Origin of the sequence: Corynebacterium intestinale, from assembly GCF_023574125.1 — a bacterium.
Lineage (GTDB): Bacteria > Actinomycetota > Actinomycetes > Mycobacteriales > Mycobacteriaceae > Corynebacterium > Corynebacterium hesseae.
In genome coordinates, this window is sequence record NZ_JAMKFF010000001.1 from 1 (window position 1) to 55,653 (window position 55,653).

Annotated in this window: 55 protein-coding genes, 1 tRNA gene and 1 pseudogene (1 of these 57 only partly in view); 27 read left to right on the top strand and 30 right to left on the bottom strand. The window is 60.7% G+C overall.

The annotated features are described in order from the left end of the window. Nucleotides 1-48: 48 nt before the first annotated feature. The gene (locus tag M5J06_RS00005) at nt 49-213 is read left to right on the top strand and encodes a hypothetical protein (RefSeq protein ID WP_250223640.1); all 165 of its coding nucleotides are present in this window, start codon (nt 49-51) and stop codon (nt 211-213) included. 12 nt (nt 214-225) lie between these two features. Here the strand turns inward: M5J06_RS00005 and M5J06_RS00010 are convergent, their stop codons facing one another. Continuing rightward, nucleotides 226-654: an OsmC family protein gene (locus M5J06_RS00010; RefSeq protein WP_144015160.1), complete on the bottom strand. Its 429-nt coding sequence runs from the start codon at nt 652-654 to the stop codon at nt 226-228. A 126-nt stretch (nt 655-780) separates the two neighbouring features. Between M5J06_RS00010 and M5J06_RS00015 the strand changes: the two genes are divergently transcribed. The 3 genes from M5J06_RS00015 (at nt 781) to M5J06_RS00025 (ending at nt 3,999) form a co-directional block, all read left to right on the top strand. After that, the gene (locus tag M5J06_RS00015; protein WP_250223641.1) at nt 781-2,955 is read left to right on the top strand and encodes a LamG-like jellyroll fold domain-containing protein; all 2,175 of its coding nucleotides are present in this window, start codon (nt 781-783) and stop codon (nt 2,953-2,955) included. Between the two features lie 301 nt (nt 2,956-3,256). Beyond that, nucleotides 3,257-3,631 carry a TetR/AcrR family transcriptional regulator gene (locus tag M5J06_RS00020; RefSeq protein WP_250223642.1) on the top strand — a complete coding sequence of 125 codons (375 nt, stop codon included), beginning with the start codon at nt 3,257-3,259 and terminating at the stop codon, nt 3,629-3,631. Nucleotides 3,632-3,642: 11 nt separating this feature from the next. Beyond that, a complete protein-coding gene (locus tag M5J06_RS00025; RefSeq protein ID WP_250223643.1) occupies nt 3,643-3,999 on the top strand; it encodes a hypothetical protein in 357 nt (118 codons plus the stop codon). Between the two features lie 469 nt (nt 4,000-4,468). Here M5J06_RS00025 and M5J06_RS12410 read toward each other — a convergent pair whose 3' ends face one another. From M5J06_RS12410 to M5J06_RS12415, 3 genes and pseudogenes are all read right to left on the bottom strand, one after another. After that, nucleotides 4,469-4,990, bottom strand: coding sequence for a class I SAM-dependent methyltransferase (locus M5J06_RS12410; RefSeq protein ID WP_367615187.1), 522 nt, complete (start codon nt 4,988-4,990; stop codon nt 4,469-4,471). 375 nt (nt 4,991-5,365) lie between these two features. Continuing rightward, nucleotides 5,366-5,590, bottom strand: a complete 225-nt coding sequence (locus tag M5J06_RS00030) for a hypothetical protein (RefSeq protein WP_250223644.1) — start codon at nt 5,588-5,590, stop codon at nt 5,366-5,368. A 189-nt stretch (nt 5,591-5,779) separates the two neighbouring features. Next, nucleotides 5,780-6,022, bottom strand: a pseudogene (locus M5J06_RS12415) (helix-turn-helix domain-containing protein); the annotation flags it as partial. Here M5J06_RS12415 and M5J06_RS00035 point away from each other — a divergent pair. Then, the gene (locus tag M5J06_RS00035) at nt 6,023-7,102 is read left to right on the top strand and encodes a GNAT family N-acetyltransferase (RefSeq protein WP_250223645.1); all 1,080 of its coding nucleotides are present in this window, start codon (nt 6,023-6,025) and stop codon (nt 7,100-7,102) included. A 468-nt stretch (nt 7,103-7,570) separates the two neighbouring features. Here the strand turns inward: M5J06_RS00035 and M5J06_RS00040 are convergent. From M5J06_RS00040 to M5J06_RS00060, 5 genes are all read right to left on the bottom strand, one after another. Next, nucleotides 7,571-7,643, bottom strand: a tRNA-Arg gene (locus tag M5J06_RS00040). An 88-nt stretch (nt 7,644-7,731) separates the two neighbouring features. Then, nucleotides 7,732-8,016 carry a mycoredoxin gene (locus M5J06_RS00045; RefSeq protein ID WP_101736190.1) on the bottom strand — a complete coding sequence of 95 codons (285 nt, stop codon included), beginning with the start codon at nt 8,014-8,016 and terminating at the stop codon, nt 7,732-7,734. Continuing rightward, on the bottom strand, nt 8,016-8,561 hold the full coding sequence (locus M5J06_RS00050; protein ID WP_101736191.1) for a dihydrofolate reductase: 546 nt from the start codon (nt 8,559-8,561) through the stop codon (nt 8,016-8,018). Before M5J06_RS00050 ends, M5J06_RS00045 begins: the two co-directional genes overlap by 1 nt. Then, nucleotides 8,561-9,385 (bottom strand): thymidylate synthase, encoded by an 825-nt coding sequence (locus tag M5J06_RS00055; RefSeq protein ID WP_101736192.1) that lies wholly within the window; start codon nt 9,383-9,385, stop codon nt 8,561-8,563. The genes M5J06_RS00050 and M5J06_RS00055 overlap by 1 nt, the downstream gene beginning before the upstream one ends. A gap of 70 nt (nt 9,386-9,455) precedes the next feature. Next, complete coding sequence (locus tag M5J06_RS00060; protein ID WP_250223646.1) at nt 9,456-10,328, bottom strand: NAD-dependent epimerase/dehydratase family protein; 873 nt, start codon at nt 10,326-10,328, stop codon at nt 9,456-9,458. 104 nt (nt 10,329-10,432) lie between these two features. Between M5J06_RS00060 and M5J06_RS00065 the strand changes: the two genes are divergently transcribed. Then, entirely contained in the window at nt 10,433-11,101 is a 669-nt protein-coding gene (locus M5J06_RS00065) for a TetR/AcrR family transcriptional regulator (RefSeq protein ID WP_101736194.1), read from the top strand. A gap of 41 nt (nt 11,102-11,142) precedes the next feature. Here M5J06_RS00065 and M5J06_RS00070 read toward each other — a convergent pair whose 3' ends face one another. After that, nucleotides 11,143-11,901 (bottom strand): 3'(2'),5'-bisphosphate nucleotidase CysQ, encoded by a 759-nt coding sequence (locus tag M5J06_RS00070; RefSeq protein WP_186312204.1) that lies wholly within the window; start codon nt 11,899-11,901, stop codon nt 11,143-11,145. Nucleotides 11,902-11,935: 34 nt separating this feature from the next. Here M5J06_RS00070 and M5J06_RS00075 point away from each other — a divergent pair, with 34 nt between their 5' ends. The 5 genes from M5J06_RS00075 (at nt 11,936) to M5J06_RS00095 (ending at nt 20,610) form a co-directional block, all read left to right on the top strand. After that, complete coding sequence (locus M5J06_RS00075; RefSeq protein ID WP_250223647.1) at nt 11,936-16,861, top strand: ATP-dependent helicase; 4,926 nt, start codon at nt 11,936-11,938, stop codon at nt 16,859-16,861. A gap of 87 nt (nt 16,862-16,948) precedes the next feature. Further along, entirely contained in the window at nt 16,949-18,217 is a 1,269-nt protein-coding gene (locus M5J06_RS00080) for an alpha-hydroxy acid oxidase (RefSeq protein ID WP_250223648.1), read from the top strand. A gap of 27 nt (nt 18,218-18,244) precedes the next feature. Then, nucleotides 18,245-19,066 carry a DNA-formamidopyrimidine glycosylase family protein gene (locus M5J06_RS00085; protein WP_250223649.1) on the top strand — a complete coding sequence of 274 codons (822 nt, stop codon included), beginning with the start codon at nt 18,245-18,247 and terminating at the stop codon, nt 19,064-19,066. 10 nt (nt 19,067-19,076) lie between these two features. Next, nucleotides 19,077-19,490, top strand: coding sequence for a YccF domain-containing protein (locus M5J06_RS00090; protein WP_049155174.1), 414 nt, complete (start codon nt 19,077-19,079; stop codon nt 19,488-19,490). A gap of 52 nt (nt 19,491-19,542) precedes the next feature. Then, the gene (locus M5J06_RS00095; protein WP_250223650.1) at nt 19,543-20,610 is read left to right on the top strand and encodes an HNH endonuclease signature motif containing protein; all 1,068 of its coding nucleotides are present in this window, start codon (nt 19,543-19,545) and stop codon (nt 20,608-20,610) included. A 133-nt stretch (nt 20,611-20,743) separates the two neighbouring features. On the opposite strand, the gene pgi is transcribed toward M5J06_RS00095, so the two are convergent. The 3 genes from pgi to M5J06_RS00110 form a co-directional block, all read right to left on the bottom strand. Then, complete coding sequence (gene pgi, locus M5J06_RS00100; RefSeq protein ID WP_250223651.1) at nt 20,744-22,378, bottom strand: glucose-6-phosphate isomerase; 1,635 nt, start codon at nt 22,376-22,378, stop codon at nt 20,744-20,746. A gap of 101 nt (nt 22,379-22,479) precedes the next feature. Further along, on the bottom strand, nt 22,480-23,382 hold the full coding sequence (locus M5J06_RS00105; protein WP_250223652.1) for a chymotrypsin family serine protease: 903 nt from the start codon (nt 23,380-23,382) through the stop codon (nt 22,480-22,482). 68 nt (nt 23,383-23,450) lie between these two features. After that, nucleotides 23,451-23,813, bottom strand: coding sequence for a chorismate mutase (locus M5J06_RS00110; protein ID WP_070686363.1), 363 nt, complete (start codon nt 23,811-23,813; stop codon nt 23,451-23,453). Between the two features lie 121 nt (nt 23,814-23,934). On the opposite strand from M5J06_RS00110, the gene pcrA reads away from it, so the two are divergent. Then, entirely contained in the window at nt 23,935-26,460 is a 2,526-nt protein-coding gene (gene pcrA / locus M5J06_RS00115) for a DNA helicase PcrA (RefSeq protein WP_250223653.1), read from the top strand. 4 nt (nt 26,461-26,464) lie between these two features. On the opposite strand, the gene M5J06_RS00120 is transcribed toward pcrA, so the two are convergent. The 6 genes from M5J06_RS00120 to M5J06_RS00145 form a co-directional block, all read right to left on the bottom strand. Further along, complete coding sequence (locus M5J06_RS00120; RefSeq protein ID WP_250223654.1) at nt 26,465-27,220, bottom strand: M23 family metallopeptidase; 756 nt, start codon at nt 27,218-27,220, stop codon at nt 26,465-26,467. A 386-nt stretch (nt 27,221-27,606) separates the two neighbouring features. Beyond that, nucleotides 27,607-30,303, bottom strand: coding sequence for an FtsX-like permease family protein (locus M5J06_RS00125; RefSeq protein WP_143335342.1), 2,697 nt, complete (start codon nt 30,301-30,303; stop codon nt 27,607-27,609). Between the two features lies 1 nt (nt 30,304). Next, entirely contained in the window at nt 30,305-31,021 is a 717-nt protein-coding gene (locus M5J06_RS00130) for an ABC transporter ATP-binding protein (RefSeq protein ID WP_070531636.1), read from the bottom strand. Further along, complete coding sequence (locus M5J06_RS00135; protein ID WP_158011580.1) at nt 31,018-31,569, bottom strand: PadR family transcriptional regulator; 552 nt, start codon at nt 31,567-31,569, stop codon at nt 31,018-31,020. Before M5J06_RS00135 ends, M5J06_RS00130 begins: the two co-directional genes overlap by 4 nt. Nucleotides 31,570-32,116: 547 nt before the next feature. Continuing rightward, nucleotides 32,117-32,599 (bottom strand): GNAT family N-acetyltransferase, encoded by a 483-nt coding sequence (locus M5J06_RS00140; RefSeq protein ID WP_131771410.1) that lies wholly within the window; start codon nt 32,597-32,599, stop codon nt 32,117-32,119. Between the two features lie 615 nt (nt 32,600-33,214). Next, nucleotides 33,215-33,967 (bottom strand): M23 family metallopeptidase, encoded by a 753-nt coding sequence (locus M5J06_RS00145; protein ID WP_250223655.1) that lies wholly within the window; start codon nt 33,965-33,967, stop codon nt 33,215-33,217. A 346-nt stretch (nt 33,968-34,313) separates the two neighbouring features. On the opposite strand from M5J06_RS00145, the gene M5J06_RS00150 reads away from it, so the two are divergent. From M5J06_RS00150 to purH, 3 genes are read left to right on the top strand one after another with little or no spacing between them, the layout of a single operon-like run. Then, on the top strand, nt 34,314-36,044 hold the full coding sequence (locus tag M5J06_RS00150) for a cell division protein PerM (protein WP_250223656.1): 1,731 nt from the start codon (nt 34,314-34,316) through the stop codon (nt 36,042-36,044). Between the two features lie 41 nt (nt 36,045-36,085). Beyond that, nucleotides 36,086-36,691, top strand: a complete 606-nt coding sequence (purN, locus tag M5J06_RS00155) for a phosphoribosylglycinamide formyltransferase (protein ID WP_070520680.1) — start codon at nt 36,086-36,088, stop codon at nt 36,689-36,691. 39 nt (nt 36,692-36,730) lie between these two features. Continuing rightward, entirely contained in the window at nt 36,731-38,263 is a 1,533-nt protein-coding gene (gene purH, locus M5J06_RS00160; protein ID WP_250223657.1) for a bifunctional phosphoribosylaminoimidazolecarboxamide formyltransferase/IMP cyclohydrolase, read from the top strand. A 115-nt stretch (nt 38,264-38,378) separates the two neighbouring features. Here purH and M5J06_RS00165 read toward each other — a convergent pair whose 3' ends face one another. After that, nucleotides 38,379-38,822 (bottom strand): hypothetical protein, encoded by a 444-nt coding sequence (locus M5J06_RS00165; RefSeq protein ID WP_250223658.1) that lies wholly within the window; start codon nt 38,820-38,822, stop codon nt 38,379-38,381. Between the two features lie 277 nt (nt 38,823-39,099). Here M5J06_RS00165 and M5J06_RS00170 point away from each other — a divergent pair, with 277 nt between their 5' ends. Together M5J06_RS00170 and M5J06_RS00175 are read left to right on the top strand one after the other, a co-directional pair. Beyond that, nucleotides 39,100-40,014: a hypothetical protein gene (locus M5J06_RS00170; RefSeq protein ID WP_250223659.1), complete on the top strand. Its 915-nt coding sequence runs from the start codon at nt 39,100-39,102 to the stop codon at nt 40,012-40,014. 17 nt (nt 40,015-40,031) lie between these two features. After that, the gene (locus M5J06_RS00175) at nt 40,032-40,973 is read left to right on the top strand and encodes a serine hydrolase (protein WP_239248563.1); all 942 of its coding nucleotides are present in this window, start codon (nt 40,032-40,034) and stop codon (nt 40,971-40,973) included. A 17-nt stretch (nt 40,974-40,990) separates the two neighbouring features. Here M5J06_RS00175 and M5J06_RS00180 read toward each other — a convergent pair whose 3' ends face one another. Next, nucleotides 40,991-41,656, bottom strand: coding sequence for a hypothetical protein (locus M5J06_RS00180; RefSeq protein ID WP_250223660.1), 666 nt, complete (start codon nt 41,654-41,656; stop codon nt 40,991-40,993). Between the two features lie 144 nt (nt 41,657-41,800). Here M5J06_RS00180 and M5J06_RS00185 point away from each other — a divergent pair, with 144 nt between their 5' ends. Both M5J06_RS00185 and M5J06_RS00190 read left to right on the top strand, forming a co-directional pair. Further along, nucleotides 41,801-43,141, top strand: a complete 1,341-nt coding sequence (locus M5J06_RS00185) for a serine/threonine protein kinase (RefSeq protein ID WP_250223661.1) — start codon at nt 41,801-41,803, stop codon at nt 43,139-43,141. A 134-nt stretch (nt 43,142-43,275) separates the two neighbouring features. Further along, nucleotides 43,276-43,956: a DNA-binding response regulator gene (locus tag M5J06_RS00190; RefSeq protein ID WP_118781208.1), complete on the top strand. Its 681-nt coding sequence runs from the start codon at nt 43,276-43,278 to the stop codon at nt 43,954-43,956. Here M5J06_RS00190 and M5J06_RS00195 read toward each other — a convergent pair. From M5J06_RS00195 to rpmB, 6 genes are all read right to left on the bottom strand, one after another. After that, a complete protein-coding gene (locus tag M5J06_RS00195) occupies nt 43,953-44,669 on the bottom strand; it encodes a TetR/AcrR family transcriptional regulator (RefSeq protein ID WP_070597474.1) in 717 nt (238 codons plus the stop codon). The genes M5J06_RS00190 and M5J06_RS00195 overlap by 4 nt on opposite strands. An 88-nt stretch (nt 44,670-44,757) precedes the next feature. Continuing rightward, nucleotides 44,758-45,552, bottom strand: a complete 795-nt coding sequence (locus tag M5J06_RS00200; RefSeq protein WP_250223662.1) for a hypothetical protein — start codon at nt 45,550-45,552, stop codon at nt 44,758-44,760. Nucleotides 45,553-45,792: 240 nt separating this feature from the next. Further along, on the bottom strand, nt 45,793-46,047 hold the full coding sequence (rpsR, locus tag M5J06_RS00205) for a 30S ribosomal protein S18 (RefSeq protein WP_010187626.1): 255 nt from the start codon (nt 46,045-46,047) through the stop codon (nt 45,793-45,795). A gap of 15 nt (nt 46,048-46,062) precedes the next feature. Continuing rightward, nucleotides 46,063-46,368, bottom strand: coding sequence for a 30S ribosomal protein S14 (rpsN, locus tag M5J06_RS00210; RefSeq protein ID WP_010187625.1), 306 nt, complete (start codon nt 46,366-46,368; stop codon nt 46,063-46,065). Nucleotides 46,369-46,371: 3 nt separating this feature from the next. Next, entirely contained in the window at nt 46,372-46,536 is a 165-nt protein-coding gene (gene rpmG / locus M5J06_RS00215) for a 50S ribosomal protein L33 (protein ID WP_010187624.1), read from the bottom strand. A 2-nt stretch (nt 46,537-46,538) separates the two neighbouring features. Further along, entirely contained in the window at nt 46,539-46,775 is a 237-nt protein-coding gene (gene rpmB, locus M5J06_RS00220) for a 50S ribosomal protein L28 (RefSeq protein WP_005279911.1), read from the bottom strand. Between the two features lie 474 nt (nt 46,776-47,249). Between rpmB and M5J06_RS00225 the strand changes: the two genes are divergently transcribed. The 7 genes from M5J06_RS00225 to M5J06_RS00255 all read left to right on the top strand — a co-directional run bounded on the left by M5J06_RS00225 (nt 47,250) and on the right by M5J06_RS00255 (nt 52,807). After that, nucleotides 47,250-47,519 (top strand): type B 50S ribosomal protein L31, encoded by a 270-nt coding sequence (locus M5J06_RS00225; protein WP_005530151.1) that lies wholly within the window; start codon nt 47,250-47,252, stop codon nt 47,517-47,519. Nucleotides 47,520-47,534: 15 nt separating this feature from the next. Continuing rightward, entirely contained in the window at nt 47,535-47,708 is a 174-nt protein-coding gene (rpmF, locus tag M5J06_RS00230; RefSeq protein WP_010187615.1) for a 50S ribosomal protein L32, read from the top strand. 240 nt (nt 47,709-47,948) lie between these two features. Next, nucleotides 47,949-48,647: a response regulator transcription factor gene (locus M5J06_RS00235; protein WP_070563351.1), complete on the top strand. Its 699-nt coding sequence runs from the start codon at nt 47,949-47,951 to the stop codon at nt 48,645-48,647. After that, nucleotides 48,644-50,254 carry a HAMP domain-containing sensor histidine kinase gene (locus tag M5J06_RS00240; RefSeq protein ID WP_250223663.1) on the top strand — a complete coding sequence of 537 codons (1,611 nt, stop codon included), beginning with the start codon at nt 48,644-48,646 and terminating at the stop codon, nt 50,252-50,254. Before M5J06_RS00235 ends, M5J06_RS00240 begins: the two co-directional genes overlap by 4 nt. A 111-nt stretch (nt 50,255-50,365) precedes the next feature. Then, on the top strand, nt 50,366-51,868 hold the full coding sequence (locus M5J06_RS00245; protein WP_250223664.1) for a trypsin-like peptidase domain-containing protein: 1,503 nt from the start codon (nt 50,366-50,368) through the stop codon (nt 51,866-51,868). A 109-nt stretch (nt 51,869-51,977) separates the two neighbouring features. Next, a complete protein-coding gene (locus tag M5J06_RS00250; protein WP_070520727.1) occupies nt 51,978-52,571 on the top strand; it encodes a MogA/MoaB family molybdenum cofactor biosynthesis protein in 594 nt (197 codons plus the stop codon). Beyond that, nucleotides 52,571-52,807 carry a hypothetical protein gene (locus tag M5J06_RS00255; protein WP_101736212.1) on the top strand — a complete coding sequence of 79 codons (237 nt, stop codon included), beginning with the start codon at nt 52,571-52,573 and terminating at the stop codon, nt 52,805-52,807. Before M5J06_RS00250 ends, M5J06_RS00255 begins: the two co-directional genes overlap by 1 nt. 87 nt (nt 52,808-52,894) lie before the next feature. Here M5J06_RS00255 and mscL read toward each other — a convergent pair whose 3' ends face one another. The 3 genes from mscL to M5J06_RS00270 all read right to left on the bottom strand — a co-directional run bounded on the left by mscL (nt 52,895) and on the right by M5J06_RS00270 (nt 54,962). Continuing rightward, complete coding sequence (gene mscL / locus M5J06_RS00260) at nt 52,895-53,323, bottom strand: large-conductance mechanosensitive channel protein MscL (protein ID WP_101736213.1); 429 nt, start codon at nt 53,321-53,323, stop codon at nt 52,895-52,897. A 373-nt stretch (nt 53,324-53,696) separates the two neighbouring features. Then, nucleotides 53,697-54,341, bottom strand: a complete 645-nt coding sequence (locus tag M5J06_RS00265) for an SAF domain-containing protein (protein ID WP_250223665.1) — start codon at nt 54,339-54,341, stop codon at nt 53,697-53,699. A 54-nt stretch (nt 54,342-54,395) separates the two neighbouring features. After that, nucleotides 54,396-54,962 carry a 5-formyltetrahydrofolate cyclo-ligase gene (locus M5J06_RS00270; RefSeq protein ID WP_250223666.1) on the bottom strand — a complete coding sequence of 189 codons (567 nt, stop codon included), beginning with the start codon at nt 54,960-54,962 and terminating at the stop codon, nt 54,396-54,398. 70 nt (nt 54,963-55,032) lie between these two features. On the opposite strand from M5J06_RS00270, the gene M5J06_RS00275 reads away from it, so the two are divergent. Then, a protein-coding gene (locus M5J06_RS00275; protein ID WP_070520743.1) for a UTP--glucose-1-phosphate uridylyltransferase crosses the window boundary here: on the top strand, nt 55,033-55,653 show its 5' portion. Its footprint extends 309 nt past the window's final position; only the first 621 of its 930 coding nucleotides appear in the window; it begins with the start codon at nt 55,033-55,035; its stop codon lies beyond the right edge, outside the window.

Consider the following 55,653-nt stretch of genomic DNA (forward strand, 5'->3'; position numbering starts at 1 on the left):
CTGTCCAAAAAGTCTTGAGACATCACGACAAGGAAGTCTTTGGACTCCGTGACCAAAAACTATCTGGACTCCCCGTCCAAAAAGCCATTAGACTCCGTGTCCAAAAACTCCATAGACATCACAGGCTTAGGCAACGTGCGCGAAGCGATGGGCAACCCCTTCGTAAATTCCTGGGAGGAGGATCTTTCGCCCAAAGATAACCCCTTCGCTTAAAGCGGAGTGGGCTTAGGGCTGGGTCGTGCGGAACGTGACGTTAGTGGGGTTTTCTACTGTGCGGGACACGGTGCAGTCCTTCTCGTGGGAGATGCGCACGAGGCGCTCCACCATGGACTGGGCCTGACGGCCGGCGTCGGTATCAGGGAAGCGGAGGGAGAATTCCACGTCGACGTCGCTAAGCCTGGAGGCGCCGTCCTCGTTGACGCGGGTGCCTTCCACGTGGACGTCGAAAAGCTCCGGCTCCGTGCGCCGGGAGGTGACCACGTCAACGTCGACGGCCGAACAGCCCGCTACGGCGGCAAGGAGCAGCTCGACCGGGCTCAGCATGCCTTCGCCCGTGCCGAATTCGAGGCTGGCGCCCGCAGCATTCGTGGCGCGGTAGTGGCCGGTATCTACGCGGGTGACGTCGACGTCATATTTCTTCGTGATGTTGCTCATGAGCGTTCATCCTAGCGGCGGGAAATCATTTAAACGGGCGTTCATGCGGTCTTTACGTGAGAGCAAGCTATGGAGAATACATTTCTTATGTCTCTTTTGGCTTTATTCACTGTGATTGGAAGATCTATGACTTCTCGCCGCCTGCTCGGCACCGTGGTCACCGCCTCGGTGGCCGGTACGTTCCTCGTCGTCCCCGCCTCCGCCGCTGAACCAGCAGAAGGCCTGGGCTCGCGTTTTAGCATCGGCGTGTTGCCGGATACCCAGTTCTATTCTCGTTACTCCACTCCGGAAACTGGCAACCTGGCCCAGGCGCGCTATGGCAGTGAGCCTTTCAAGGCGCAGACCGAGTGGCTGGTGAAGAACCAGCAGGCGCTCAACATGGACTTTGCTACCCACCTCGGTGACGTGGTGGACCAAGCGGACGTCGAGGGCGAGTGGAAGGTTGCCGACGAGGCCATGAAGGTCCTCGATGATTCCGACCTGAACTACTCCATCCTGCCGGGCAACCACGACATGATTGAGGATAAGTCAGCGCACCCGTACGACGTCTACTTCAGTGCCGAGCGCGCCAAGACCGCCAACCCGGAAACCTTCCAAGAGCGCCACACCGCGGTCAACAATGACTCCGAGTACCACATTTTTGAGGCCGAGGGCCAGAAGTACCTGGTCCTGGCGCTGGGCTGGCGCGCGGATGATGCGGCTCTGGAGTGGGCGCAAGGCGTTCTCGATGCGCACCCGGACCTGCCGGTCATCCTCACCAGCCACGAGGTGCTCAACATCGATGGTGCTGGCGAGGTTTTCTACTCCGATGACTATGGCCAGGGCCTGTGGGACACGTTCATTAAGAAGAACGACCAGATCTTCTTGACCATGGGCGGCCATCACCACGGCGCGGGCTACCGAGTGGACAAGAACGATGCTGGCCACGACGTCATCGGCATCCTGCAGGACTACCAGATGGCTTACCAGGGCGGCAATGGCCAGCTCGGCGTGCTGGAGTTTGACCTCTCCGGCAACGAATTGGAGATGACCGCCCTGTCCCCGTGGGTGGCGCAGAAGCCGGCGGAGGAGCTCACGCAGTTCGACAAGCTCATCCTCGACGGCAAGGGCGATAGCTACCACGTGCCGCTGAACTTCAAAGAGCGCTTCGCTGACTTTGCCCCGGAGTGGAGCATCGGCGATGAGAATGACCCGGACCTTGGCCAGAAGGCCCGCGACATCGCAGAGGAAGGCTACACCCCGTACACCATTCCGCAGGACCAGCTTCCGGAGGGCCCGAATGACTTCGTGAAGGCTGATGAGACCGTCTTCCACTGGCGCCCGGGCCAGACCAAGGACAAGGACGGCGCGCAGCTTGCCGACGGCGACGTGGCCACCGAAGGTGCAGTCATTCCGGATGCCTTCGGTGCTGACGGCGCCGGCGACCTGGTTCGCGAAGGCGGCCCGTCCAATGTTGGCGAGCGCATCACCTACAGCACCGACCACCACCCGCTGTCCTCCGATTCCGGCTCCCTTTACTGGTCCGACCCAGCTGGCAAGGCCGCGATGGCGGAGTTCCGTTCCAAGGAGGGCGCTGACATCAACAAGGTCGATACCTCTGCGGGCTACACCTTTGAGTCCTTCGTGAAGATTCCGAAGGATTTCAACGGTTCTGAGCACGGCTGGGGGAGTGCGCTCTCTCGCGACTCCAGCATCGCTGAGCTTGTCGACGGCTCCGATGACACCGACCCCACCGTCATGTTCGGCATCTCCAACCTGCGTGAGCTGCGCTGGTGGGCGGAGCCCAAGGAAGGTGAAGGTTCCACCGTTTGGTCCCACGAGGTTCCCACCGATGAGTGGATGCACATCGCCGTAGTAAACAAGCCGGATTCCGATACCGTTGAGATGTTCATCAATGGCGCCCCCATCCTGCGCAACGCCAAGGACGCTGAAGGCCTCCTCCCGGGTGACCTGCAGTGGGTCATGGGCGCCGGTTTTGATAACCGCAAGCCGCAGGACCCGTGGTACGGCTGGATTGGTGAGACCCGCCTGACCCAGGGCGTTCTGGACTCCGACCAGTGGCTGACCGCCCGTCCCGCCGTAAAGGATGAGGAGCCGTCCGACGCGAACGAGTCTTCCGTCGACGACATGGGCCAGGCCTTCTTCGCTGGCTCCAGCCGCGGCGCGAAGGTCATTCTGCCCATCGTTGCCATCGTCGCTGTCCTCGGCGGCGCGGCCTATGGCCTCATCCCCACCATCAACCAACTCTTCGGCCTCAATATCCCGCAGCCGAAGCTGCCGAAGATTCCGGGCCTGAACTAGCGCTCAGCTCCCGAAACTCCGTCCCCCGCTTCACAATGAGGCGGGGGATTTTTGATGCCGTGGTGCGTTCTCGAAAAGAAAGACTAAAAACCAGGTAGATCTGAGGGCTTAAATGCCAATCTGTACCTGCAACAAGAGTGTCGGACCTGACAGGAGGCGTATCGACCAAATAGTGCTCACAACCGCCGCGGGATTTCAGATCCTATTTGTTTGCAAGGGCATTCGCCCGAGTGAACTTCGATGCAACTTAATCGTGGTCGAGTTATGGACTAATCATTCTGGAACGGGTAGTATGAAACTCATGGGTAGACCTCGTAAGTTTGATGAAGCGGAAGTTCTTGCTGGCGCCATTGCACTGTTTGGCGGGAGTGGATTTAACGCAGTGTCAGTCGATGTCGTGGTGAATCAGCTTGGGCTCAACCGCTCTAGCTTCTACAACATTTATGGCTCAAAGCATGGGTTGTTCCGTGCTGCGGCGGACGCGGTGTGTGCCCAAGCCAAGAACGGGCAAGTGTCGGAAGAGTCAAAGGACTTCGTAGTGGTGGCACTGGTTGAGGTGGCGCCTGTCAGTAAGGATTTACGGGAACTCATCCAACAGGCTTATGAACTGTGCTTCAGTGACCCAAGCTCACTAGGGCAGCACCTGCTTGCCCGCTCTCAAAGAATCGAAAAATAAGGAGAAACATCATGAACAACAAGCTCACTCTGGCGGACAAAGAACTCATTATTGAGCCACGCGGTCTGGATAAAATGTGGTCCTTAACCCGCAGTATTGCAGTGCCCTGGAGTCACGTTCGCGGAGCTACTCATGACCCAGGAATGAAGCATGAACCGAAAGGTTTTCGAGCACCCGGGCTGCGCAGTGGCCAGAAACTTTCGGGCACATTTTACGCTGACGGTGGCCGCCAATTCTGGAACATCAACGGCTACGAAAACGCCGTTGTTATCGAGCTTAAAGATGAACGCTTTGACCGGTTGATTGTGTCTCTCGAAAACCCGACTGAGTGCGCTGCCCGCATTAATGAGAAGGCTCAGGCAGATTAAGTACTGTTCCCATCGACTGGGCTGGTCGTTCTTTGCCGCGCATGCTCGGGGATAATCCGCACTTCGATGAAGGAATGTTTACGTTCACGGTAAATGGTGGTTGAAACGGGAAAGTCGAAGTGCCACGAGTCGGAGCTCCAATTGAGCATGGACAGGCATAAGCAATCTCGTGGACGCAGCGATGTTGTTCCACCTCAAGAAGGGAACGGATATGTGGTATCAACCCGCCGGTGGATTAAGGCTCAAAAAGTGTCTCCGGCTGGGCCGGTTTCTAGCAGTTGAGCTGGGCTAATCTCGAAAGTCTATACTCTGAGGGGAAATCTGAGCGGTCTGGTTGCCTGACGTGCCATATCCCACCATCGGATACGCAGGCTGAGTCTACGGCCAAGCCTTCGTCACAACTGCCCTTACCGGATCTACGTGCCTGTTGCCGCAATAGTCATTGCCCAAAATGCAAAAGGCGTTCCCTCTAACAACGCCGTGCAAGGACGTCTAGATGCGGCCGAAAACCATTCGTGCATCGAGAATGGACAGAAATTGGCTGAAAACCAGCTGAGTCCAGCTGCTTGAGAAGCTCTACCTCTGACCAGTAATAAGCCTCGGTAATTGCATGCTCGAAGGGGGTGCCTTGCTCTCCTAAAAACGCTCCGAGAAGAAGGGAGCCATCCGGCCTAAGGGTCCTTGCGAATTCAGTTAGAACCAGACCCCAGTCATCTGGTCGCAAATGAATTAACGAGTACCAAGCAAGTATCCCCCCGAGACTGGAGGACCTAAGCGGAATCTCCGACAATTCGCCCAAAACGAAGTTGGTGGAGGGAAATCTATCCTTCGCAATTCCAATGAACTCTGAGACCATATCAAGCCCGACTACTTCACATTTCAAAGTCCGCAATAAGTCTGTCCAGTGTCCGGGCCCCGACCCCGCATCCAGCACCGGACCATTAACCGCCTTTCCCCACTCAGAGATGAGTAATACGTCCTGAGGACTCATGTCCTTAATTGATCCCAAGGCTTCGGTGTATTCGGGAGCGCGCTTTGCATAAGCCTGTCTTACGACGTCGTACAACGTGCCTCCGTCAACTCAGTAAAGATTGCCAGTCGCCTCGACCACTAGAGAGTCTAACTCAATTCCAAGAGTGTGTTTCTAAGTAAACACATACGGAAAAGTGAGAAAAAGAAAGCGAACAAGCCCTGTGACGGTTTGCCACCGATGTCGCGACTCACCTGTCAAGCATGTCGCGACTCATGACAAGCGGGGCAGTCGAGTAATCCCTAGCCCAGCCACTTCACAACAAGCCCGGCTGGGCTTCCTCTCGTCATTTCGAGTCTTCCTCACATTACTGCTGCCCGAAATTGGATGGTTCCGTTACGACAAGAGTTTCTTGATGCCCTCGGAGAGAATCTCTTGTGGGCTAATGTGGTGCGCCGCATGGAGGCGCGCATAAGTCGGGGCTTGTTCGGGGTTGATGGCAACACGCTTTTCGTCGGGCGCCATAGGGGCGGTCAGGGCGGCGCCGATTACTAGGTTTGATAGCCCGTAGGCAGTTCCCAATGGATCCGGGACGCCCTCTCGTTCGAGTAAGATGCACATACTCTCAGATAGTGCCAAGTAAGCAGGGCCTCTGGGGGCGCGCATACCAATGACCTGACCAGCCCACCGGTGGGCCGTGAGGTGCGTGAAGAAAGCTTGCATCAGGGTGGGTAGGTCGGCGCTGCTAATCGACTCGGACATTGCGGGGTCATCTGCAAGCGCTGTATCGAGGGCGAGGTCGAATAGGTCGTCGACTGACTCTACGTGGGAGTACAAGCTAGCTGGGGCGACGCCCACCTGTTGCGCCACAGCTCTCATGGTGAGAGCCCTCAATCCACCTTCGTCCAACAGCCTTACCGATGCTCTAGCAACCTCCGCAATATCCACGGCGCGGAGACGCTGCACAGGCTTTTGATGTTCCCAGTAACTCACCACACCAGCATAACTAAACCTGCTTGAACCACCTATCCGAACTATGTTAGTTTTGGGCACATGCTGGATGCCACCAACCTTCCGATCACTTTTGAGAACACTTGCCTGCGCCCTCTCTCCGAACTGGACGCAGATGCGTATGCAGCAGGCACCAAAGATGGAGCTGTGCGGCGCTTCGCTCATCTACCTGAACCTGACTACACCCCCGAGTCCGTGCGACGGATGATCAGGGAAGAGGTCGCGACGGGCCTTTCGTCCGGCACGTTGGCAGTCCTTGCACTTGCCGACGCCGAGACCGACCAGTTTGTGGGTTCCATGGTTCTCTTTGATGTCGGCTCCGAGGCTGCAGAGGTCGGGTTCTGGATTCATCCCGGTGCGCGAGGGAGTGGGCATGCCGGTCGGGGCTTGGAGCTTGCATCACGCTTCGCGCGCACTAGTGGACTTCGAACCTTGACGGCACGCACGCTTCCGGAAAACAAGGCCTCCCAGCACTGCTTGACGACGGCGGGATTCCGCGAGACCGGACGAGGCTTAGGGACCACGCCTGCAGGGCAGCGCGAAGAATTGTTCCATTACCAGCGCGATCTCGTGCCCACATTCAAGTGGCCGTTGGTTACGGAACGACTTCGACTTCGTCTGCATGAGACGGGCGATGTCGCATGGCTTCACGAGCTGTACTCGCAACCTGACGTTGCTCGTTACCTGTTGGACGAGCCATGGACTATGGAAGTCACCCGTGACAGTCTTGCGGAGCGGCTATCAAAGACTGACCTCGATGGTGAGACTGCTGCACTAGCACTAGTTATCGAGCATGGCGGCACCCCCATAGGAGACGCTGCACTGTGGCTCACAGATAAGGAGCACCGCCAGGGCGAGATCGGGTGGGTTCTGGACCCGGCACACGGTGGGCAAGGATTCGCAAGCGAAGCCGTTCGCGCGGTGCTTGCCCTCGGGTTTGATCATTACAATCTCCACCGCATTACCGCACAGATGGACGCTCGAAACAGTGCCTCCGCAGCACTTGCTAACCGCGTTGGGCTCCGGCTCGAAGCGCATCACGTCCAGGACTGGTTTAGCAAGGGGGAATGGACCGATACCCTCGTTTACGCGCGGCTTGCGTCCGAGAACATAAGCCAATAAATGGCGTCTGATGTGAAACGAGCAGCGGCTGGACGCCGTTAGCGAATTCTAGTTGCTGTCTGGTTCGGAGACATCGTTCCGGTCTAACCAGCCCAGATGTTTCACCACATCGACTCGGTAGAAAACCCTGAAGCCAAGACTGCCCAGGCACGATGAAAAGTGATGTCTTGAGACATCGATCCTCTGCGTCTTTCCGCACCGAAGTGACGGCTGCTGGAAATAGGCCCGTGTGATGGCCAGCTCTGCTGCTTTTAGCGCTTTCAGGAGCAGTTCTAGAAGTGTGTCTCAACCTATGAACAACAGCTGAGGTCGGAACTAGGTCTCGCACACCTGTCACTGTCATTCACGGTGAATAAGGTCGAAAAATTTCAAATTTCTGGCCCTTATCTACCGTGAATGTCGGCCTCGGCTCTGAAAACGAAAAATCTCGAGACACCGACCGGAACGATGTCTCGAGACTTCACAGCGTGCCCCAGAGAGGATTCGAACCTCCGACACCGGCTTTAGGAGAGCCGTGCTCTATCCCCTGAGCTACTGGGGCGGGGGTGCGTTGCGCACCTAGGTAAGACTAGCAGCCTCGCTTAGGGCGGCGGTAAAAGCGTCGCCTTTGGTCGCGCTGGTTGCTCGGCTTATTCGCCGGCTAGCTCCGCGTACTTGGCGCGGACCTCGCTGGCGGAAGGGTTGGTGGCGTGCGTGCCGTCGGAGTAAAGGACGGTGGGCACGATGCGATTGCCGTCGTTGACGGATTCAATCCATGCGTTGATGTCGGCGGTGTCGGGGGCGTCGGCTTCGACGTCGACGAGCTCGTATGGGGTTTCGGTGCGGTCCAGGTTTTTGATCAGCTTGGCACAGAACGGGCACCAATCGGCGAAGAAGATGGTGACGTGCTCGGTGGTTTCCGGGGTAGTAGCCATTATGCAGCAGCCTTTCTGTCGTAGGTGAGGAATCGGTATCTCATGGGCAGCTCACTCGGCGGCTGCCCGGGGATGGTGAGGTGTCCGGACTGTGAGGTCAGCCAGTCGGAATCGGCAGACAAGCTGAACGCCTCAGGAACGCTCGGGGCCAGTACGGCATCGTCGCCGTAGGCATCGCCCACCTGCACGCCCATGAGGGTGAGCTCGATGGTATCCACGCGATCGAGAGCGGAGCTATAGAGCTGGCCGCCGCCGATGATCCAGGCGTCGTCAAGCGTGGCGTCAAGTGCGGAGTCGAGGTTGTCCACCACGGTGCCACCCGCGGACCATTCGCCCGGCTGACGGCTGGACAGCACAATGTTCTCTCGGCCTGGCAGCGGGCGGAATTTGGGGTTGAGGGACTCCCAGGTCTTGCGGCCCATGATGACGGGCGCGCCCATGGTGACTTCCTTGAAGTGCTTGAGGTCCTCCGGCACGTGCCAGGGCATGACCACGCCGTCACCGATGACACCGTCGAGGGACTGGGCCCAGATTGCGCCCAGCATTAGACGGAGACCTGTGCCTTGATGGTGGGGTGGGGGTCGTAGCCGATGACTTCAAAATCATCGAAGTCATAGTCAAAGAGGCTTTCGGCCTTGTGGAGCTTGAGCTGCGGGTATTCGCGCGGCTCGCGGGAGAGCTGTTCTTTGACCTGTTCGATGTGGTCGTTGTAGATGTGGCAATCCCCACCGGTCCAGATGAGCTCGCCCACCTCGAGGCCTGCTTGCTGGGCAAACATGTGGGTCAGCGCAGCATAGGAGGCCAAGTTGAAGGGAACACCGAGGAACATGTCCGCGGAGCGCTGGTAGACCTGCATGGAGAGTTTGCCGTCCGCGACGTAGAGCTGGAAGAGCAGGTGGCAGGGCATGAGCGCCATCTTGTCCAGCTCAGACACATTCCACGCGGAGACCAAGTTGCGGCGCGAATCCGGGTTGTTCTTGAGCGTGTCCAGGGCGACCTGGATCTGGTCGATGTGCTGGCCATCCGGCGTGGGCCAGGAGCGCCACTGCACGCCGTAGACAGGGCCCAGCTCACCGTCCTCATCGGCCCACTCATTCCAGATACGGACCTTGTTTTCCTGCAGCCACTTCACGTTGGACTCGCCGCGTAGGAACCAGAGCAGCTCACCAATCACACCGTGGAAGTAGACCTTCTTGGTGGTCAGCAAAGGAAAAGACTCCGCCAAGTTATAGCGCAGCTGGGCGCCGAAGAGGGAACGGGTGCCGGTACCAGTGCGGTCACCTTTGGGTGCGCCTTCTTCGAGGACACGGCGCAGGAGGTCCTCGTACGGTGTTTTGAGGGATGAAGAAGCAGTGGGAGTTTCACTCATGACGTCCAAGTGTAGAGCGTTCAAAAAGTCTTAGGTAGTGAGGCAGGGCTACTAGTGGTTGGATTTGTCACTACGCCGACTGAGCTTGATGAATAGCCTTTAATGCTTCGTCGGTTGGGGTCGCCTGCCATGAGGACTTAGTTCCGGTAAGAATGGAGGGACGGTCCCACAGGTATCTCATTTCTTGTAGGCCTCGCAGGTCCGTGCTGACAATGCCACCTAGCTTCAGCATCCATGGGCGAATCGTGATGGGGGAGTGTTGGCATCCGGCGCTTCGAGCAAATTCAGCTTGGGTGAGCGCGGGCGCGCAAGGCGTGGAAACTATAGGGGGTGTCGATTCGTCCAGTAGTGCGTCAGCTAGCGCACGGGCGAAGTCGGGAAGGTACGTGACCGAGTGTTTAGCGTGTGCGTTAAAAAGAGCAAGGGGACGCTTCTTCCCGATGATGAGCTGATGGTAAACGCATCCGGGGCCGGCATCAGGGCCATACAGGTCGGATGCGATCACTGAGGTCGTGCGTGCAGGGGAAGCTAGGCGGTTCTCGATTAAGGCCGCTCGAACGCCAGGTTTGCCATTGCGAGATCGGGCGAGGGGAGTGTCAGGCGAAATTACCTCGTAATTCTGGTCGAACCCATACATCGATTCGGGAAAGACAACGGGGATACCCCGTTTGGCGGCTACCTCTAGCACGGTTTCTTCAGCTGGAATGAGCAGGTCGCGCCACTTTTGTGCGTCGTATGGGGCATGGATGCAGTGGGCAATTCCGTCGATCTGTTCTGGATAGGCGTCACTGTGTGTTGCATCGCCTTTCTTGAACTGCACGTTCCTACTGGCGGCGAAATGGGGCTGCCATCGCGTCATGATTGTGCATGTGTGCCCTCTTTTAGCGAGTTCGCGTGAAAGTGATCGGCCCACGGGGCCTGCCCCGGTGATGAGAAAATGCATTAGGTGACCTCTGCTCTAAATAGTGACTAGTGCTCTCTAATTCTATAATTGCAGTTATTCAGATTCAAGAGCAGTGCTCTCTTTCTTGTTGATATAGTTTCTATATGTCAATGACCCCAAGAGCGCGTGCTCGCGAACAGACGATGTTGCGCATTGTTGAGGTAGGGCGGGAGCAACTTGATAAAGGCGGCCCAGAAGCCTTGAATCTTCGTGCAATTGCACGTGATTTGGGGATAGTTTCTTCGGGTATCTACCGCTATGTGCCCGACAGGGCCCACCTATTAACGATGCTGATCGTTGATGCGTTTGAAGCACTTGATGATGCCGTCGCGCGAGGAATCGGTGAGGCTACCGAGACGCGGGACAGATTCCTGCGCCTTGTGTTTGCTATGAGGGCGTGGGCTTTGAAGTTTCCTCAAAGGTGGGCGCTAATTTATGGCACGCCCATCATTGGATACGAAGCGCCAGCTTCAGAGACTGCGGTCGCGGGTACAAAAGTTAGTCGGCGTCTGGCCGAGTTGTTAACTGAGGCCTCGGTTGAACAGTTAGAACCGCGTTCCTCTCAGTTCTCGCGCGACCTTGCCGCAGCCGCTGATGAGCTTGATGTAGAACTTTCCGCTGACGTCATGGAAAAGGCGCTTGAAGCGTGGATAAGTATTATTGGCGTAATAAATGCCGAGGTATTTGGATACCTCGGCAAAGACACGCTGCATGACCACCACGAGTTAAATGCTCGAATGGTCTCTCGTCTTGCAGATGAGTTGGGGATTTAACCTAGCTGTGCTGCATAGAAGGGTAACGCAGCACGAGAAACCTAGTAACCGCCGTTGGCCTCCGCGTAGGCGGCGGCGTGTTCCAGAATCTCGTCTGCTAGCTCCGGGCGGCAGATCAGCAGATCCGGGATGAAGGTGTCCTCGTTATTGAACTTGATGGGGGAGCCGTCCAGACGCGAGCAGTGCAGGCCCGCAGCCAAAGCCACGCCCACCGGGGCGGCCTGGTCCCACTCGTACTGACCGCCGGCGTGGATATAAGCGTCATAGTCACCCAAGAGCACGTGGATGGCCTTCGCGCCCGCGGAGCCCGCGCCGACAGTTTCAAAGCCCATCTTCTCCGCAACATAACCCGCAACCTTCGGCGGGCGGTTGCGAGAGACCACGAACTTCTTCGACAGCGGGCCCGTCACCGCGCGCACATCGGAGGACTTAAAAGTCACGCCCATGTCTGGCATGCCGACGGCCGCGTGGATCGGGGTGCCGTTTTCCACCAGCGCGATGTGCACGGCCCAGTCCTGACGGCCGGTAGCGAACTCCTTGGTGCCGTCGAGCGGGTCGATGATCCACACGCGGTCCTTCTTCAAACGGCTCAAATCATCGGCGGCCTCCTCCGACAGGACGCCATCCTGCGGGCGGTGCTGCTCAAGGACGCGGGCGATCCATTCCTGAGCGGCTTCATCGCCGGCATCACCCAGCGCCAAGCCGCGCAGCAGGCCACCGTTGCGCACGCCTTTGAGGATCTCGCCACAGCCATCGGCGAGGGAGTTGGTCAGACGGGAATCAGAAATCTCAACGGTCATAGTGACCAGATTAGCGCGCGCGATACAGTAGGGCATGTCCAAAAACGTTCTGGCGAAATTCCGCCCGCAGGTTGCTGGCTGGTTCGCCGACGTATTTGCTGCCCCCACCCCGGTCCAAGAGCAGGCATGGGAGGCGATTTCCGGCGGTGCGAACGCACTGGTTGTGGCGCCAACCGGTTCCGGTAAGACGCTCGCGGCTTTCCTGTGGGCCTTGAATTCCCTGGTGGAGCGCGAGGGCCAGACCGCGCTGCCGCTGAGCAATGAGCTCTCCCGCGAGGGCGCTCAAGATGGTGTGAGAGTGCTGTATATCTCACCACTCAAGGCCCTGGGCGTGGACGTGGAGAACAATTTGCGCGCCCCGCTCAACGGCATTGCCCGCACCGCCGAACGGCTGGACCTGGAGGTGCCGGATATTACCGTCGGCGTGCGCTCGGGGGATACCCCGCAGGCAGAGCGCTCCCGCCAGGTACGCAAGCCACCGGACATCCTCATTACCACGCCGGAATCGGCCTACCTGATGCTCACCTCCAAGGCGGCGGGGATTTTGAAGACCGTGGATACCGTCATCATCGATGAAATCCACGCGCTGGCCGGCACGAAACGCGGCGTGCACCTAGCGCTGACTCTGGAGCGCCTCGGGCTCATTGCCGGGGAGTTTCAGCGCATCGGGCTCTCCGCCACGGTGCGGCCGTTGAGTGCGGTTGCGAACTTCTTGGGCGGCGACCGTCCCGTGGATATCATCGCCCCGCCCGCAAAGAAGCGCTGGCAGCTCGACGTCCACGTGCCGGTCGAGGACATGTCGGACCTGCCCACCCCGGAGCAGGGTTCCCCCATCGGGGAGGCGACTGTCGACGACCCCCTTGGCATCACCGAAGGCCCCCAGGATGCGTTGCGCGTGCAACGCGGAGTGGGAGATTCCGCCCTGCCCACGGCGAAATCCATCTGGCCCTTCATCGAAGAAGAGCTCTACGCCGAAATCATGGAGCAGCGCTCCACCCTCGTCTTCGTCAACTCACGCCGCACCGCCGAGCGGCTCACCAGCCGGCTCAACGAGCTCTACGCCCAAGAACACGATCCAGAGTCCTTGAGCCCGGCTACCCGGCGCGACCCGGCCCAGCTGATGAAGCAAGTGGACGTCGCCGGCAAGGCCCCTGCCGTCATCGCCCGCGCGCACCACGGCTCGGTATCCAAGGATGAGCGCGCGCTGACGGAGACCATGCTTAAAGAAGGCACGCTCAAGGCCGTGGTCGCCACGAGCTCCCTGGAACTGGGCATCGACATGGGCGCGGTGGAGCTGGTGGTGCAGGTGGAGTCCCCGCCCTCGGTGGCCTCGGGCCTGCAGCGCGTGGGCCGCGCCGGGCACTCCGTCGGCGCGGTCTCGCACGGATCCTTTTATCCCAAGCACCGTGCGGACCTCGTGCAATCAGCACTCACCGTCGCCCGCATGGAGGAGGGCTTCATCGAAGAGATGCACTCCCCGCGCAACCCGTTGGATGTCTTGGCGCAGCAGACGGTGGCGGCGGTGGTGGCGTCGGCAAGCGCGGGCACGAGCGAGGGACTAGAGGCCGACACATGGTACGACACCGTGCGCCGCGCCTGGCCTTATAAGGACCTGGCGCGCGAGGTCTTCGACTCCGTGCTGGACCTGGTCAGTGGTGTGTATCCTTCGACGGATTTTGCGGAGCTGAAACCCCGGGTGGTCTATGACCGCGTGACGGGCGTGCTCACCCCGCGCCCCGGCGCGCAGCGCGTGGCGGTGACCAACGGCGGCACCATTCCGGACCGCGGCATGTTTGGGGTGTTCCTGGTGGGAACTGGTGAGGCCGGTTCCGCGCCGCGCCGTGTGGGTGAGCTTGATGAGGAAATGGTCTATGAAACTCGGGTGGGGGATATCTTCACTCTGGGCGCGACGAGCTGGCGCGTGGAGGAGATTACGCGCGACCAGGTGCTCGTAACTCCCGCGCCGGGGCACACGGGGCGTTTGCCTTTCTGGAACGGTGACTCTGCGGGGCGGCCCTATGAGCTGGGCAAGGCGTTGGGTGCATTCCGGCGGGAGGCGTACGCGGATCCGTCCGTGGTGCGCGGCGCCGATGAGAACGCGCGGCGCAACATCGCCGCCTACTTGCACGAGCAGAACGAGGCCACCGGGCTCATCCCGGATGAAAAGACGCTGCTGCTGGAGCGCTTCACGGATGAGCTGGGGGATTGGCGCGTGCTATTGCACACCCCGTTTGGCAGGCCGGTGAATGCGGCGTGGGCGCTGGCGGTGGGTCAGCGCGTGGCGGAGTGCACCGGTATGGACGCGCAGGCCGTGGCGGGCGACGACGGTATCGTGTTGCGCCTGCCGCAGGGGGAGGCGGACCCGGATGCTGCGCTCTTTCTTTTTGACGCCGATGAGATAGCGGACATCGTCACCGAGCAGGTGGGAAACTCCGCGCTCTTTGCTTCTCGTTTCCGGGAGTGCGCGGCGCGAGCGCTGCTTCTGCCGCGGCGTAACCCGGGCAAGCGCGCGCCTTTGTGGCAGCAGCGCCAGCGCGCGGAGCAGCTTCTCGACGTCGCCCGCAACTACCCCTCGTTCCCCATCATCCTGGAGACCGTGCGCGAGTGCGTGCAGGACGTCTACGACCTGCCGGCGCTCACGGAGGTCATGCGGGAGCTGGCGCATCGCCGCATTCGCATCGCGGAGGTCACCACGGAGCAGCCTTCGCCCTTTGCGTCTTCGCTGCTGTTCAACTACACCGGCGCGTTCATGTATGAGGGCGACTCGCCGCTGGCGGAAAAGCGCGCGGCGGCCTTGGCCCTAGACCCCGCGCTGTTGGCGAAGCTTCTGGGCACGGTGGAGCTGCGCGAGCTTCTCTCCGCTGAAGTTATTGCTGAAGTCCACGCCCAGCTGCAGCGCACCACTGTAGAACGCCAGGCGCGGACCACCGAGGAGGTCGCGGACCTGCTGCGCGTGCTGGGCCCCATCCCGGTCGAGGAGTTCGGCGCGCACGCCACGGTGCCATTGAGTGCACTCGATGCGCTCGGTGCGCGGATCATGCGGGTGCGCATCAACGGCCGCGAGCACGTGGCCCAGGCGCTTGATGCGCCGCTGCTTCGCGACGGCCTGGGCATCCCCGTCCCGCCCGGCATCCCCGCCCAGCAGGCCACGATTACCGACGCCCTGGATCAGTTAGTCAGCCGCTGGGCGCGCACGCGCGGGCCCTTTGTGGCGCGCGATGTGCAGGAGGCCTTTGGCCTGTCGGCCGCGGTGACGCATTCCACGCTCAATGGGCTGGACTCCATCCTGGCTGGGCACTACCGGCAGGGCGTGGAGGAGCAGGAGTACTGCGCGGCGGAGGTGCTCAAGGTCATCCGATCGCGCTCGCTGGCGGCCGCGCGGGCGGCCACGCAGCCGGTTTCGCCTGCGGCCTTTGGGCGTTTCCTCCCTGACTGGCAGCAGGTGGCGGCGGTGGGCCGGCGCCCGGTGCTGCGCGGGGTGGACGGCGTCTTTGCGGTCATCGAGCAGCTGGCCGGGGTGCGCCTGCCAGCCTCTGCCTGGGAGAGCCTCATCTTGCCTGCGCGTGTAGGGGACTATTCGCCGACGATGCTCGATGAGCTGACCACCGGCGGCGAGGTCCTTATCGTGGGCGCGGGCAAGGCTGGCTCGAACGACCCCTGGATCATGCTGCTACCGGCGGACTATGCCGCACAGCTCGCCCCGCAGGTTTCTGCAGAGGAGGTGGGCTTGTCCATGCTGCAAACCCAGCTGCTCGAGGCCTTACAGGGCGGCGGCAGCTATCTTATCTCCGATATTCAACCGCAGCTGAGCGGTACGCCCGAGGAGGTTCGCGAGGCCCTCTGGGGACTGGTGGAGGCTGGCCTAGTCAGCCCCGATTCCTTCGCTCCTATCCGGGCCCACCTTGCCGCAGGCGGTCCCGCTGGGCGTGCGGCGCATCGCGCGCGGCGCAGACCATCGCGTTCGCGACTGCGCATGGGGCGCACTTCCTTTGCGCAATCGCTCAATGTGTCTGGTGCGCAGGCCGCACCAGACGTGGTGGGGCGGTGGTCGCTGTCCGTGCCCGCCGCCACGGATGCGACGTCGCGCTCCATCGCGCACGGCGAGGCCTGGTTGGACCGCTACGGCGTGCTCACCCGCGGATCCGTGGTGGCCGAGGACGTCCTGGGTGGCTTCGCCCTGGCTTATAAAGTGCTCTCCGGCTTCGAGGAATCCGGCAAGGCCATGCGCGGCTATGTCATTGAAGGCTTGGGGGCCGCGCAGTTCTCCACGCCTGCGGTCATTGATCGCCTGCGCGGCGTGGATGATTCCCCCGATGTTACGGGCTGGCCCTCCGGCACCCGCGAGCCGCAGGCCTATGTCCTTGCCGCGACCGACCCGGCCAACCCCTATGGTGCGGCGCTGTCGTGGCCCACTACGGATGCCGGCGAATCCGCGGCCCGGCCGACCCGCGCCGCGGGTGCCTTGGTGGTGCTCATGGATGGCTTGCCGGTGGCGCACCTGACCCGCGGCGGGAAGACACTGACCACGTTCTTCAACGCCCTTCCTGAGGGAATCGAGCGCACCGAGGTACTAGCCGCAGTGCTTGCAGGACTCAACGAGCTGGTTGCCGCCGGGCGCTTGAGCAAGGTGGTTATTGAGAAGGCGAACGGTCGGCCTATCTTCGAGTCGAAGCTCGGCGGCGAACTGCGTGCACTGGGTGCGGCACTAACCCCGAAGGGCGTGCGGATTACTGGCTCTGCCCACACCGCCTCTTCCGGCCGTGCAGGACAGCACGGCCAATCTGGAGAAGCCGCGCGCTCCGCCGAGCCTTACCGTCCCGCACGTCGCGGTGGGCGCCGTGCCGTCGAGGCGATGGAGGAGCTCACCTTCGATGATCCGGAGGATTCCACTGAGTCTGGTGGTTCATCGACTGCACCGGGCAGCCCAGGTGGTTTCCGCCCGCGCCGCCGACGCCGCTGAATGATATTCACCTTCATTTAGCCCACGGGCTTTTCATGGGTCTAACCTCAAAAGCTGATAGCCCAATAGAAAAGGAGTCTTGTTTTCATGCGGCTGAAGCGCCAACTGCCCAACGTGTCCGAGCTCAAGAACCTCATGCGGTTCGAAGCACCCAACCTCGACCGCCGGGCAGCACGCCTGGCAGAGGCCGCTGATGTGTGGGATCTGCGCAAGATTGCCAAGCGCCGCACCCCGAAGGCGGCCTTTGACTACGTCGATGGCGCCGCCCGCGATGAGGTCAGCTACCGCGAATCCCGCGATTTCTTTCGCGACGTTCGCCTCATGCCCAACGTGCTCAACGGCGCACACGACATCTCTTTAAACACCGAGATCGCCGGCGAGCCGGCAGCATTGCCCTTCGGCATCGCGCCGACCGGCTTTACCCGCTTCATGCATGCCGAGGGCGAGGACGCCGGTTCCCAAGCCGCCCGCGACGCAGGCATCCCGTTTATGCTCTCCACGATGGGCACGCGCTCGGTCGAGGAGGTCGCGGCGTCGCAAGGCAATAGCGGGCGCCGCTGGTTCCAGCTTTACCTGTGGAAGGACCACTCCGCCTGCCAAGAACTCATCGAGCGTGCTGCCGCCAACGGCTACGACACCCTCGTGGTTACCGTCGATACGCCCGTGGCGGGCCAGCGCCTGCGCGATACCCGCAACGGCATGCGCATCCCGCCGCGCCTGACCGCCGGCACGATCTTCGATGCCGCGTGGCGTCCCGAGTGGTGGTTCAACTTCCTCACCACGGACCCCGTCACCTTCGCGTCGTTGACCTCAACCACCGGCACCCTGGGCGAGCTGGTCAACACCATGTTTGACCCAGGCCTCAACTTCGAGGACCTCGCGTGGATTCGCAAGCAGTGGAAGGGCACGCTCTTCGTCAAGGGAATCGTCAACCCCGAGGACGCGCGCAAGGTCATCGACCTTGGCGCGGATGGCATCGTGGTGTCCTCCCACGGCGGGCGCCAGCTCGACCGCGTGGTCAACACCCTCCAGGCCCTTGAGGCCGTGCGCGCAGAGGTGGGACCGGATGTGGAAATCATCTATGACTCCGGTGTGATGTCCGGCGTCGACATCGCCATTGCGCTGGCTCTGGGGGCGGATTTCGTCCTCATCGGCCGCGCCTATCTTTACGGGCTGATGGCCGGCGGCAAGGAAGGCGTCGACCGCGTCATTGAGCTGCTGGCGGAAGAGTTCAAGAACACCCTCCAGCTGCTCGGCGTGAAGAAGATCGAAGATCTGTCTCGCCAGCACGTGGTCACCCCATGGGAGCCGGGCGTGTTGGCATTCGGTGCGGGAAAGGACGCGCCGGTAGAGTAGACACCCGTTTGGTGAGGAGGTTCTGCTGTGCCTGAGGGTGATTCAGTTCTGCAGCTGTCGAACCGGCTGCAGTTCATGGAAGGCCGGCGTGTGACCCATTCCTCCCTGCGCGTGCCGCGCTATGCCACCGTGCGTTTCGACGGGCTGGTGTGCGACGAGGTCTGGCCTTATGGCAAGCACCTCTTCATGGATTTCGGCGGCGAGCTCATCCTGCATACCCACCTCAAGATGGAGGGCACGTGGGCCATCCACTATGCCGGGGACCGCTGGCGCAAGCCCGGCCACAGCGCACGCGTGGTGCTGCAGATGGAGAATACCCCGCGTGATATTGAGTTGGTAGGGCATTGGCTAGGGCTGGTCGAGGTCTTTCCAGCCCGCGAGTTTGAGCAGCGCATGGCGCACCTAGGCCCCGACATCCTCGCGCCAGAATGGGAAGAAGGCGGATTCGAGGAGGCCGTTCGCCGCATCGAGTCGCGCCCCCAACGCAGCATCGGCGCCGCACTTTTGGACCAGCGCAACGTGGCGGGTTTGGGCAACGAGTACCGCGCCGAGATCTGCTTCCTAGCCGGCGTTCATCCAGCAACACCGGTAGCGCTTGTCGACGTCCCCCAGATCCTCACCATCTCCCGCCGCCTCATCTGGGCCAACCGAGACTCGCCGGTACGTGTGACCACCGGCGTGAAAAGGGCAGGGGAGACAACTTACGTCTTCGGGCGCAACCGTCAACGCTGCCGGCGCTGCGGAATGCTCATTGAGAAGTCCACGCTGGGTGGAGTGGACACCGGCGGCGATGAAGGAGAGTTGGAGCGCGTCATCTGGTGGTGTCCGCATTGCCAGCCGCATCGCTAGGCTGGGATGCATGAAGATCATTTTGAACATCATCTGGTTGGCAACTGGTGGCCTTGTCCTCGCACTGGGCTACTTTCTCTTAGGCATCCTGGCCTGCATCCCCGTCGTGACGATTCCTGCCGGTGTGGCCTCGATGCGTATGGCGAATTTCGCGCTGTGGCCCTTTGGGCGCTCCGTCATTCAACCGGTCAAAGGTACCGGTGGCATGTCTCGGTTCTCTAACGTTGTCTGGTTCCTTGTCGCTGGCCTGTGGCTGGCTATCGGCCACGTCACCACTGCAGCGGCGCAGGCCGTGACCATCGTGGGCATCCCGGTGGCTCTGGCCAACCTGAAGATGATCCCGGTGACGTGCTTCCCGTTCGGCCGCAAGATCGTGGACTCTGACCACATCCCCTTTGGCTGGGAATCGATGATTAAGCTCTAACGAGTATCTCTTCGGTTGCGGGGTTGCCTGGGGTGCTTTAGGGTTCTGAGTCATGGGGGATTTAGAAACCTATTTCTCCTACCGCAACTCGGGGATCACACTGGTGAAGCAAGCGGTAGGAGGCGAGAAGCGATTACGCGCACTCGGCGCTTCATCAGCTGACGCCGTCGAACTGGCGCGCTTAAACTACATCTACTTCGGCGCCACCAAGTTCACGGGTAAGCAACGCACTGCCCGTAGCCGAGCCGCCGAACAAGGTCATGATCTGGCCACGCTGAGCCTTATTGAGTCCTATACCGTCAAGCTGAAAAACCAGCTGCACGCGTGGAACTTGCGTGTAAAGCTCGCCGGCACGCCCGCCCACAGCATTCCCGCCGTGGCGGCAAAGCGCTTAAAGGAGCTCAAGCCCAAACGTATTCCCACGCCCGGGGTGCGCATGACCTACCGTGCTGATGGGCCGCACTCGCTAACCATTACTGATGACCCTCTGACCGTCACCGAGATGCGCGGCGTGCTGGAATCCATCAACAAGGACAACCTGCTTGACGCTTCCAGGCACGTTTTCTTCAATAAATCTCACGGCGGTACCAAACCGGCGGTGCTCACCAGCGTGGTCGTTACTTTGGACAAGCTCGACAAGATTGTGAGCGGCGACGGCGATGACATCGTGCTTGAGCTAACTAATGGCGGCCGGATGACCGGCGCGGAGTTTCTGAACTATAAGTTTGCCGAGATCGGCTACGTAACCCTCATCCACCCCACGATCGGGCCGGTGTGGCTGCACCGGATGAAGCGTTTAGCCGGGTTTGAGCAGCGCATGATGGCCAGCGCCGAGCATCCCACCTGTGCCAGGAAGGGATGTAATAAACCTGCTGATTATGCCCAGGTGCATCACCTAGTGCCGTGGAAAGCAGGAGGTACCACCGATCCACCGAACCTGACAATGTTGTGTGCCTATCACAACGGCGTCAATGATGACGACCCAGAGAAACCAACAGGTGCTGGCTACGTGTTTAGGATTCGCGGCGGTGTGGACTACATCCCGCCCTGGGGAGAACCAATCACCGCTCAAGTGGCATATCAAGCCGCGCAACGCGGACTCGGACCGCCCGGCGGGTAAACCGCCACGCAACACAAAGGACACGCGGACGCCCACAGGGCCTCCGCGGCGTTGGCGATCCCACACGTCGATTGCCCGTTAAAAACGGGTGAACCCCCGACCGTTCGGCCGAGGGGACGTCGCCAAGCAGTGCTTAGCGGTGGTTGCGGAACCAACCGATCAGAGCATCGGTCGAGCCGTCGCCGGATGCGGCCTCCTCCTTGCCGGAGACTGCCGGTGCCAGGTCATTGGCCTGCTGCTTGCCCAGCTCCACGCCCCACTGGTCGAAGGAGTTGATGTCCCAAATGATGCCCTGGGTGAAGACGATGTGTTCGTAGAGTGCGATGAGCGCGCCGAGGGCCTGCGGGGTGAGCTCCTCCGCCAGGATCGTGGTGGATGGGCGGTTGCCCGGCATTACCTTGTGCGGGACCACAGCCGGGTCCACTCCCTCGGCGGCAATCTCTTCCGCCGTCTTACCAAAAGCCAGCACCTTGGTCTGTGCGAAGAAGTTACCCATGAGCAGGTCATGCATCGAACCGGTGCCGTCCGCGGTGGGGAAGTCCTCCTTCGGGCGAGCAAAGCCGATGAAGTCCGCCGGGATGAGGCGGGTGCCTTGGTGCATGAGCTGGAAGAAGGCGTGCTGGCCATTGGTGCCCGGCTCGCCCCAGTAAATCTCACCGGTGCCGGTGGTGACAGCGGTGCCGTCGCGGCGCACGGACTTGCCGTTGGACTCCATAGTCAGCTGCTGCAGGTAGGCCGGGAAGCGTCCGAGGTCCTCGGAGTAAGGCAGCACCGCGTGGGTCTGCGCGCCAAAGAAGTTGGAGTACCAAACGCCGAGCAGGCCCATGAGCACCGGCACGTTCTGCTCTAGAGGCGCGGTGCGGAAGTGCTCGTCCATGGCGTGGAAGCCCTCGAGGAAGCGCATGAAGTCCAGTGGGCCGATGGTGCACATCAGGGACAGACCAATAGCGGAATCGACGGAGTAGCGGCCGCCCACCCAGTTCCAGAAGCCAAACATGTTCTGGGGGTCGATGCCGAACTCCGCGACCTTCTCCGCGTTGGTGGAAACGGCAACGAAGTGCTTGGCGACGGCCGACTCATCACCATCAAACTGCTCAATCAGCCAGCGGCGTGCGGCGTGAGCGTTGGCCAGGGTTTCCTGGGTGGTGAAGGTCTTCGAAGCGACAATGAAGAGGGTGGAGCCGGCGTCGAGGCCGTCGAGAGTCGCGGCGAGATCCGCCGGGTCGACGTTAGAAACGAACTCCGCGCTGATACCCGCTACCTCGTAGGAACGCAGCGCCTTGGCAGCCATCGCGGGGCCCAAGTCGGAGCCGCCGATGCCGATGTTGACGACCTTCTTGATGGTGTGGCCCGTATGCCCCAGCCACGCACCGGAGCGCAGCGCAGTGGCGAAGTCACGCATGCGGCCCAGAACCTCGTGGACGTCGGCGGCGACGTCTTGGCCGTCGACGCTCAAGTCCTTCTCCACAGGCAGGCGCAGCGCGGTGTGCAGCACAGCACGGTCCTCGGTGTTGTTGAGGTGCTCGCCGGTGAACATGGCGTCGCGGCGGCCCTCGACGTCCGCGGCGCGGGCAAGATCCACCAAAGCGGTGACGACTTCCTCATCGATGAGGTTCTTCGACAGGTCCACGTGCAGGCCCGCAGCATCGAAAGAAAAGTCTGCGGCGCGGGAAGCGGAGTTGGCAAAAAGCTCACGCAGGTTGAGGTCCTTCTTGCTCTCAAAAAGCGAGGTGAGCGCGGCCCACTGCGGCTGAGCGGTGATGTCCATTGCAAAAGCCTTTCTGGCAGGTAGCAGACATGAAACTTACTGTGTCCACCGTAGTCCAGAAATCTCTTCGGTGCCGAGACAGAAGGCTGCGCTGGGTTGAGCTAGGCGTAAAGCTTGAGGCCGAATTGCTTCATTGTGTTTGCGATCTCCATGGCGCCCGTCTCGGAGCCGGAGTAATCGTGGTAGTCGCCAAAGGACACGACCCCTACTGCATATAGTTTGCCGTCGATGGAGGCGTAGACAGGACCACCGCTATCACCGGTATCGCTGTAGCTGCCGAAGGTGAAAAGCCCTTGATCACCGAATCGGTCGATGAAAGGGTCGCAGGCAATGCCTGCTGTGGAACCGGCAAAGCACAACGTGGGCTTCTTTCGCGTGATTTCTTCCAGGCTCATCCATCCGGCTAAAGGCGCATTGAGCGCCGGTGAGGTAGATACTTCGGCGTCGGGGTTGGACACTTCGATCAGCGCAATGTCGGCCGAGTTGATGCTATCTGTGTTGGTGTTGCTGGCCTTCATTACCATCTGGCCTATCTCTACCTCGCTGCCGGAGCGATCTTCATAGTAGAAGCTGTCGCCCTTGTCCCCGCAGTGTCCGGCGGTAAGGATAAAGAGGCGCTGCCCATCGCCGGCGAAACGACCGGTAGAGCACCGGCCATCATTCGTGCGGTTATAGATAGCCGCACCCGGCGTCAATACTCCCACGTCCATATAGTAGTCGGCTTTTAGTGCGTTGTACAAGTTATTGCGGGGCTCAAGCAGCTCTGCATGGGGGATTTCAGTGGAGTTATCCCAGATCGCATCGCCGTCGAGGACCTCCTCGAAGCCTTGCGTTGTTCCGGATGCTCCGGAACCTTGTCTGCGTTCGGAGTCGCTGACGGAGGGATGGTCGAGTGGAGTAGCGGAATTTGAGGTCTCAGGTGAAGAAAAGCTGCCGCAGGCGGTCAAAACTAAGGCAGTGACAGCTGCGGTGAGAACAACAGCGGGGCGAGAGGACACATGCATGCTGAGAGCTTAAAACACCGCTAGTTCAGGTGCGCGTGCGTTGGGGATTAGTCCGAGTTGGTGCTAGATTAGCCGAGCTTGCCGCGCCCCAACCGCAGCAGGGCAGAGGCAATCGCGGGGCCCTCCTCGCCAAGCTCGTCGCGGAACTCATTGAGGATGGCAATTTCGCGGGTGTGTACCAAACGGGTACCGCCCGAGCTCATGCGCGTCTTACCAATCGTGCGGGAAATATCGGTGCGGCGCTTAATAGCGTCGAGGATAACGCGGTCGAGGCGGTTGATCTCCTCGCGGTAGCGCTGAATCTCAGCATCGCTGAGCGGGTCATCCGTGCCCGAGGGCATGCGAATGTCGAGGCCGTTGTCCACGACGTTGGGGTCTTGGTGCTCGGGGTTTAAGCCCGAATCTGCGGTGTCAGGATGTGAAGCGCTCATGAGTGAAGATTGTGCCACCACGCTAAGACAAACGGGAATCGCGTGCCGTGACGTCGGTATTCGTCGATAAGAAGCGGCGTGGACGGCAATGTCCGGTGGTGCTAGTAGGTTGGAGAGCATTATGAACAACACTTCTCCGTTTAGGCCTCGTTCTTCGTCTGATCCTTCCGCCGACACCTCCGCCGGTGGCCTGTTTCCCGCGCCCGGGCACAACGCGGATGCCCCTTCCAGCCAAGGAAATGATCCTCTGCTGGAAGGTTTAAACCCGCAACAGGAAGAGGCCGTGACGCATTCAGGTTCGCCGTTGCTCATCGTGGCCGGCGCGGGCTCGGGAAAGACCGCGGTGTTGACCCGTCGCATTGCTTATCTCATGCGCGAGCGCGGGGTAGCGCCGTGGCAGATCCTCGCCATTACCTTTACCAACAAGGCAGCCGCGGAGATGAAGGAGCGCGTCGGCCAGCTTGTCGGCCCCGTGGCTGAGCGGATGTGGGTGTCTACCTTCCACTCCATCTGCGTGCGTATCTTGCGCAACAATGCCCAGCTGGTGCCGGGGTTGAACACGAACTTCACCATTTATGACGGCGATGATGCGCGCCGGCTGCTCACCATGATTGCCAAAGACATGCAGCTGGACCTGAAGAAGTACTCTGCACGTGTTTTGGCTAACCAGATCTCGAACCGCAAGAATGAGCTCATCTCCCCGGAGCAGGCCCGGGCGGAGGCAGAGCGGACGAAGAATCCTTTTGAGCTCACTGTGGCGAGCGTGTACGAGGAGTATCAGCGCCGCCTGCGCGCCGCGAACGCGGTGGATTTCGACGACCTCATCGGGGAAGTGGTGCGCATCTTTAACCAGCACCCGCAGGTGGTGGAGTTTTATCGCCGCCGCTTTAAGCATGTGCTTATCGACGAATACCAGGACACCAACCACGCGCAGTACGCGCTCGTTTCGGCCTTGGTGGGCAGGGGCGAGCTGCCGCCGGATGCCCCGGAACTGTGTGTGGTGGGTGATTCTGATCAGTCGATCTATGCCTTCCGCGGAGCCACCATCAGGAATATCCAGGAGTTCGAGCGGGACTACCCGCAGGCGCACACGATTCTGCTTGAACAAAACTACCGTTCGACCCAGACCATCCTGAACGCGGCGAATGCGGTGATTGCGAAGAATGAGGGCCGCCGCGAGAAGAATCTGTGGACCGCCCACGGCCAAGGCGACAAGATCGTCGGGTATGTGGCGGATAACGAGCACGACGAGGCGCGGTATATCGCCTCGGAAATTGATTCCCTGGCGGATAAAGGCACGGCGTATTCCGATATTGCGGTGATGTACCGCACCAATAACGCCTCCCGCGCGTTGGAGGATATCTTCGTGCGCTCGGGTATCCCGTACAAGGTGGTTGGCGGCACGCGCTTCTACGAGCGCCGCGAGATCCGGGACATGGTGGCTTACCTGCGCATTATGGATAATCCGGATGACACGGTGAGCTTGCGCCGCATCATCAACGTGCCAAAACGCGCCATCGGTGACAAGGCGCAGGCGCAGATCGCTCTGCATGCGGAGAACCTTGGCGTTAGTTTTGGGGCGGCTCTCCGTGATGCGGCGGAAGGAAAGGTTGCAGGCCTTGGCACGCGGGCGGTGAATGCCGTCACCAAATTCAACGAGATGATGGATGGCGTGCGCGCACAGATTCCGGGCATGGTCAATGAGGTGACGGGCCAGCCGGATTTGGGGGAGCTGCTCAACGCGCTTCTGGACGCCACCGGCTACCGCGCGGAGTTGGAAAACTCCAATGACCCGCAGGACGGGGCGCGCCTAGACAACCTCAACGAGTTGGTATCGGTGGCCCGCGAGTTCAGCTCTGAGGCGGCCAATGAGATGGCCTTTATGGGCGCAGACGCAGAGGAAGCCCCGGAGCTCTCGGAAGGCGAAGCCGCGCCGGGCTCGCTTCAAGCCTTCCTTGAAAAGGTCTCGCTGGTGGCGGATGCAGACCAGATTCCGGATCATGAGTCCGGAGTAGTGACGTTGATGACTCTGCACACCGCGAAGGGTCTGGAGTTCCCAGTTGTCTTCCTCACCGGCTGGGAGGATGGTCAATTCCCACACATGCGCTCCCTGGGGGACCCGAAGGAGCTCAGTGAGGAGCGCCGCCTCGCCTACGTGGGTATTACGCGTGCTAGGGAACAGCTCTACCTCACGCGCGCGATTCTCCGCTCGTCCTGGGGTAACCCGGTGACGAACCCGGCCAGCCGCTTCCTCGCCGAGGTCCCGGAAGACCTCATCGACTGGCGCCGTGAAGAACTAGACAGCTCGCTGTCCGGCGCGTGGGGTGGAGATGATTCCTACCAATACGGGCGAACCTTCGGCTCAGATAGCGGGTTCTTCCGTTCCCGTGGCGGCGGCTATGGCTCGCGGAGCGCTGCGTCTTCCCCTTCGCAGCGCTCGCGCAAATCAGTTTCGGCGACATCAATGCCGAAGAATAACCATCTCAATTTAGTTGTGGGGGACCGTGTCAACCACGCAAAATACGGGCTAGGCACGGTCATCGAAGCCTCCGGTACCGGCGCGCGGGCGACGGTCACCGTGGACTTCGGCTCAGCAGGCAAGGTCCGCCTCATGCTCATCGGTGGTGTGCCGATGGAAAAGCTCTAAAGCTTTAGATGTGGATGCCGCGCTCGCTGAACCACTCCACCGGGTCAACGGCTGCGCCGCCGCCCGGGTGAACCTCGAAGTGCAGGTGCGGGCCGGTGGAGTGGCCCTCGTTGCCGATGACGGAGATTTGGTCGCCGGCCTCGACGCGGTCGCCGACGTCGACCAGCAGCTGGTCGCTGGGCATGTGGCCGTAGACGGTGATGGTGCCGTCGTCGTGCTGGATGCGGATCCAGTTGCCGAAGCCCTGGGCTGCGCCGGAGGAGATGACCTCTCCATCCATGACGGCGTAGATGGGCGTACCGATTGGGTTCGCCACGTCGATGCCATTGTGGAAGGAACCCCAACGCGGTCCGAAGCCGGAGGTGAAGGTTCCGGAGGTCGGAAAGACCACGGTGTTACCGTTTGCGTCCTGGCTGCGGGTAGGGGTGAGGCCGGAGTGATCGCCTTGCGGCGCGAAGGCTTCAGCGAGTCCGGGAATGCTGGAGGGGTCGAGGACGATATCGAGGCCGTCCTGCGTGGAGTTGATCTCCGGAGTGGATGCCCCGTTGAGGGCCCCGGCCGTCGAAACGAGCAGCCCGGAGAATGCTTTGAAGAGGTCGGCTTTGGAGTCTTCCTTGACTTCGATGTCGCCGGCGGTAGGGCCCTGGGAGGACCCGTCGGAGACATCCACGCTTGCTGCCGGTTCGGCGGCGAACGCTGGGGTCGTCACGGTAGCGGTGGTGACCGCCACGGCGGCGAGTGCGCTGAGCGTGCGCTTCATAACTTCACGTCCTTAAGTCCTGCTGTGGCTCGCTTCCGCCGACGAAGGCGGCAGGAAGCCTGTGAGCGATAGGGCGCGGCCATAACAGCCGCGATGCGCCTTGAAGCCTGCGACACGCCGGCGTGGTTGCGTCTGCGTGCTGAGGCTTTGTGGCAACGAGATACAAACTATCCCGAGCTATCGCCCTGCGCAATCTCTAAAAATGCAGGTAAATACAGGAATTGTTCGAAAACCCATCGAACAGCCCAGCGTGTTACACGTGTGAAAGGAGTGAAAATTGTTACAGGGGCAAAGTGAAGGTTTAAAGAATGGGGGTAGGGGTTGGGGGTGTGAAAAGAGTTGTTCCCCGGCCGAAGGCTCGGTCGGGGAACGGTGGGCCACGAAGGCTAGGTCAACGAACGCGACTCGCTGCGATCCCGTGCGGTGAGCGGGGCTGTCTTATCGCTGCGATTGACCGCGGCCGCTATAGCGGCGGCTATGAGCGGCACAACAAGCACGGCGAGGAACTGCCACCAATCCGGGGTGAAGTAGTCCTGCGGGCGCAGGCCATGTGGGGGCTCAGAGAAGGTGAAGGCGGACCTATCAGTGAAGAGGAACGTGCCAAGGTGTCCCGCGATCACTCCGAAGAGCATGCTTGCGGTGGCCACTATCCAGGTTTGCCACGCGGCTACCTTGGACATCAGCGAGGGGTGCGCGCCAATCGACTGCAGCACGGTGCTTTCATGGCGCATGCTGTTAGCCGCATTGGCGATGATGAGCGCGAGCACGATGAGGCAGATAATTCCCATTCCTAGGCCGAGGTAGTAGCGGAAGCTCTCAGGGGAGGAGACACCGAACTCCAGTGAGTATCGCGACTGCGAAGCGCTCGCTGTTAGGTCTCGCAGCTCCTCTCGCTCTGATTCGCTCGGCGCCTCATCCAACGCCAGAGCCTGGCCTACGTAAAAGGGCTTCAGCTTCAGCTTTTGAGCGGCCTGTTGGCTAATCAGGACCACGTCACGATCCACGGTAGGCAAGGCCTCAACAACCGGCAGATCGGCGTTGCGGGTTCCGCTTGGCTCTTGACTGTCGACGCGGTTATACGTCTTTATGGTTACCGTGCCGTGTGTCTTGTCCCCGACGTGGCTGCTGTGGGGGAGCACGATGCCGCCGGCCTCCAATGTTTGTGCCGCCGCACGTCGATCCTCTTCCGAGTCGAACTGCCACAGCTCGAGCTGCGAGGAATCAGCTTGGATCATCCTGCTTTGATAGATCAACGGGCTATAAGGGAAGGTCGTCATCAACTCGTGCGCGCACTCTTGGCGGGCCTCCTCGGACTCATCGGTGCGCCGCCCTTGGTTGTCCACGAAGACTGCCCTCTCAACCGGTTTTCTGAGATCGACCTGTTCGCACTGGTAGTCAAATTCGGTGCTGAGCTCATAGAATTCACTATCGTCAGGAAGGCTAAAAGACGTGGTCCACGAGGGGAAAGCATAGAAGGAGTGCGTGCGAGCACCGGTAGCCTGCTGGATGGCCTTTACCGCTGCGCGTTCTTCTGGCGTAGAAGTCTGCGTAGGTTGGTCAAACGTCGTCTCCTCAATCAGCGCTGTGGTCTCCGGCATAACAAGCGCTTCTTCGGCTACGCTCTTTGCGCTATCGGTCATGATGCCCACACCAAACAGGGAGGCTGTGAAGGAGACCGATACGAGAGCGATGGACGTCGGCAAGGCATGCATGCTGCGCCGGGTCAGGCCACGCCCGGCAAGGCGCAACGCGAGTGGACCGCGGCGAGACAGCTGGGAACACAGGAAAACCAATGCTGGAGCGGAGGCGGCAACGGAAATGACTCCGAAGAGAGCGATGATCGTGGGAATGCCCGTGCCCCACGAACTAAAGCTGAACAACACGAGCAGAAGCAGGAATACCGGGCCTATGGCCATCCACTTCCTAAAGCGCAGTAGGCGGTCGGGTGCGGCGCCCTGGATAGCAGTGGATAAGGCTCCGCGCTGCGCCAACCATGCAGGCACAATCGAGACGATGACGCAGCCGGCTACTGCCACCAGCCATGCAAGGGTTATGGCCAGGAGGGGTGGGTGGGCTGCAAAGTCCGGGTAGCGGGCCGTCCACCACATCCACGAAGCCGACAGGCCAACAACCACGCCGATAGTTGCGCCGATGAGGCCCATCAGCAGGCCATAGGCCATCACGGCAAACATGATGTGGCGCGGCAGCGCGCCCTGGCTCGACATCAACGCGTACAGGCGGGTATTGCGGCCGGTAGCCAACGTGAAGACGGGCGCGAGAAGGAAAAGGATGAGCAATCCGGCGATGGCGTAGAGGCCGAAGAAGAAGAGCACGAAAAGAATGCTGCCCATGATGCCGCCGAAGGAATCTGGCGCCTGATCGCTTTTATGCGTTTCCCGCAGCTCCGGTGCTGAGATCTCGAGTCCGGCCTCGTGGGCACGTTCTGCGACGTCCTTGGTTAGCGGTGCATCTCCCACGATGAGCCAATTGGTGCGAGACGTGTCAGCGGGGTCGATGGAGGCGTCGTCGAGGGTGGGGGAGGTGACAAAGTCATAGTGCTCGGGCGCAATGGCGGCAACGGTGGCTTGGTGCTCACCCTTGAAAGCACTGTTGCGCACGGTAATGACATCACCAACGGAGGCGTCGATCTTGTGTGCTGAGGTTCGCGAAAGTACTGCCTGATTGGGGCCAAGGTCAAACTTGTCGACGGCCTCCCGTGCTAACTCCGGCGGATTCTCCGCGTCGAATTGGCTTAGCCATGAGCTGGTTGATTTGCCGGCATGGATGAGCGAGGTGTTGTCAAAGGTTGTGACCGGGCTGACGCTGAGGCCTTCTGGCAGCACCTGGGCGGCTAGACGGGGAACGTCTTCGTTGGCAATGTCCTGACGCTCGTTGCTCACCTGAAGGGACCGGTCAGGCGAGCTCAAAGCTGCGGAGAGCCGTCCGGAGGAATTATCAAAGAGCGCAATTCCGATGACTAGGGCCACCGGCAGGGCAATGAGCATCACGGCGGCCAGAGTGCGCCATGGATGAAGCTTGAGATCGCGCCTCGTCGGGCGGGTAGCGGCATTAATGCCGGACATATTAGCGCACCTCCTCACCGGTGAGGCGCCCGTCGCGAACCATAACGACGCGGTCGGCCCAGCCCGCGAAACGCGGCTCGTGGGTGACCAGAATGCCGGAAGCACCGGCGTCGATACGCGCGCGTAGAACCTTCATGATCTCCTCGCCCGTCGAGGTATCGAGGGCACCGGTGGGCTCATCCGCGAGCAGAACTTTGCGCGGTCCAATGAGCGCGCGGGCAATCGCCACGCGCTGGGCCTGACCACCGGAGATTTCCTCGGGGAAACGGTCAATGGTGCCGTCGAGGCCGACCTCGCTGAGCGCTTCCTCTGCTGCCTCACGGCACTGCGCAGGTGATAGGCCATCGAGTTCAAGGGGAAGGGAAACGTTTTCACCAACGGTCAGAGAAGAGACCAGGTTGAAGTGCTGAAACACGAGGCCCAAGTGGCGGCGGCGCGCAATTGCGGCCTTGGCTTTGGAGAGCTGGGAGGCATCGGCGCCGTCGAGAAGCACGCGTCCCGATGTCGGCGGTTGCAACAGTCCTGCGACGTTGAGCAGGGTGGACTTGCCGGAGCCGGAGGGGCCCATGACGGCTACCAACTCGCCCGGTTGCAGCTGCAGGTTGACGGAATCCAGAGCGGTGACCTGGCGAGCGCCGCTACCGAAGACACAGGTGATGTTTTCGAGTTCGAGCGGGAAAGGAATGTGCTGGGTGGTGGGCACGGAGTCGGGGGTCATCGCGGTTCCTCCTCGGCGGCGGTGGGGGTGGTCGGGTTGGTCAGAGATTCCACGCGGTCGAGCCAACGTGAGAGAGATTCCAAGTCGAAGATTTGGCGCTCCACGGCCAAGCGCTGGGCGCTGCGCTCCGCGGGCAATTCCGAGGCTCGGCGGTTGAGTTCGCGGAGCTGGCGAACGGTGGCGAAACGCTGGGCGTCAAGGACGGCGATAACGTCGACGTCGGAGCGCCGAGCGGCAAGGGACACTTTGAGCACGAGCTCATCGCGCTCGATGGCGTCACTGTGCAAGGTGGACTTCCACCATTGCGAGAGCTCTGCGCGCCCGTCAGGGGTGATGGCGTAGCTGGTGGCGCGGCGCCCGGTGGGGCCGGTGAGCTCGCCGTCGGTGGTTATGAGCCCATCGCGCTCTAGGCGGCTTAAGGTTTGGGCTACTTGGCCCATGTTGAGCGGCCAGAGGTTGTCGAAGGTCTCCGCAAAGCGGGTCTTGATGTGGCTGGCTGTGGAAGGTTGATCACTGAGCAGCGCAAGAACGGAGTGTTTGACGGACATGGTCACCTCCTGCGCGGAGGACAAGGGGAGGATTAGTTAGGTGCATACCCGGTAAGTTACCGGGTAACTATCGGCTTGGCAAGAGGTTCCGGAACGGAGAGTGGTGTTTACCCCCGCCCGGTGTCCCGCGAGGTGGCGCGCGACCCTACGCGCCTGACCATCGGTGAGTGGGGTGAAATACGCAAAAGACGGCTTAAGCCCACATTCACGGTAGATAAGGGCCAGAAATTTGAAATCTTTCGCCCTTATTCACCGTGAACGACAGTGACAGGTGTGTGAGAACCAGGGCTGTGGGCTGGAGCCCTAAAATTGGATAGCCACAACGTCACGAATACTACGCGGGACAGGGAACTGTGCGGTCCGAGATTGTGCCCCATATGCGGGCCTGTCTTCGGCAGCCGTCACTACGGTGTGGAAAGCCGCAGAGGATCGATGTCTAAAGACATCGCTTTCGTCGTGCCTGGGCAGTTGTGGCTTCAGTGCTTTCTACCGAATCGATGTGATGAGACTTTGATTTACCCTTAGGAAACCACGGGGGCTCATGCGGCTACCGTGTGAGCTCCTTAAAGTAGCAAAACATGCGGTAATCGTTCCCGTCTTCGTAATGTGAGAATCCGCGCCTTTCGTAAAAGCGGCGAGCGTCGACATCGACTTCATCGACATTGATCTGGATCTCGGTGACGTCCGCTTTAGACACTGCGGTTTCTACTCGGTCCATGATGACAGTGCCTATCCCCCGCCCTCGAAGCCCGGGATGAACGTAAAGCTCTTCAAGCATCGCGATGGGCCCCTCATAGTAGGGGCTGGGTCGAAGCGTCACGAAGGCGAAGCCGACAGGTAGCTTCTCACCATCAGCAATGCAGACAATGACGTCATCGCGCCGAAGAAGACGCTCAAAACGCTCTGTAAAAACATCGATCGACGGGCACGGGGTATCGAATTCCGAGTTGAAATCACTGAGCATCACGGCAACATCATGGGCGCGCTCATACGTAGCGCTGCTGACGTGAACCCCCTCGTCCTCTATCATCCTTTGAGCGTACGATTCTGGTGTGCTGGTACTTGCTGGGACTGTGATGTTGAAGCCAACTCCAAAGCGGCCTACAACCATGCCGAAATAATCTCCCCACGGCGCCTGAGCGAAAGGCATGGACACCGTACCGCCATGGGCTAGCGCAGTGAAGATTTTCTCTGCTTCTTCCACCGAAGTGGCCTCGACGGTGAAACCGAAATCTCCAGGAGTGAGTCGGTCACGAGAATTCTGCAGATCGTCTCTGCCACCGAGGGTAAAGGGACCGCGGAGAGTGCCGTGCGCTATAGCCTCACGTGGCGGGTCGAAGGGAAAATCAACTCCATTATCGAGCTGCTCGCCATAGGTCAAAATCTCGAGCTCACCGCCGAAAACGGAATGGTAAAACTCGAGGATCTCGCGAGCGTTGCCGGGGAAGGAAACATACGGTGTGGTGTTCAGTGTCATGCCGCGATGATAATCACGTGACAGCACAACCGTCGACCAACACGCCCAAGAAAATAGCAAGGCCACGACCCCCGGCTCAGTGCCGGAGATGTGGCCCCCAAAAGACGGCATAGAGCAGATTCGCTCTATGCCGCCTACGTGGTGTTGGAAGGTTTGGTCGCGTGAGTTTTAAGCGACGTCGATGCCGCGCTCTGCGAGCCACGGAACCGGGTCCACGGCACCTTCACCGGTGGGGTGAATTTCGAAGTGCAGGTGGGAGCCGGTGGAGAAGCCGAGAGAACCCATGCCGGCGATCTTCTGGCCAGCGTGGACGCGCTCGCCAACAGCGACGTCAAGGGTCTGCATGTGGCCGTAAACGCTCATGGAGCCGTCATCGTGCTTGATGCGGATCCACTGGCCGTAGCCGGAAGCCGGGCCGGAATCGATGACGGTTCCATCCATAACGGAAAGGATCGGGGTGCCCACGGCATTAGCGATGTCGATGCCGGAGTGGAAGGAGCCCCAGCGGGGGCCGAAGCCCGAGGTGAAGGTACCTTCTGCCGGGCGGGCTACGGAAGGCGCGCGGTTTGCCTCATCGGCGGCGGCGCGGGCATCAGCGGCCTGAATGGCCTTGTCCAGCTGCGTGGACAGGTCAGCGACCGGCTTGGTTTCTGCGATGGAGAGGATCTGCGGTGCTGCGTCCCCAACGGCGGCCTGTGCGTCCTTGAGCGGATCGGTGTCTGCCTGCAAGGTGTAATCGATGGACTGCGCCTTGGTCTCGCCGGTGCCGGCGGATTGAATGGTGCCTGCTGCCGCACCGCCAACGCCTGCGGTAGACACGGCACCAGCCGCGATGGTCATAACCGCCAGACGCCCCTTCGCGGTCTGCGAGGTGGTGATTTTGCGGTGGCGACCTGCGCTTCGCTGAGTCTTGCTTCGCATGAACTCTTCTTCCGTCTTAATTCACTATCGTCCAACCAAAATAATCGTTACGTCTAAATCTGGTTGGTTATCCGATTGTGACCTTCCTGTTACCAACGAGATGTAACAGTAGCGTCTCGACGGGTGCAGAGCAACCCGGATTGCAGTTTTTCTTCTGGATATACCGAAAGATTTCAACGTCATGATACGGCAGCTATTTACTGTGAATAAAGTAAACCTATGGTCAGAGTGGCGGGGTGGTCGGTGAAAGGGGCAGGGAAAGAACTCTCGCAGTGCTGTCGTTTCGGGGTGTGTCGGATCAATTGGATCGGATATCGACGTGCCACCCCCGGTGGGGGAGGCGCGCGTGGCAAAGTGGACGCCGATGAATAAGAACACGAGTCCCCAGTCCAGGACGTCAGCTCGCCCCCGCGCGCATGTGCGTGGTCGTGGTGATAGCGCCGAGCACTCTGAGCGCGGCTACAGGCGAGATCGCCGGGCTCCTGCTGAGCGCATCAAGGGAATTGAATCGGATAAGGCTCGCGCCCGTCGCGCGCAAGCCCCGACGACGCTGCGCGGGCGAATTCGCCGCATGCTTATCGTCGTCGGCGTCCCGCACCTCGTCGTGGTTCTGGGCATTTTCGTGGTCGCTATCGCCGCGCTCCTCCTCACCAGCTCTCCCTTTGCGTGGCTGAACACCATCGTGGGGGAGGCGTGGATGGTGTTTAATCTGGCTCCAATCCGGGCTGGCGGGATTGATATCGGTGTCCTACCTGTTCTTCCAGCCGCGTTCTTGGCCTGGCTGGTAGGCCGACGCGTTCGCGTGGCAGTCAAGGACAAGGTGAGTATTAATGACTTGCTTGTCCTGAGCTGCTGTGTGCTGGCGGTGCCAGTGGTTCTGACCATTATTGCGTGGTTGATGCTCTGGGATGCCGGAAAGGTTTACGACGTCTCTCCGCCGGAGTTGTATCGCGTTGTGCCCCGCATGCTCCTTCTGCATGCCGCTGCTCTCATTGGAGGTATGGGCCCGCGCTTGTGGAAGGCCTTGGCTAAGCGCAGTGGGGTCCCCCGCGTATTCGTCGACGCCGCTCAAATCGGCCTGAGCTACCTTGGCTACCTTGGTGCCGCAGGGCTGGTTCTCGTTGTGATTATGTGGGGGTGTGGCTGGTCGCGCCAGGCTGAGATGCTCGCTAGCTATCCGGTTCTCACAGCGATGGGGACCGTGGGGCTTTTCCTGCTAAGTATTCTGTATCTCCCGAATGCCGCTGTTGCTGCGGGGGCGGTGCTGAGCGGTTCGGAGCTGCACATTGGTGAAGGTACCAGCGTGAGTCTGTTCAGCGGCCACGTAGTTCCACTTCCGCCGCTGCCGTTGGCCGCAGCCGTTCCTCCTTCAATCAGCCCGTGGTGTGCGGTTCTCTTGGTTGTTCCAGTGCTCGCTGCGGTGGCGGCGTTTTATCGTCGCCGAGCGCTGGTGTCTTTCCACGTAGCGCTTGTTGCAACCATCACTGTTGCCGTGTCCTCTCTCGTGGCGTACTACGCCGTGTCCGGCGCGCTAGGTGTGTACGGCTACACCGGGCCGGAGCTGTGGACAGCGGTGGGGCTGAGCTCCCTGTGGTGCCTCGTCGTGGGGTGTGCCTTTGCGACGTCTCAGGCTGTGTCCGCATGGCGTGCTCGCCGCGCTACCGCCCCGGCTGCTGAGGCAGAAACCCCCGCGGCCGCCGAGGAGACGTCGACAGACTCCACCGACACTGCTCAGCCGGAGCAGGATTCCGCAGTGCTTGGCGACGCCACCGCTGCCGAAACGGAAGAAGCAGAGACTGACGCGGAGGAATCCAACCCCGACGAAGAAAGCGAAGCCGAGGCCGACGCTGAGGACGAGATAGAGGACGAGCAAGAGGGCCAGACTAAGGAGCAAGCTGAGGCGCCAGCTGAGGAACAGGTCGAAAGCCAGACTGAAACCGACGTAATTGACGCAGAAGTCGTGGACGTAGAAAGTGCCGAAACCGAGGTTGAAACCGATGAGACCGCTGAAGCCACGGGGAAGCTCGACACAGACGCAGAGGAACACCAAGAAGCTGAAGGCCCCACAAAAGAGTAAAAATTCCGCGGTTCACGGCGGTAGCGGCTAGGCTGTAGCGCGTGACTACACCGCATCAGCCCGCTGCTATTGCCCACCTCAACGTTGTTGTTCTGGTTTCCGGAACTGGCTCGCTATTGCAGGCCATCGTCGATGGCCAGGATGAGCATTACAGCGTCGTGAAAGTCATCGCGGACGTGCCTTGCCGGGGCATTGAGCGCGCGAGGGCGGCGGGAATTGCCACCGAAGTCGTAGAGATGGGCGCTGACCGTGCCGAATGGAACCAACGTCTGGTTGCCGCAGTGGATGCTGCGCAGCCAGACGTTGTTGTTTCTGCAGGCTTTATGAAGATCTTGGGCAAAGATTTCCTGGATCGCTTTGAAGGTCGCACCATTAATACCCATCCAGCGCTTTTGCCTGCCTTCAAAGGCGCGCATGGCGTACGCGATGCGCTGGCTTATGGTGCCAAGGTCACAGGCTCGACCGTCCATTTCGTTGATGCCGGCGTCGATACCGGCTCCATCATTGCCCAGGAACCCGTCCGGATTCTGGCAGAGGATGATGAGGCCAGCTTGCACGAGCGCATCAAAGTGGTCGAAAGAGAACTTATCGTTAGCGTTCTCCGCGCGGCGCGCGTGGAGGGCGAAGCACTCAGCATTCAGCTCTAATTAATTCATTACCGCAAGGAAGGCTTAAGTCCCCGTACCATGAGCGAAGATCGTAAGAACATCAAGCGCGCGCTGATTAGCGTTTATGACAAGACCGGTCTGGAAGACCTCGCCCGGTCCCTCGATAACGCTGGCGTGGAGATTGTTTCCACCGGTTCCACCGCGAAAAAGATCGCAGACTTGGGCATTGACGTCACGCCCGTCGAGAAGCTCACTGGCTTCCCGGAGTGCCTTGAGGGCCGTGTGAAGACGCTGCACCCGCGCGTGCATGCGGGAATCCTGGCGGATACCCGCAAAGAGGATCACCTCAACCAGCTCCAGGAGCTTGAGGTAGATCCTTTCCAGCTCGTCGTGGTGAACCTGTATCCCTTCCGTGAGACGGTGGCCTCCGGTGCGGACTTCGATGGCTGCGTGGAGCAGATCGATATCGGCGGCCCATCCATGGTGCGCGCGGCCGCCAAGAACCACCCCTCCGTTGCTGTGGTTGTAGACCCTGCGCGCTATGGCGAGGTCGCAGACGCCGTGGCCAACGGTGGCTTCACGTTGGACCAGCGCCGCGGCCTAGCCCGCGATGCCTTCCTGCATACCGCTGATTATGACGCCGCGGTGTCCGCATGGTTCGTTGATCAGCTCAGCGAGGGCGAGGAGACCACCCCGCTGCGCTACGGCGAGAACTCACACCAGTCCGCGACCGTGACCCGCATCGGCACCACTGGTTTGGCCAATGCGAAGCAGTTCAACGGCAAGGAGATGAGCTACAACAACTACCAGGATGCCGACGCCGCGTGGCGCGCCGCCTGGGATCATGAGCGCCCGTGCGTGGCAATCATCAAGCATGCCAACCCGTGTGGCATCGCGGTGTCTGACGAGTCCATCGCGGCTGCTCACCGCGCGGCCCATGCCTGCGACCCGATGTCCGCATTCGGCGGCGTCATCGCCGTGAACCGCGAGGTCACCGTGGAGATGGCGGAGCAGGTCAAGGAGATCTTCACCGAGGTCATCGTGGCCCCGTCCTACGAGGAGGGCGCCATCGAGGTTCTTAAGGCCAAGAAGAACCTCCGTGTGCTGCAAGCTGAGTACGAGGCTCCGCAGGTGGAGCGCAAGTACATTTCCGGCGGTGTGCTCACCCAAGAACCGGATACCTACCAGGCGGAGGGCGATAACCCGGCCAACTGGACGCTGGCTGCGGGCGAGGCCCTGAACGAATCCGACCTAGCGCAGCTCGAGTTTGCTTGGCGCGCCGTGCGTGCGGTGAAGTCCAACGCCATCCTGTTGGCCAAGGACAATGCCACCGTGGGCGTGGGCATGGGCCAGGTCAATCGCGTCGACTCCGCCAAGCTCGCGGTTGAGCGCGCCAACACGCTGGCCGACGGCACCAACCGCACCGAAGGTTCCTTCGCTGCCTCGGACGCCTTCTTCCCGTTTGCGGATGGCCTCGAGGTCCTCCTCGACGCCGGTGTCAAGGCCGTGGTGCAGCCTGGCGGCTCCATCCGCGATGACGAAGTCATCGAGGCCGCTAAGAAGGCTGGCGTGACCATGTACCTCACCGGAACCCGCCACTTCTTCCACTAGAGCCTGAACCAAAGCGTTCCAGCAAACTTCAACTGCCCTAGCTGACGAATCTAGCCGCGTAATTCGACGCGGAAGCGCTAGATTTGGCGGCTAGGGCAGTTGTGATCTCAGTTTCTTAAGCGCCCGTGATGGTCATAGGCGTGGTCGCAAGCGCGGCCGTCGAGGTTGGCTCGGAGCTTGTACCAGTCTGCTCCGTATCGGATGATTCGCGGCCCCAGATAAACCACGCGCCGACGCCAAGGACGACAGCCAGGATGAGGAGCAAAGCAATCAGCGCCGCGATGGCGCCGCTGAAGCGCCCTGTGCCTTTCGACGGGGTAGGAGTGGCATAAGAGTTGGGCTGGGGTGGATTTGGGGGTGTTGGCGCGCCACCGCTGAACGGCTGCGGGGCGGGGCTAGCGGGTTGCCCACCGAACGGGGGAGTGCTTCCGAATCCGCCGCTCGGACCATTCGTGCCGCCGGGATGGCCCGGGCGGCCAAACCCGGGAGCAGGTGAACCGAAGCCGGAGGAACCGGAGTTGCGTGGAGGGGTGCCCGAAGGACCAGTAGGAAATGACATGGCGGGTGATCAGCAACCTTTCCGTGCACAGGAAGTTAGAGCATCGAGATACCTCTAACAATCTAAACCCTTAAGCACCGTCCGTGGGGACTTCAATGGAAGCTCGTGGGAATACTCCCCAGTGGGGCAGGAAGCGCTGGCAGCACAGCAGAGCACACACTGTGCAAAGCGCGAGTAAAGACGTAAACGCTGCGCAGAGAATTGTGACTGTGCAAAGATAGGACAGATAGAAAACGCCTATTGGCATTTGCAAACGTCACGATCTACGGAGGCTTCGGTGACTGATTCAGATCGCAATCATGGATTCGGCGCGCATCTCCAGCAGGGAAACGGCAGCCAGCCACAGCCTTCTCATCAAGAAACCCACCCGGAAACCGCGGATTTTGAAGCCCCGCCAACACAACAGCGCCCGGTACAGCCCCAGCAATACCCCCAAAACATGGGAAATAATCCGGGCTACTCGCAATCGGGTGAGCACAACTACTCAAATCCTTTTGCACCCTCCGGATCCCAGGGCCAGTATCCTCAGCAGCAGCAATTCCCCACGCAACAGTTCCCGCCCCAAGCGGCACCGCAGGACGGATTTGGCCAGTACGATCAGCAGCCGGCTGCCTATGCGAATTCCTATGCACAGGACGATGCCGGAAACCATGGTTCCTCTAATTCCGGAAAGCTTGTGCTCATCGGCGTATTGATCCTGGCAGTAATCCTCGTTATTGCCGCGTTGGCCTACCTCATTTTCTTTAAACACGCTGACTCAGGATCCCAGGCTGAATCGCCCCAGGCGCCAGCCCAACTCACCGAGCAGAATGAGGGGCCACAAGACAGCACTTCAGCTGCGGAGGAACCTGAGAAGACCTCAGAGCAGTCCACGACGACCTCCAAGGCGCAGAAGCGCCCCGAGCACCCTGACCTGCCCGCGGGCGCTATCCCGGCGAACGACGCCGCGCGTAACAACGAGCCCGGCGGCAACTTCAACAGTGTCTATCGCGGCACTGAGGTGACGACGGAGCCGTTCGCCAACTCCGTGCGCGATGAATACGTCAAACACTACGTCGATACCCACGAGTTTGACGCCACGATTAGGGCCTTTAGCCCGAAGACCAAGCTGTTCTACACCATGGATTGTTCCGATAACGGCGAGTATGTGACCTGCACTGGCGGCAATAACGCGGTTGTATACATCCTCTAATACGTAGGCGATCAACGATGAAACTCAGAACACGCCCAGACCGCACGCATGAACGCCCGCGGCGCCGGCCTGCGGCACTGGCAGCGTTGGTGGGGATCGCGGTGGCGTCGCTTAGCGCCTGCACCATCGGGGACGTCTCTCAGCCGGAACCAAGTGCTCCAGCAAGCAGCCCGCAGCCTTCCCTTCCTGATTCTGGATCCGGCTCGTCCGCAAGTCCTGCCCCTGATTCCATCCTCGACAAGGAACCATCCGTGATTAAGGCCACCGACCTTCAGGAAGCCGTCGACGCCATCGCCGCCGACAACCCGGGAACCGGAATCGCGGTGGCTGGGTCACAGACCGTCGCGGCTGCCGGCATCACCGACCCGCGGCCCGCATGGTCCACGGCGAAAGTCCCCCTGGCCATCGCCGCCGAACGCGCCGGGGTAGCGGATCCGGACGCGGTGTCTCGGGCAATTACTTTTTCCGATAACGCTGCGGCAGATTCTCTCTGGGAAGCCCTCGGCGGGGGAGCGCAGGCGGCACAGGCTACCCAGGAAATCATCGGAACCGCCACCGTTCCCGCCACGCCACCGCGCCCAGGGTTTAGCGCCTTCGGCCAAACTCAGTGGCCGGTGTCCGAGCAAGCGAAATTCGTCGCCGCGCTGGGATGCCAGGAAGGCGCAGATCCCATCCTCGCGGCCATGGGTGACGTTGATCCGGCACAGCAGTATGGCCTTCGCACCCTCGACGGGGCGGTGGTGAAGGGCGGCTGGGGGCCTGCCGAGGACGGTTCCTATGAGGCCCGTCAGATGGGGCTTATCACGCTAGGTGGACACACGGTGGCGGTGGCAATTTATGCCGCAGCACCATCCGGTGATTACGGCGAAGCCCAGCAGATGCTGACGCGACTAGCCCGGCAATTAGAAACCGCTCAGGTGGAGTGGCCGGACGCGGGATGCCAGCAGGGAGCTGTCTAAAAGCCCTAGTGCGATTCTTAGTGAGGCCAGTAGTCCTCGAATTTTCCAGCCTCCCCGTCGATGTCATAGTCCGTACCCCGGATGTTGAGCACGGAGCCGGTGTCATCCCCGCTGGTGGGATCGAGGATTGTGGCGCTAAAGGAGCTTCCCTCGCCGCGCGCCGGACCAAAGGCAGCACCGCTGGACCAGACTCCGCGGTAGAAAAGGGAGTCCTGCTTTTCGCAGACCACAATGTGGGAAACGGGATCGGTACCATGAGCAGCGAAAATCATGCTCTCGCCTTGCTGGCAGCGTGCCTCTGGGTAGTCGGACCATCCGGCCGCGGTGAGTCCTTCGGGGACATCGGCAGCATCAGGATTGAGAGAAGTCTCCGGCGCCTGCTCATTTGCAGTTTCCTCGTCGTCAGCTGTTCCTTCTTCTGCGGCCGTTTCCTCCGGCGCAGCCCCGCCTACGCGGGTGGGTTCCTGCTCCGTTGCGCTGCCGGCTTCGGGGCTTGCCTGGCTGGTGGAACGGACATCATTCCAAATCACGATTCCGGCAATCAGCAGTGCGATAAGGATTGCAATGGCGCAGATGATCGGAACGAGGTTGCGCTGCTCTGACTGGGGCCGTTGAGTCTGGCCCGACGCCGGCGTAGGGGGCTTATGTGCGTAATGGTTAGTGCCAAATCCTGGGGTGCTCATAGGGTCCTTGGAAAACAGTAGAGAACTACAGGTAGCATATCTGGCTCCGCACAACCAGACGGAACTGCGGGGTAGCACCCTCCATTTGGGGGCGATGGGACATGGCAACCTCAAGCCTTGCTATGCATATGGTGCAATGGGGCGGTGACTAATTCCTACTTCGTGCAATGGCTTACCCAGCAAAAGCGGTATACCACCGTGTACCTGCTGGGCGAGGGCGGTATGGGGCAGGTTTTTCATGCGACCGATCCGGACCTGTCCCGTGAGCTCGCGGTTAAAGTGCTGCTGGATGATGTCCGGGATGAGGCCTCTCGAGCCCGTTTCCACAACGAAATGAAGGCTCTCACCAGGATCGGTAGCCACCCGGGGGTGGTTCAGTTCTATTCCAAGGAGTCGACGCCGCGCGGGGATGACGTGATGGTCATGGCGTTCATCGACGGTGGAACCTTAGCGCAGGCGATCCGGGAACGAGCCAACAAGGGGAGGGGATTTACGGTCGCCGAGGTGGTGTACTACCTCAAACCGATTGCCGCGGCGCTGGACTATATGCACCACGAGCTGCACCCCGGGTGGGTGCATCGGGACATCAAGCCCGCCAATATCTTGCTGCGCAAAAACCCGGGCAGCCTGCCGCCGGCTGTGCTGAGTGACTTCGGAATCAGTATCGAGGAAGGCCAGTCGCGCCTGACCAAGGTCGGTCACATCGTGGGTACCGAAAAGTATTTGGCCCCAGAGAATAACGGCCATGCTTATGGTGATGATGACATGTCGGCGCGCGCGGACGATTACTCGCTGGCGCTTATCGCCTTCGAGATGCTCACGCTTCACCACCTCAAGGACACGATGCCGCGCAGCGAGTGGGAAGGACAGCGCCGTATCCCGGATCTGTCCAGCGATGCCTTCGCCGCATTCCTTGCAGAAGACACTGCTCGCGTTGCCTCGGAGCTACAGACCGTGCTGAACAAGGCGCTCAACAGCGTGCCCATGCAGCGCTATGCGCGGGCCCAGGACTTCATCGCCGCGCTTGACGACGTCTCCCGTTCCCGCCCCTCCCAGCCCGCTTCCGGCCCTACTTCCTCTGCCCCGCGTAGCGCCCCAGCCCTGCGCGGCGCCCCAGCCCCGCAGCCTTCGTCGCAACCAGAGCAGCCGCGGAATGAACGAAGCACTGCGCGGACGGGACAGTTTGGCCAACAGGGGCAATCACCCCAGCGTTGGCCGGAGCCCTCCGCCTCCTTTGGGTCCATGGACCGGGCAAGGCCAACTGGCTTCGTCGCTCCCTCTAACCCGATCGCGTCTTCGGGAACCGTGTCACCCTCCACACCAGTTACCCCGGCGATGCCAGGGTCTACGGTGCAGCGAGGGTCTACTCGTCAGCGGACAACCCGCAAGCCGGCCGCGAAGGATAGTTCCAATGCCCTCATCATCACGGTCACCGTCGTGGTCATCATCCTTATTTTCATAGTGACGTGGGCTATCGTGGCATAGCGCCAGCTGAACTGGGCTGTGGCTTAGCACGCCGAGACATAGTGAGAGCCGCTACACTGAAGGGCACTGTTTGAAGGCGCCTCGCCGACATACCCGGCGAAGAGCGCGAGTTGTCCAGCCCTACGGAGGTGTCCATGAGCCAGCAACAACCACGCCCGCCGCAGAACGCACCGCGGGGGCCCAGGCTGCGCATCGATGACCTGATCGGCGGCGTGAAGGTTATTTCCCCGGGTGAGGAAGTCATCGTCGGCCGCGCCGGTGACTTCCGGGTGGGTGAGGAGGACCTCAGCCTGCACCGCCAGCTCTTCCAGCTGTGGTATGGCGGCCAGGGGTGGATGATCTGCAACGTGGGCAGTCACATCCCGCTGCGCATAGAGCTACGTGGGGTCAAAGGATTTTCGCGCATTGACCTCGGCCCCCGCTCGGTCGCGGCGGTACCCCCAGGGCCATCGAGGGTTACCTTTGAGACGCCAGAATGCCCCTACGAGCTGTATATCGACGTAGAAAACAGCAACTATTCGCGCCGTACCAAGCGCGAGCAGGACGTCGATGAAGAGCGCACACGCACCCGTCACGTGCCCAATGATGAGCAAGAAGAGCTGCTGCGCCAGCTAGCCAGCTACCTCAAGAAGCCGGGCTCCACCGACGCCGATATCCCCTCGGTGCGCGACATTGCTGAGGCGCTGGGGTGGACCGAAAAGAAGACGAACCACAAGATGGATCGCCTCGTCGATAACCTCCGCGCTGACGGCGAAAAGGCCTACAAGCCTTATAAGACCTTCTTGGCGCACTACGCCATTCGACACGGCCGCTAGCGGGCCGACCTCTTGCGGTCTGCTGCGGCCGCGGCGGCGGAAGAAATAGAGTCGTTGCGGTTCTTGAGCAGCTCCAGGGTGGTCGCCTCAGCATCGTCGGGAGGGGTGGCGCCGAGGACTGCTAGGGCGGCGTCGGCAAGCATGGCGGACTGCTCCGGCACGCGCTGCGAGGCATCAAACGGTGCGTTGCCATCATTGGGGCGCATTTCAATGACGGAGAGCGCGATGTGGAAGGGGAGCTCGATGCGCGGATCGTCCTCGCCCACAATTCCCGCGGCGGCAGTGCGGAAGTGATCCTTGAGGCGGTCGCGCTGCTCGTGATATTCACCGAACTCGGGGGAATTAGCCACCGGCAGCTGATAAAGGCGGCCGACGTTCCACGCCGAGGTCAAAAGCAGGCGAGATTCGGCTGCTACCAGTGACCACAGGCGCTGCGCCGGCGCGGCATCGGAGGCCGCAAGCTCATCCGCCAGCTCCAGCGAGGGCTCGATGGTGGAATTCAGCAGGGTGAGGAAGATATCGGTCTTCGAAGGAAAGTGATAGTACAGCGAAGCCTGACGGATGCCGACGGCATCAGCAATTTGGTGCGTGGAAGTTGTAGCAAAACCCTGGGTGGTAAAAAGCTCGGATGAGGCATCCAGGATTTCTTCGCGCGCGGTGTTACCCCGGCGGCGTGGGCTATTCTTCCGTGGCCTGCCAACGCTACCTGCCATGAGGCGGACTCCCTTCGATAATGTTCAAGTAATAACTGACGGCAAATCAGTAATCGTACACTCCGCCGCAAACGGCGATTGCTAAAGCTCAGCTTTCACTACTGCCAACCACATTACCGTGCCGAATCATGATGGATTCAAAGGCAGCGGAGACTGTGCGGCACGCCGATCCATAGGCGGTGCGGTCCAGTGGAGGCAGATCCCCGAGCACGACACTGTGCTGGACGACGCCTTCGTACCACCGCCCCAACTCCAGCGCGATGCCCGTGCCCCAAGCGAGACTCAGGCCCTCCGCCTCCGCGGTGGTGAGCAGCTCACGCTCCACGCCGATGGCAAGACGGTCTTGGGTGGGGCGGGGCGCTGGTGCTGCCCAACGCGCGATGGCAGAAATGGGCGCCAGCAAAGAAAAACGAATTGACACATCGGCTAAACGATCGGGAAGCCCATCCACGAGCTTGAGCGGTGCTGGGCGCTGTGACACAGCCTCGGCGTAGAGCTCCTCCTCGCCGCCAGACCCCAGTGGGCGGCCAGCATCGGCACGGGTTGATGCGCAATCCTGTACCGCGCCGCAGGTCAAACCGGCCTCGGTGATGACCTTCGCTAGCTGTTCGTCAGTGCCTAACCACGTGATGGGTAGTGAGGGGAGGAGGTCGCCGCGGGCAGCGGCGCCGGTGAGGCGAACCGGGCTGGCGAGGCCTGGAGAACGGACGATGTCCGTGACCACGCGAGAAAACCACGCAGCGAGTTCCACACCGTCTCCCCGGTGGGCAGTTGCGTTGCGCACCAAATCCTGCGCTTCTTCTAGCAAGCCGCGTGCATGGGCGGGGGACTGGCAGTGGGTAGCGAGTTCGCTGAGGTCTGTGAGTGATTCGTGCAGTGGCATAAAGGCTTAAGTTCCCTTTCCATCAGGGGCGTTCTAACCCTTCAATGTAGCACTCGGGGGTGCCAGCTCTGGCTAAGACAGGTGCGGTGCACGATCCCCAAGAGGACAGTGGAAAACGAAAGCCGCCGCCTACCATGCCCCTTAAACGGGGAGGTAGGCGGCGGCTTAAAAGCTCTTTTGTCCTGTCCTAGTGAGTCACGAGTACAGCGGCAAAAGTGCGCTGTTGAAACCAGCTAGTGTTTAGCGGGACGTGAACGGCAGGAGAGCCATTTCGCGAGCGTTCTTGACGGCAGTAGCAACCTGGCGCTGCTGCTGCGGGGTCAGACCGGTGACGCGACGGGAGCGGATCTTGCCACGATCGGAGATGAACAGACGCAGGGTCTTGATCTCCTTGTAGTCAACCTTCTCAATGCCCTCGGCCTTGAGCGGGTTCTTCTTCGGGCGACGGGTCTGCTCCATACGGAACTTCTTGTGATTATTACGCTTGACAGCCATTGTATGGGTACCCCTTTACCAGCTGGACTTGCGAACGCCCGGCAGCTCACCACGGTGAGCCATGCCGCGCATACGGACACGGGACAGACCGAACTTGCGGAGGTAACCGCGCGGACGTCCATCGGCGGAGTCGCGGTTACGGACGCGGACGCGAGCGGCGTCGCGCGGCTGACGGTTCAGCTCGAACTGCGCCTCGAGGCGCTCTTCGTCCGGGGTGTTCGGGTTCTTGATGATTGCCTTGAGCTCAGCGCGACGCTCCGCGTAGCGGGCGACGATTTCCTTGCGCTGCTCGTTCTTGGCGATCTTTGACTTCTTAGCCATAAATTATCGCTCCTCGCGGAATTCGACGTGCTTGCGGACGATCGGATCGAACTTCTTCAAGGTGATGCGATCCGGGTTGTTGCGCTTGTTCTTACGGGTCACGTAGGTGTAACCGGTGCCCGCAGTGGACTTCAGTTTGATGATTGGACGGATGTCATTACGTGCCATCTTTAGATCTTCTCCCCACGTGCGCGAATCTTGGCCACGACGGACTCGATGCCGTCACGGTCGATGATCTTCATGCCCTTGGTGGAAACATTCAGGGTGATGGTACGGCCCTCAGAGGGCAGGTAGTACCGACGACGCTGCACGTTGGGGTTCCAACGGCGCGAGGTGCGGCGGTGCGAGTGCGAGACCTGCTTGCCGAATTCCGGCTTGCGGCCCGTTACCTGGCAAATAGCCGACATGGGTCTTCTTTCTCCTAGCCGCCCACATCGAAAGCGACTAACGGAGTGCCTATATCCGCGGTGAGGCGCGGCGCTCTAAAAAGTGAGGTTGAGCAGGAGGCTTAATCCGTTGAACACCAGTTGATGGGGCGTAAAACGATTACTTTGACAACAGCAAGGGGAAATCTTACATGCCGCGGCCTGCAGAACCTAATCACCGCCGTCGTGCAACCCGGCTTTGATACCTATTATCCAGGCGCCATTTCCGTCGAAGGTGTTGGCGGGGTGATTGTTTGTGCTTGCCGTTGCGTTGCTCTGAGGAGTATGAACTGCGGCGATTTCGATTTTGGTGCCTGCGGCCTGTAGGATGTTTCAAGTTGTCGGCGCGAGCCGCACGTTTGTAAGTATAGAGACCCAACTCGGGCACGATCCTTTCACGCTCTCATGCGTCACGGAAGGAACCGACCCGTAGTTCAACCCTGAGGGAATCGACATATGAAGAAAGACATCCACCCGGATTACCACCCGGTGGTCTTCAAGGACGCCGGTACCGGCCACTCCTTCCTGACCAAGTCCACCGCTACCTCCGATCGCACCGTTGAGTGGGAAGACGGCAACGAGTACCCGCTCATTGTCGTCGACGTGACCGCTGAGTCCCACCCGTTCTGGACCGGTGCGCAGCGCGTTATGGATACCGCTGGCCGCGTTGAGAAGTTCAACCAGCGCTTCGGTGCAATGGCTCGCCGCAAGAAGAAGAACGCGTAAGGAGGATAGGAAAAGATGGCAACTCCTAAGTTTAAGAAGTCCCGCGCGAACACCCACTCTCGCCGTTCCCAGTGGAAGGCTGACAATGTCGCCCTCCAGGAAGTCACCATCGACGGTCAGACCGTGCGCATCCCGCGCCGCCTGGTCAAGGCTGCAAAGCTTGGCCTGGTTGACGTCGAGCAGTTCTAAGGCCTCTTAGGTCTTCAGTCTGTGACTGTAGCCCCGAAGATTCACCGCTTTGAGTGAATCTTCGGGGCTTTTGTCGTGCGCATGTAGTGCGCGCTCGCAGTGCTCCCTGATTGCTAAGGCGTGGGCCGCCGAGGGCGGTCTTGAGTTTTTTGGGGAAATTAGCGGCCTAAGGGGGTATAAGGGGGCGAAAGAATGCGGCCTACTTCGTGAAAACGTCCTAGATAGGACATAATTGAGATTATGAAGATTCTTGTCGTGGATGACGAGCAGGCCGTACGTGAATCGCTTCGGCGCTCCCTGAAGTTTAATGGCTACGAGGTTGTGTTGGCCGCCGATGGCGTTCAGGCTGTCGAGATGGTTCACAGTGATAACCCCGAGCTACTGATCCTCGATGTGATGATGCCGAACATGGACGGCCTTGAAGTCTGCCGCACCCTGCGCAGCGAAGGCTGGGACCGCCCCATTCTCGTGCTGACGGCTCGTGATGGCGTGTCCGATCGCGTTGCAGGTCTCGATGCGGGCGCCGACGATTACCTGCCCAAGCCATTCGCTCTGGAGGAGCTTTTGGCTCGCGTGCGTTCTTTGGTTCGGCGTGCCGCCGCGGACTCCATCGGGACGAAGCAGCCGGTTGAGACGCAGCTAAGCTTCGAGGACCTCAAGCTTGATGCAGATACGCGTGAAGTTACTCGCGGCGACCGTCCAATTTCCCTGACCCGTACCGAGTTTGCTCTCCTGCGCTTGTTGATGGAGAACCCCCGCAAGGTTCTCTCCCGCAACACCATCTTGGAAGAAGTGTGGGGCTATGATTTCCCCACCTCCGGAAATGCGCTTGAAGTGTATATTGGCTATCTCCGCAAAAAGACCGAGGAGAATGGTGAGCCGCGTCTTATCCACACCGTGCGCGGTGTTGGCTATGTCATGAGGGAGGCTATCGCGTGATTTTGCGGAGGCCCGCGCCTGATGCGGTGCCTTCTGAAGACCTGGATACCACTGCGTGGTTAGGCCGCTCAGGCCGACGCGGCTGGGCTTCACGGGCGCCGCTTCGGTGGCGCCTTTCTTTGGTTACCGGCGTTGTTGTCGCCTTCTCCGTGGCAGTAATGACGTTTGTGACCTATTGGCTTGTCGCGGCGTCGATGACGGCGAGCGTCGATAAGCAGATTATGCAGCAAGCCGACGTACTCATACAGCAGGCGCAGGATCCGGCCTTTGTGGAGAACATCGACCAGGAAATTTCCTCATTCAAGCTCTATAACCCCTCGACTCGAATCTCAATCTCCCCACCGTCGGCGGCGTTTGCATTTGGTGACGCACTGCCCGTGGGCGGCGATTTTAAGCCCGACGGGGACACTATGGAAAGCTCCATCCGTACTTTGGGCGGGGAGCGCGTGCTGGCTAAGCATGAGGACGGCGGGACCACGGTAGTCCTGGCTAAGGACCTAGGACCGACCGAGGAAATCGTTTCCGCGGTGGGTTCGGCTCTGCTCATCATCGTGGCGTTCGGCGTGCTGCTTTCCGTCTTCGCGGGAATGGTGGTGTCCAAGACCGGTATGGAACCCATCGCGCGCCTCAAGCGCGCGGCAGATTATGTGACGCAGACTAATGACTTGCGGCCGATTGCGGTGGAGAGCAATGACGAGATGTCGCAGCTGACGGTGTCCTTCAACCGAATGCTGTCTGCCCTGCAGCATGCGCGCGTGCAGCAATCGCAGTTCGTGGCAGATGCCGGCCACGAGTTGAAGACGCCGCTAACTTCCATGCGCACCAATATCGAGCTCCTCATGATGCTGAATAAATCCGGCGGCGGATTTGGCATCAGCGAGGAAGATCGTCGTGATTTGGAAGACGACGTGATGGCGCAGATGTCGGAGTTGTCGACCCTGATCGGTGATCTCGTGGACTTGGCACGCGAAGATGCCACTGAGAAGGAACCGGAACCGGTCGAGCTGCACGAGGTTCTGGAAAATTCCCTTAATCGTGCCAAGCGCCGGCGCCCTGACGTGGACTTCCGCGTGAGGTTTATTCCGTGGATGTTGGATGGTGACCCATTTGCCTTGGGGCGTGCCACGCTCAATCTCATGGATAACGCCGCTAAGTGGTCGCCGCCCACGGGTACCGTGCGCGTGTCCATGCGGCAAGTAGCAGAGGACAAGGTGTGCCTGCGTGTGGATGACTCGGGTCCCGGTATCGCGCCCGAGGAGCGCGACAAGGTGTTTGAGCGTTTCTACCGTTCGGCCGAAGCTCGTGCAATGCCTGGTTCCGGACTAGGCTTGGCCATCGTGAAATCCGTCGTCGAGCGGCACAATGGAGAGATCACCATTAAGGATTCCGCGGACGGTGGAACACGCATGGAGGTTATCCTGCCGGGGCATCCCACCGAGGGGGATGCCATGGTGGATGGATTGGAAGAAATCCCGAACGAGTTCCAGCCAGAATCCTTCGATGCGCAAGAAGCAGAGGAGACATCTCAGGGGCCAGCCGAGGAGCACTCGGAGAACCCGCAAGACCGGGGTCATATCTTTGCGGAGCGGTGGTTTAACCAAAGCTAGTCTTCCAAGTATCGTCCCAGTTCAGGGTGCACAGGAAATGTACAGCTTTTCCTAGCACACTGGCAGAGCAGAGACAGATACACCCCAGCGCGATGGTGCACACTACCTGACATGAATATGAGGAATTCGAACATGGATAATCCCATGGATACCCCGCAGAACTCTGATGGGCGGGGACAAGCACAGCAGCAGGGCGGGGCGCCTTCTGCGGGAAGCTCATCAAACGGCTGGAATCAGCCGCGCTCGGACTCGTGGGCACAGGGAAGGCAGCAAGCGCCCTATGGTGCACAGGGCGGGCCGGGAAGCCCATCGTCGTTTGGTACTCAGCCCCCTCAGGCTCCACGCGCAGGACAAGCACCGTATGGTGGCTCAAGCTATGGCTTCGGTCAGCAAAGCCAGGTGCGACAGAGCACAGCACAACCATATGCAGGACAGCGCTACGGTGCTGCGCCCGAGGGGAATCAGAACGAACGCTTCCCTGGCCAGCAAGGCGTAGGCGCGCACGTCGTGGAGCCGGGAAGCGAACCGAAGAACAAACGCAAGGTAGGAATGGGCATCGCGTTGGCGATGATGCTCGTTGCAGCTGGCGGCGTCACCGGTGCCGTGGTTGGCAAAGCCGGTGACGATAAATCCTCGACCTCGACGGTCAACGAGGTTCTCGAGCGCCAGCCGGTGGCCAATAGCACCGGTAACGAGCCGGCCGCCGGCTCTGTGGAGGACGTAGCATCGAAGGTTCTGCCGTCGGTGGTGTCGATCTACTCCATGACCCGCTCTGGCGGTGCCGAGGGCTCCGGTTCAATTATCTCCCCAGATGGTTATGTGCTGACCAACCACCACGTCGTTGCTGGCGCGGATCAGGGAGGGAGGCTCGAAGTGACGATGAATGATGGTTCGCGCCATAGCGCTACGTTTGTCGCGTCCGATGCGACGACAGACGTCGGGGTCATCAAAATCGACGACGTCAGCGATCTTCCTTTCCTCCAGTTTGGTGATTCGGACGCGGCCGCAGTGGGGCAGGAGGTAGTTGCCGTTGGCTCCCCGCTGGGGCTCAACGCCACGGTGACGTCCGGAATTGTGTCGGCCAAGAACCGCCCGGTGCGTGCGTCACAGGAAGGTGGGGAGTCCTCGCTTATCGACGCCATCCAGACCGACGCAGCCGTCAACCCCGGTAACTCCGGCGGCCCTTTGGTGGATATGGAGGGCAACATCATTGGCATGAACTCGATGATTGCCTCGCTATCTGGCGGTTCGAATGCCGAAGGCGGCTCCATCGGCCTGGGCTTCGCCATCCCCTCAAATTTTGCTAAGCGGATGGCCGATGAGCTCATCAATAACGGCAAGGTCAAGCATCCCACGTTGGGCGTTAAGGTCCGTGCGCAGAGCGATACCCTTGGCGCGGAAATCGTTGATGTGGAATCTGGCAGCCCGGCTGATAAAGCAGGACTGAAGTCCGGTGATGTGGTCACTCGCGTCAACGACCGGCTCATTGAAAGCTCCGATGCCCTGATTGCGGCAACCCGCTCGCAGGAATTTGGGGCAACCGTGACACTGGAAGTTAAGGGCCGCGACAACGAAGACGTGAGAAAGGTAGAGGTAACGCTGGCGAGCGAGTAAGTTTACAAATACTCGGGCGGTGCGCAAGCACCGCGTGAATACCGCACCCTGACACCTTTTTAAGCAACTACTTCCGGAAGATTCCGTCCCACCTTTAAGGAGAACCTCCGTGGCAGACAACACCGACGCAGCTGAGCTGTTGGGGCGCGATGCCTCACACGAACTTGATGATGTTACCGAGCCCGATGACGCCTTCCTCATTGCGAGCGAGCAAGAACAAAGCGTTCAGGCGCCGCGTCGCGCGCTCGTCGTGATCGTTACCGACCACCCAGATGAGTCAACGGAGGACACATCGCGTTTGGCGGGTGAATTGCTGGCCGAAGCCGATTTCACCTTCGACGGCGCAGTGATTGTTCGCTCCAAGAAATCCAAAATCCGACAGGCGATTGAAACCGGTGTGGTCGGGGGAGTTGACCTCGTATTGACTATCGGTGGCACGGGCGTTGGCCCCCGCGATAAAACTCCTGAGGCAACCCGCGCGGTGCTGGATCAAATGGTTCCGGGCGTGGCGCAGGCGCTGCGCTCTTCCGGCCAGGCATGCGGCGCGGTGGATGCCTGCACCTCCCGCGGTATTTCAGGAGTGTCCGGCTCGACGGTAATCGTCAACGTGGCTTCGTCCCGCGCGGCGGTGCGCGATGGTATGGCCACGTTGACTCCCTTGGTGCATCACCTCGTCGATCAGCTGCAGAAGTCCAGCGTCTAATGGCTGATTCCGCACCACGTGCCCGCCGTCGTGCTCAGCGCCCGTCGACCGCCCAGAATTATGATCGCAGCTTCGACGTGCCCGGCGGGCCAGTATCGCAGACGGCTGGTACCTCTGCTGGGGCCGGCGCCGATGAGCTGCGCATCGTAAGCCTTGATGGCAACAGCGAAGACGAAGTTACCGGTGAGGCTTTCTACCGTGAGAATATGCCGCCGCACTTTGGTACTACGCAGTAGCGCGTCGAGGGCCTAGAGCGCATAAGAAAATCCCGCAGAGCTTCGGCACAGTGCCGGCTCTGCGGGATTGCAGGTTTTGCTTGTGAATTAGAAGCTGGAACCTGGCTTCTCCGTGGTGGTGCCACCGTTCTCAGCAGCGAGCAGGTCGCGGATCTCAGCGAGCAGCTGCTCGGCGGTCGGAGCCGGCTCCTCTGGGTCAACACCCTGGCGGAGCTTAGCGCGCTCGGTGACGGCGTTGAGCGGAGCGACAATGACGAAGTAGATGACGGCGGCGACGATCAGGAAGTTGATGATCGCGGTGATAACCGCACCAAAGTCAAGGAAGGTCTCGGGGTTGTCGGTAATTGCAAAGCCCAAGCCACCGAAGTCCGGGGAACCGAAGGAGTTGATCAGCGGCTGGATGAGGTGATCGGTGATGGAGGTGACGATTGCGGTGAATGCAGCACCGATGATGACGGCCACGGCCAGCTCGATGACGTTGCCGCGCAAGATGAAATCTTTAAAGCCCTTAAGCATGGGAATATGTCCTTTTCTGCGGAGTAATTGCTTCTTCGGTAGTGCGCGGCTGCGACGCAGCGCGCAGTGGGAGAACCAACGCTGTTCAATGAGGCGGTACCTAGCACGTGATGAGCCGGAAGGGGCCGAAAGGAGCGAGGTTCTTGAAGCGTAGGAGTGCCTACTTAGGAAGAAGTATCGGGGGAAATTGCTGGAATAGAAAAGACCACTGTTGAGCGCTCACAGCATGCGTTGCCACGACGTTGTGAGACAGGAAAGACACACAAACATTAGCGCCTGAGTGGATGCGCCCATACTAGGCAGAGTTCGTTGGTGGTGGCAACATCCCGCGGCGCTATTGATGTCCAAACGCGGTGATCTTCACAGTGTCATCTTAATTGTGGGCACGGTCGCCCACGATGACGACCGTGAGCGGTTGCGCAAGGGAAGCGGCAGCGACGTCCTCGGCCGCCTCGGCGGGAAGGGCAACGAGCAGCGATTGCGTGCGTGCATCATCTCCGCCCGTCTCCACCGACACGACGCGAGCGCCTCGGGCAATAGTCGTTCCGCCTGCGGGGGCGGTACCGTCGGGCCCATCCTCTACCGTGCCGACGATATTGACCGTATCTCCGTGGTGGAGATTGCGAGAAATCTCCGGCTCAGCCAGCGTAAGCGGGATGAGATGGCCGTTGTCCATGCCGAAATCTGCGACGAGATCTGAGCTGAGTAGGCGAGTTGTGGTCAAGATTTCGCCAGCGCTCGCGGCCGCTACCAGCACGCGTCCCACGGCATCCTCTGGGTTATTTCCCAACGCCGTGGCGGGTAGAGCGGAGGAGGGGACGCGGGCCACGGAGACATCGCCAAGCGCTAGCGTTTCTCCGGCCGCCACGTCCCGGGCCATGACCACGACGCGGGGCTGCTCACGTGTGGAAGCAAGCGCACTGGCCGCGGCGGTCACGAGCAGGACAGCTGCCATAACGCGGCGCAGGAGCACGCTGCGGCGATGACCCGGGGTGCGCAGAACATGTAGAAAATCCATACCTTTTTAGACTGCGCGTGGCGCTACGTGGTTCCCGGGTGGGCCCGAAAGCGATTAAAGCCAGCGCATCCCGCGCTCGGTGAGGACGCCATCGACTGGGCGGTCGTGCTCGTCGAAGGGGACATCGCGGACCTCGCTGGAATGCACCAGGGCGACGACGGGCGGGCGCCCGGTTGGGAGGGGCGTGAGCGCGCGGTCGTAGTACCCCGCTCCCTTGCCCAAGCGCATGCCTGATTCGCTGACTGCCATCGCGGGTGCGAGGATGAGATCGAGCTGGGCCAGGATTTCGCTGCTGTGGCGCTGGCCGACGGGCTCCGCAATCCCCAACGCCCCCGGGCGCATGGCCTGTGGGCCGGTATATAGCGTCCACAAAAGCTCCCCGGCTGCACCGGGAATAGGCAGGTAAACCTCTTTGCAGAGCTGTGCCACGGTATCCACGAAGCTGGGGCCGCCCGGCTCTGTGCCCAGTGGGTGGTAGGCGGCAATGCGCATCGCGGGAGTCAGGAGCTCTCTCACACCAGCACACCACGCGGCGTTGTCGTCAGCACGCTGTTCAGAGGTGCGTTCGCGGCGGGCGCTAAGGAGTGAGGCTCTTAAGGCGTCCTTGGGGGAGGTCGTCATGGTTGTTAATCATAATGTGACGGCGTAGCGCAGCGCAGGAGAGCGGTGGGTGCATTGTAAAGTGGAACTTATGGCTATTGCACACGAGGATTCCCACACCGGGATCGCTACGGTCGTTGTCCCCGCTGCTGGCATGGGCACTCGCTTCCTGCCTGCCACCAAGACCGTGCCCAAGGAGCTGCTCCCCGTCGTTGATACGCCGGGCATCGAGCTTATTGCGGAAGAAGCCGCTTCGGTTGGTGCGCAGCGCCTCGCGGTGATCACCGCACCAAACAAGCAAGAGGTGATGCGACACTTCGAGGAGTTTCCGGATCTGGTTGAGACACTCGACGCCCGCGGCAAAGACGAGCAGGTTGCTAAGGTCAAGCGCGCCGCCCAGCTGATTCACCCGATTTCGGTGGAGCAGGAAAAGCCGCTTGGGCTCGGTCACGCGGTGGGCTTGGCGGAATCCGTGCTCGAGGATGACGAGGAATTCTTCGCCGTTATGCTGCCGGATGACATTGTTCTGCCCGCCACCGTCATGGGGGAGATGGCCCGTGTTCGCGCAGCCCTAGGCGGCAGCGTGCTGTGCGCCTTCGAGGTCGCGCGCGAGGAGACCTTTAACTACGGCGTGTTCGATGTCGAAGACACCGACGCGCCGGGAGTGAAGAAGGTTGTGGGCATGGTGGAGAAGCCGGATCCGGCTGATGCG

Bases quoted from the DNA above. Each gene is read 5' to 3' on its own strand.
- M5J06_RS00010 (WP_144015160.1), bottom strand. From the start codon at position 654: ATGAGCAACATCACGAAGAAATATGACGTCGACGTCACCCGCGTAGAT.
- M5J06_RS00015 (WP_250223641.1), top strand. From the start codon at position 781: ATGACTTCTCGCCGCCTGCTCGGCACCGTGGTCACCGCCTCGGTGGCC.
- M5J06_RS00020 (WP_250223642.1), top strand. From the start codon at position 3,257: ATGGGTAGACCTCGTAAGTTTGATGAAGCGGAAGTTCTTGCTGGCGCC.
- M5J06_RS00025 (WP_250223643.1), top strand. From the start codon at position 3,643: ATGAACAACAAGCTCACTCTGGCGGACAAAGAACTCATTATTGAGCCA.
- M5J06_RS12410 (WP_367615187.1), bottom strand. From the start codon at position 4,990: ATGAGTCCTCAGGACGTATTACTCATCTCTGAGTGGGGAAAGGCGGTT.
- M5J06_RS00030 (WP_250223644.1), bottom strand. From the start codon at position 5,590: ATGTGCATCTTACTCGAACGAGAGGGCGTCCCGGATCCATTGGGAACT.
- M5J06_RS00035 (WP_250223645.1), top strand. From the start codon at position 6,023: ATGCTGGATGCCACCAACCTTCCGATCACTTTTGAGAACACTTGCCTG.
- M5J06_RS00045 (WP_101736190.1), bottom strand. From the start codon at position 8,016: ATGGCTACTACCCCGGAAACCACCGAGCACGTCACCATCTTCTTCGCC.
- M5J06_RS00050 (WP_101736191.1), bottom strand. From the start codon at position 8,561: ATGCTGGGCGCAATCTGGGCCCAGTCCCTCGACGGTGTCATCGGTGAC.
- M5J06_RS00055 (WP_101736192.1), bottom strand. From the start codon at position 9,385: ATGAGTGAAACTCCCACTGCTTCTTCATCCCTCAAAACACCGTACGAG.
- M5J06_RS00060 (WP_250223646.1), bottom strand. From the start codon at position 10,328: ATGCATTTTCTCATCACCGGGGCAGGCCCCGTGGGCCGATCACTTTCA.
- M5J06_RS00065 (WP_101736194.1), top strand. From the start codon at position 10,433: ATGTCAATGACCCCAAGAGCGCGTGCTCGCGAACAGACGATGTTGCGC.
- M5J06_RS00070 (WP_186312204.1), bottom strand. From the start codon at position 11,901: ATGACCGTTGAGATTTCTGATTCCCGTCTGACCAACTCCCTCGCCGAT.
- M5J06_RS00075 (WP_250223647.1), top strand. From the start codon at position 11,936: ATGTCCAAAAACGTTCTGGCGAAATTCCGCCCGCAGGTTGCTGGCTGG.
- M5J06_RS00080 (WP_250223648.1), top strand. From the start codon at position 16,949: ATGCGGCTGAAGCGCCAACTGCCCAACGTGTCCGAGCTCAAGAACCTC.
- M5J06_RS00090 (WP_049155174.1), top strand. From the start codon at position 19,077: ATGAAGATCATTTTGAACATCATCTGGTTGGCAACTGGTGGCCTTGTC.
- M5J06_RS00095 (WP_250223650.1), top strand. From the start codon at position 19,543: ATGGGGGATTTAGAAACCTATTTCTCCTACCGCAACTCGGGGATCACA.
- pgi (WP_250223651.1), bottom strand. From the start codon at position 22,378: ATGGACATCACCGCTCAGCCGCAGTGGGCCGCGCTCACCTCGCTTTTT.
- M5J06_RS00105 (WP_250223652.1), bottom strand. From the start codon at position 23,382: ATGCATGTGTCCTCTCGCCCCGCTGTTGTTCTCACCGCAGCTGTCACT.
- M5J06_RS00110 (WP_070686363.1), bottom strand. From the start codon at position 23,813: ATGAGCGCTTCACATCCTGACACCGCAGATTCGGGCTTAAACCCCGAG.
- pcrA (WP_250223653.1), top strand. From the start codon at position 23,935: ATGAACAACACTTCTCCGTTTAGGCCTCGTTCTTCGTCTGATCCTTCC.
- M5J06_RS00120 (WP_250223654.1), bottom strand. From the start codon at position 27,220: ATGAAGCGCACGCTCAGCGCACTCGCCGCCGTGGCGGTCACCACCGCT.
- M5J06_RS00125 (WP_143335342.1), bottom strand. From the start codon at position 30,303: ATGTCCGGCATTAATGCCGCTACCCGCCCGACGAGGCGCGATCTCAAG.
- M5J06_RS00130 (WP_070531636.1), bottom strand. From the start codon at position 31,021: ATGACCCCCGACTCCGTGCCCACCACCCAGCACATTCCTTTCCCGCTC.
- M5J06_RS00135 (WP_158011580.1), bottom strand. From the start codon at position 31,569: ATGTCCGTCAAACACTCCGTTCTTGCGCTGCTCAGTGATCAACCTTCC.
- M5J06_RS00140 (WP_131771410.1), bottom strand. From the start codon at position 32,599: ATGATAGAGGACGAGGGGGTTCACGTCAGCAGCGCTACGTATGAGCGC.
- M5J06_RS00145 (WP_250223655.1), bottom strand. From the start codon at position 33,967: ATGCGAAGCAAGACTCAGCGAAGCGCAGGTCGCCACCGCAAAATCACC.
- purH (WP_250223657.1), top strand. From the start codon at position 36,731: ATGAGCGAAGATCGTAAGAACATCAAGCGCGCGCTGATTAGCGTTTAT.
- M5J06_RS00165 (WP_250223658.1), bottom strand. From the start codon at position 38,822: ATGTCATTTCCTACTGGTCCTTCGGGCACCCCTCCACGCAACTCCGGT.
- M5J06_RS00175 (WP_239248563.1), top strand. From the start codon at position 40,032: ATGAAACTCAGAACACGCCCAGACCGCACGCATGAACGCCCGCGGCGC.
- M5J06_RS00180 (WP_250223660.1), bottom strand. From the start codon at position 41,656: ATGAGCACCCCAGGATTTGGCACTAACCATTACGCACATAAGCCCCCT.
- M5J06_RS00190 (WP_118781208.1), top strand. From the start codon at position 43,276: ATGAGCCAGCAACAACCACGCCCGCCGCAGAACGCACCGCGGGGGCCC.
- M5J06_RS00195 (WP_070597474.1), bottom strand. From the start codon at position 44,669: ATGGCAGGTAGCGTTGGCAGGCCACGGAAGAATAGCCCACGCCGCCGG.
- M5J06_RS00200 (WP_250223662.1), bottom strand. From the start codon at position 45,552: ATGCCACTGCACGAATCACTCACAGACCTCAGCGAACTCGCTACCCAC.
- rpsR (WP_010187626.1), bottom strand. From the start codon at position 46,047: ATGGCTGTCAAGCGTAATAATCACAAGAAGTTCCGTATGGAGCAGACC.
- rpsN (WP_010187625.1), bottom strand. From the start codon at position 46,368: ATGGCTAAGAAGTCAAAGATCGCCAAGAACGAGCAGCGCAAGGAAATC.
- rpmG (WP_010187624.1), bottom strand. From the start codon at position 46,536: ATGGCACGTAATGACATCCGTCCAATCATCAAACTGAAGTCCACTGCG.
- rpmB (WP_005279911.1), bottom strand. From the start codon at position 46,775: ATGTCGGCTATTTGCCAGGTAACGGGCCGCAAGCCGGAATTCGGCAAG.
- M5J06_RS00225 (WP_005530151.1), top strand. From the start codon at position 47,250: ATGAAGAAAGACATCCACCCGGATTACCACCCGGTGGTCTTCAAGGAC.
- rpmF (WP_010187615.1), top strand. From the start codon at position 47,535: ATGGCAACTCCTAAGTTTAAGAAGTCCCGCGCGAACACCCACTCTCGC.
- M5J06_RS00235 (WP_070563351.1), top strand. From the start codon at position 47,949: ATGAAGATTCTTGTCGTGGATGACGAGCAGGCCGTACGTGAATCGCTT.
- M5J06_RS00245 (WP_250223664.1), top strand. From the start codon at position 50,366: ATGAATATGAGGAATTCGAACATGGATAATCCCATGGATACCCCGCAG.
- M5J06_RS00255 (WP_101736212.1), top strand. From the start codon at position 52,571: ATGGCTGATTCCGCACCACGTGCCCGCCGTCGTGCTCAGCGCCCGTCG.
- mscL (WP_101736213.1), bottom strand. From the start codon at position 53,323: ATGCTTAAGGGCTTTAAAGATTTCATCTTGCGCGGCAACGTCATCGAG.
- M5J06_RS00265 (WP_250223665.1), bottom strand. From the start codon at position 54,341: ATGGATTTTCTACATGTTCTGCGCACCCCGGGTCATCGCCGCAGCGTG.
- M5J06_RS00270 (WP_250223666.1), bottom strand. From the start codon at position 54,962: ATGACGACCTCCCCCAAGGACGCCTTAAGAGCCTCACTCCTTAGCGCC.